56 protein-coding genes (1 of these 56 running past the window's edge) are annotated in these 56453 nt (G+C 56.7%); 36 read left to right on the top strand and 20 right to left on the bottom strand.

All coding sequences use genetic code 11. From position 1 onward, the window contains the following. The 4 genes from feoB to greB all read right to left on the bottom strand — a co-directional run. Nucleotides 1–378, bottom strand: the 5' portion of a protein-coding gene (gene feoB / locus EC836_RS13935) for a Fe(2+) transporter permease subunit FeoB (protein ID WP_123334087.1). The gene continues 1926 nt to the left of window position 1, outside the view; the window shows 378 of its 2304 coding nt (coding positions 1–378); it begins with the start codon at nucleotides 376–378; its stop codon lies beyond the left edge, outside the window. Then, nucleotides 375–617, bottom strand: coding sequence for a ferrous iron transporter A (gene feoA / locus EC836_RS13930; protein ID WP_123334085.1), 243 nt, complete (start codon nucleotides 615–617; stop codon nucleotides 375–377). The genes feoB and feoA overlap by 4 nt, the downstream gene beginning before the upstream one ends. Before the next feature lie 156 nt (nucleotides 618–773). Next, on the bottom strand, nucleotides 774–3110 hold the full coding sequence (locus EC836_RS13925; RefSeq protein ID WP_123334083.1) for a Tex family protein: 2337 nt from the start codon (nucleotides 3108–3110) through the stop codon (nucleotides 774–776). A 110-nt stretch (nucleotides 3111–3220) separates the two neighbouring features. After that, entirely contained in the window at nucleotides 3221–3700 is a 480-nt protein-coding gene (gene greB / locus EC836_RS13920; protein ID WP_123334081.1) for a transcription elongation factor GreB, read from the bottom strand. 224 nt (nucleotides 3701–3924) lie between these two features. Between greB and ompR the strand changes: the two genes are divergently transcribed. Together ompR and envZ are read left to right on the top strand one after the other, a co-directional pair. Next, nucleotides 3925–4644 (top strand): two-component system response regulator OmpR, encoded by a 720-nt coding sequence (gene ompR, locus EC836_RS13915; RefSeq protein WP_001157751.1) that lies wholly within the window; start codon nucleotides 3925–3927, stop codon nucleotides 4642–4644. Further along, nucleotides 4641–6005 carry a two-component system sensor histidine kinase EnvZ gene (gene envZ, locus EC836_RS13910; protein WP_123334079.1) on the top strand — a complete coding sequence of 455 codons (1365 nt, stop codon included), beginning with the start codon at nucleotides 4641–4643 and terminating at the stop codon, nucleotides 6003–6005. Before ompR ends, envZ begins: the two co-directional genes overlap by 4 nt. A 45-nt stretch (nucleotides 6006–6050) precedes the next feature. Here envZ and pckA read toward each other — a convergent pair whose 3' ends face one another. The 4 genes from pckA to EC836_RS13890 form a co-directional block, all read right to left on the bottom strand. Next, on the bottom strand, nucleotides 6051–7670 hold the full coding sequence (gene pckA, locus EC836_RS13905) for a phosphoenolpyruvate carboxykinase (ATP) (protein ID WP_123334077.1): 1620 nt from the start codon (nucleotides 7668–7670) through the stop codon (nucleotides 6051–6053). 319 nt (nucleotides 7671–7989) lie between these two features. After that, the gene (gene hslO, locus EC836_RS13900; protein ID WP_123334074.1) at nucleotides 7990–8868 is read right to left on the bottom strand and encodes an Hsp33 family molecular chaperone HslO; all 879 of its coding nucleotides are present in this window, start codon (nucleotides 8866–8868) and stop codon (nucleotides 7990–7992) included. Between the two features lie 23 nt (nucleotides 8869–8891). Next, nucleotides 8892–9293, bottom strand: coding sequence for a ribosome-associated heat shock protein Hsp15 (gene hslR, locus EC836_RS13895; protein ID WP_123334072.1), 402 nt, complete (start codon nucleotides 9291–9293; stop codon nucleotides 8892–8894). A gap of 117 nt (nucleotides 9294–9410) precedes the next feature. Further along, complete coding sequence (locus EC836_RS13890) at nucleotides 9411–11549, bottom strand: intracellular growth attenuator family protein (RefSeq protein WP_123334070.1); 2139 nt, start codon at nucleotides 11547–11549, stop codon at nucleotides 9411–9413. A 402-nt stretch (nucleotides 11550–11951) separates the two neighbouring features. Here EC836_RS13890 and nudE point away from each other — a divergent pair, with 402 nt between their 5' ends. Next, entirely contained in the window at nucleotides 11952–12518 is a 567-nt protein-coding gene (nudE, locus tag EC836_RS13885; RefSeq protein WP_123334691.1) for an ADP compounds hydrolase NudE, read from the top strand. An 82-nt stretch (nucleotides 12519–12600) separates the two neighbouring features. Here the strand turns inward: nudE and mrcA are convergent, their stop codons facing one another. Continuing rightward, complete coding sequence (mrcA, locus tag EC836_RS13880; protein ID WP_123334068.1) at nucleotides 12601–15156, bottom strand: peptidoglycan glycosyltransferase/peptidoglycan DD-transpeptidase MrcA; 2556 nt, start codon at nucleotides 15154–15156, stop codon at nucleotides 12601–12603. Nucleotides 15157–15273: 117 nt separating this feature from the next. Between mrcA and pilM the strand changes: the two genes are divergently transcribed. From pilM to trpS, 12 genes are all read left to right on the top strand, one after another. Beyond that, nucleotides 15274–16101 carry a type IV pilus biogenesis protein PilM gene (gene pilM, locus EC836_RS13875; RefSeq protein ID WP_123334066.1) on the top strand — a complete coding sequence of 276 codons (828 nt, stop codon included), beginning with the start codon at nucleotides 15274–15276 and terminating at the stop codon, nucleotides 16099–16101. Next, a complete protein-coding gene (locus EC836_RS13870; protein ID WP_123334064.1) occupies nucleotides 16101–16646 on the top strand; it encodes a PilN domain-containing protein in 546 nt (181 codons plus the stop codon). Before pilM ends, EC836_RS13870 begins: the two co-directional genes overlap by 1 nt. Beyond that, on the top strand, nucleotides 16639–17136 hold the full coding sequence (locus tag EC836_RS13865; RefSeq protein ID WP_123334062.1) for a hypothetical protein: 498 nt from the start codon (nucleotides 16639–16641) through the stop codon (nucleotides 17134–17136). Before EC836_RS13870 ends, EC836_RS13865 begins: the two co-directional genes overlap by 8 nt. Further along, on the top strand, nucleotides 17126–17479 hold the full coding sequence (locus EC836_RS13860) for a HofP DNA utilization family protein (protein ID WP_123334059.1): 354 nt from the start codon (nucleotides 17126–17128) through the stop codon (nucleotides 17477–17479). Before EC836_RS13865 ends, EC836_RS13860 begins: the two co-directional genes overlap by 11 nt. Further along, nucleotides 17442–18686, top strand: coding sequence for a DNA uptake porin HofQ (gene hofQ / locus EC836_RS13855; RefSeq protein ID WP_123334057.1), 1245 nt, complete (start codon nucleotides 17442–17444; stop codon nucleotides 18684–18686). The genes EC836_RS13860 and hofQ overlap by 38 nt, the downstream gene beginning before the upstream one ends. A gap of 391 nt (nucleotides 18687–19077) precedes the next feature. Further along, nucleotides 19078–19599 carry a shikimate kinase AroK gene (gene aroK, locus EC836_RS13850; protein WP_123334055.1) on the top strand — a complete coding sequence of 174 codons (522 nt, stop codon included), beginning with the start codon at nucleotides 19078–19080 and terminating at the stop codon, nucleotides 19597–19599. Nucleotides 19600–19652: 53 nt separating this feature from the next. Next, the gene (gene aroB / locus EC836_RS13845) at nucleotides 19653–20741 is read left to right on the top strand and encodes a 3-dehydroquinate synthase (RefSeq protein WP_123334053.1); all 1089 of its coding nucleotides are present in this window, start codon (nucleotides 19653–19655) and stop codon (nucleotides 20739–20741) included. A gap of 100 nt (nucleotides 20742–20841) precedes the next feature. After that, on the top strand, nucleotides 20842–21843 hold the full coding sequence (locus tag EC836_RS13840; RefSeq protein ID WP_123334051.1) for an SPOR domain-containing protein: 1002 nt from the start codon (nucleotides 20842–20844) through the stop codon (nucleotides 21841–21843). Between the two features lie 122 nt (nucleotides 21844–21965). After that, the gene (gene dam, locus EC836_RS13835; protein WP_123334049.1) at nucleotides 21966–22784 is read left to right on the top strand and encodes an adenine-specific DNA-methyltransferase; all 819 of its coding nucleotides are present in this window, start codon (nucleotides 21966–21968) and stop codon (nucleotides 22782–22784) included. Between the two features lie 85 nt (nucleotides 22785–22869). Next, nucleotides 22870–23556, top strand: a complete 687-nt coding sequence (gene rpe / locus EC836_RS13830; RefSeq protein ID WP_123334047.1) for a ribulose-phosphate 3-epimerase — start codon at nucleotides 22870–22872, stop codon at nucleotides 23554–23556. Then, nucleotides 23540–24217, top strand: coding sequence for a phosphoglycolate phosphatase (locus tag EC836_RS13825; protein WP_123334045.1), 678 nt, complete (start codon nucleotides 23540–23542; stop codon nucleotides 24215–24217). The genes rpe and EC836_RS13825 overlap by 17 nt, the downstream gene beginning before the upstream one ends. Nucleotides 24218–24233: 16 nt before the next feature. Further along, the gene (trpS, locus tag EC836_RS13820; RefSeq protein ID WP_123334043.1) at nucleotides 24234–25235 is read left to right on the top strand and encodes a tryptophan--tRNA ligase; all 1002 of its coding nucleotides are present in this window, start codon (nucleotides 24234–24236) and stop codon (nucleotides 25233–25235) included. A 45-nt stretch (nucleotides 25236–25280) separates the two neighbouring features. Here the strand turns inward: trpS and cysG are convergent, their stop codons facing one another. The 4 genes from cysG to tsgA form a co-directional block, all read right to left on the bottom strand. Beyond that, nucleotides 25281–26642: a siroheme synthase CysG gene (gene cysG, locus EC836_RS13815; protein ID WP_123334041.1), complete on the bottom strand. Its 1362-nt coding sequence runs from the start codon at nucleotides 26640–26642 to the stop codon at nucleotides 25281–25283. 67 nt (nucleotides 26643–26709) lie between these two features. Further along, entirely contained in the window at nucleotides 26710–27057 is a 348-nt protein-coding gene (gene nirD / locus EC836_RS13810; protein ID WP_123334039.1) for a nitrite reductase small subunit NirD, read from the bottom strand. Beyond that, the gene (gene nirB, locus EC836_RS13805) at nucleotides 27054–29588 is read right to left on the bottom strand and encodes a nitrite reductase large subunit NirB (protein ID WP_123334037.1); all 2535 of its coding nucleotides are present in this window, start codon (nucleotides 29586–29588) and stop codon (nucleotides 27054–27056) included. Before nirB ends, nirD begins: the two co-directional genes overlap by 4 nt. A 277-nt stretch (nucleotides 29589–29865) precedes the next feature. Then, nucleotides 29866–31050, bottom strand: coding sequence for an MFS transporter TsgA (gene tsgA, locus EC836_RS13800; protein WP_123334035.1), 1185 nt, complete (start codon nucleotides 31048–31050; stop codon nucleotides 29866–29868). Nucleotides 31051–31325: 275 nt separating this feature from the next. Here tsgA and ppiA point away from each other — a divergent pair, with 275 nt between their 5' ends. The 3 genes from ppiA to EC836_RS13785 all read left to right on the top strand — a co-directional run bounded on the left by ppiA (nucleotide 31326) and on the right by EC836_RS13785 (nucleotide 33913). Then, nucleotides 31326–31898: a peptidylprolyl isomerase A gene (ppiA, locus tag EC836_RS13795; protein WP_123334033.1), complete on the top strand. Its 573-nt coding sequence runs from the start codon at nucleotides 31326–31328 to the stop codon at nucleotides 31896–31898. Nucleotides 31899–32032: 134 nt separating this feature from the next. Continuing rightward, complete coding sequence (locus EC836_RS13790; RefSeq protein ID WP_123334031.1) at nucleotides 32033–32608, top strand: aminodeoxychorismate synthase component II; 576 nt, start codon at nucleotides 32033–32035, stop codon at nucleotides 32606–32608. 87 nt (nucleotides 32609–32695) lie between these two features. Then, nucleotides 32696–33913 (top strand): aspartate aminotransferase family protein, encoded by a 1218-nt coding sequence (locus tag EC836_RS13785; RefSeq protein WP_123334029.1) that lies wholly within the window; start codon nucleotides 32696–32698, stop codon nucleotides 33911–33913. Here EC836_RS13785 and EC836_RS13780 read toward each other — a convergent pair. From EC836_RS13780 to EC836_RS13760, 5 genes are all read right to left on the bottom strand, one after another. Next, nucleotides 33910–35988 (bottom strand): YccS/YhfK family putative transporter, encoded by a 2079-nt coding sequence (locus tag EC836_RS13780; protein WP_123334689.1) that lies wholly within the window; start codon nucleotides 35986–35988, stop codon nucleotides 33910–33912. The genes EC836_RS13785 and EC836_RS13780 overlap by 4 nt on opposite strands. 60 nt (nucleotides 35989–36048) lie before the next feature. Further along, a complete protein-coding gene (gene crp / locus EC836_RS13775; protein ID WP_048917664.1) occupies nucleotides 36049–36681 on the bottom strand; it encodes a cAMP-activated global transcriptional regulator CRP in 633 nt (210 codons plus the stop codon). 318 nt (nucleotides 36682–36999) lie between these two features. Further along, entirely contained in the window at nucleotides 37000–37869 is an 870-nt protein-coding gene (locus EC836_RS13770) for a phosphoribulokinase (RefSeq protein ID WP_123334027.1), read from the bottom strand. 101 nt (nucleotides 37870–37970) lie between these two features. Next, complete coding sequence (locus EC836_RS13765) at nucleotides 37971–38189, bottom strand: YheU family protein (protein ID WP_123334025.1); 219 nt, start codon at nucleotides 38187–38189, stop codon at nucleotides 37971–37973. After that, complete coding sequence (locus EC836_RS13760; RefSeq protein WP_123334023.1) at nucleotides 38189–39205, bottom strand: hydrolase; 1017 nt, start codon at nucleotides 39203–39205, stop codon at nucleotides 38189–38191. The genes EC836_RS13765 and EC836_RS13760 overlap by 1 nt, the downstream gene beginning before the upstream one ends. Nucleotides 39206–39264: 59 nt before the next feature. Between EC836_RS13760 and EC836_RS13755 the strand changes: the two genes are divergently transcribed. The 5 genes from EC836_RS13755 (at nucleotide 39265) to tauD (ending at nucleotide 43557) form a co-directional block, all read left to right on the top strand. Continuing rightward, the gene (locus tag EC836_RS13755) at nucleotides 39265–39867 is read left to right on the top strand and encodes a LysE family translocator (protein WP_123334021.1); all 603 of its coding nucleotides are present in this window, start codon (nucleotides 39265–39267) and stop codon (nucleotides 39865–39867) included. 246 nt (nucleotides 39868–40113) lie between these two features. After that, nucleotides 40114–41091, top strand: a complete 978-nt coding sequence (gene tauA, locus EC836_RS13750; protein WP_123334019.1) for a taurine ABC transporter substrate-binding protein — start codon at nucleotides 40114–40116, stop codon at nucleotides 41089–41091. 14 nt (nucleotides 41092–41105) lie between these two features. After that, the gene (gene tauB, locus EC836_RS13745; protein WP_123334017.1) at nucleotides 41106–41873 is read left to right on the top strand and encodes a taurine ABC transporter ATP-binding subunit; all 768 of its coding nucleotides are present in this window, start codon (nucleotides 41106–41108) and stop codon (nucleotides 41871–41873) included. Further along, complete coding sequence (tauC, locus tag EC836_RS13740; protein WP_123334015.1) at nucleotides 41870–42697, top strand: taurine ABC transporter permease TauC; 828 nt, start codon at nucleotides 41870–41872, stop codon at nucleotides 42695–42697. The genes tauB and tauC overlap by 4 nt, the downstream gene beginning before the upstream one ends. Further along, nucleotides 42694–43557, top strand: coding sequence for a taurine dioxygenase (gene tauD / locus EC836_RS13735; RefSeq protein WP_123334013.1), 864 nt, complete (start codon nucleotides 42694–42696; stop codon nucleotides 43555–43557). Before tauC ends, tauD begins: the two co-directional genes overlap by 4 nt. A gap of 114 nt (nucleotides 43558–43671) precedes the next feature. Here the strand turns inward: tauD and EC836_RS13730 are convergent, their stop codons facing one another. Beyond that, nucleotides 43672–45570 carry an ABC transporter ATP-binding protein gene (locus tag EC836_RS13730; RefSeq protein WP_123334011.1) on the bottom strand — a complete coding sequence of 633 codons (1899 nt, stop codon included), beginning with the start codon at nucleotides 45568–45570 and terminating at the stop codon, nucleotides 43672–43674. Nucleotides 45571–45695: 125 nt separating this feature from the next. Between EC836_RS13730 and kefG the strand changes: the two genes are divergently transcribed. The 4 genes from kefG to slyD all read left to right on the top strand — a co-directional run bounded on the left by kefG (nucleotide 45696) and on the right by slyD (nucleotide 48994). After that, the gene (gene kefG, locus EC836_RS13725; RefSeq protein WP_123334009.1) at nucleotides 45696–46247 is read left to right on the top strand and encodes a glutathione-regulated potassium-efflux system ancillary protein KefG; all 552 of its coding nucleotides are present in this window, start codon (nucleotides 45696–45698) and stop codon (nucleotides 46245–46247) included. Further along, on the top strand, nucleotides 46247–48052 hold the full coding sequence (gene kefB, locus EC836_RS13720) for a glutathione-regulated potassium-efflux system protein KefB (RefSeq protein WP_123334007.1): 1806 nt from the start codon (nucleotides 46247–46249) through the stop codon (nucleotides 48050–48052). The genes kefG and kefB overlap by 1 nt, the downstream gene beginning before the upstream one ends. A gap of 57 nt (nucleotides 48053–48109) precedes the next feature. Next, nucleotides 48110–48310, top strand: a complete 201-nt coding sequence (locus tag EC836_RS13715; RefSeq protein ID WP_123334005.1) for a YheV family putative zinc ribbon protein — start codon at nucleotides 48110–48112, stop codon at nucleotides 48308–48310. A gap of 141 nt (nucleotides 48311–48451) precedes the next feature. After that, the gene (gene slyD, locus EC836_RS13710) at nucleotides 48452–48994 is read left to right on the top strand and encodes a peptidylprolyl isomerase (RefSeq protein ID WP_123334003.1); all 543 of its coding nucleotides are present in this window, start codon (nucleotides 48452–48454) and stop codon (nucleotides 48992–48994) included. A 105-nt stretch (nucleotides 48995–49099) separates the two neighbouring features. Here slyD and EC836_RS13705 read toward each other — a convergent pair whose 3' ends face one another. Continuing rightward, nucleotides 49100–49318: a protein SlyX gene (locus EC836_RS13705; RefSeq protein ID WP_123334001.1), complete on the bottom strand. Its 219-nt coding sequence runs from the start codon at nucleotides 49316–49318 to the stop codon at nucleotides 49100–49102. Between the two features lie 290 nt (nucleotides 49319–49608). Between EC836_RS13705 and fkpA the strand changes: the two genes are divergently transcribed. From fkpA to EC836_RS13660, 9 genes are all read left to right on the top strand, one after another. After that, complete coding sequence (gene fkpA, locus EC836_RS13700) at nucleotides 49609–50427, top strand: FKBP-type peptidyl-prolyl cis-trans isomerase (RefSeq protein WP_123333999.1); 819 nt, start codon at nucleotides 49609–49611, stop codon at nucleotides 50425–50427. Between the two features lie 207 nt (nucleotides 50428–50634). Beyond that, complete coding sequence (locus tag EC836_RS13695; RefSeq protein WP_123333997.1) at nucleotides 50635–51357, top strand: transcriptional regulator; 723 nt, start codon at nucleotides 50635–50637, stop codon at nucleotides 51355–51357. After that, nucleotides 51357–51743, top strand: coding sequence for a sulfurtransferase complex subunit TusD (gene tusD / locus EC836_RS13690; protein ID WP_123333995.1), 387 nt, complete (start codon nucleotides 51357–51359; stop codon nucleotides 51741–51743). The genes EC836_RS13695 and tusD overlap by 1 nt, the downstream gene beginning before the upstream one ends. Beyond that, nucleotides 51743–52102, top strand: coding sequence for a sulfurtransferase complex subunit TusC (tusC, locus tag EC836_RS13685; protein WP_123333993.1), 360 nt, complete (start codon nucleotides 51743–51745; stop codon nucleotides 52100–52102). The genes tusD and tusC overlap by 1 nt, the downstream gene beginning before the upstream one ends. Nucleotides 52103–52109: 7 nt before the next feature. Next, nucleotides 52110–52397, top strand: coding sequence for a sulfurtransferase complex subunit TusB (gene tusB, locus EC836_RS13680; RefSeq protein ID WP_123333991.1), 288 nt, complete (start codon nucleotides 52110–52112; stop codon nucleotides 52395–52397). Nucleotides 52398–52523: 126 nt separating this feature from the next. Next, nucleotides 52524–52898 carry a 30S ribosomal protein S12 gene (gene rpsL, locus EC836_RS13675; RefSeq protein ID WP_003852912.1) on the top strand — a complete coding sequence of 125 codons (375 nt, stop codon included), beginning with the start codon at nucleotides 52524–52526 and terminating at the stop codon, nucleotides 52896–52898. Nucleotides 52899–52994: 96 nt separating this feature from the next. Then, nucleotides 52995–53465 carry a 30S ribosomal protein S7 gene (gene rpsG / locus EC836_RS13670; RefSeq protein ID WP_004160604.1) on the top strand — a complete coding sequence of 157 codons (471 nt, stop codon included), beginning with the start codon at nucleotides 52995–52997 and terminating at the stop codon, nucleotides 53463–53465. A 90-nt stretch (nucleotides 53466–53555) separates the two neighbouring features. Continuing rightward, the gene (gene fusA, locus EC836_RS13665; protein ID WP_123333989.1) at nucleotides 53556–55670 is read left to right on the top strand and encodes an elongation factor G; all 2115 of its coding nucleotides are present in this window, start codon (nucleotides 53556–53558) and stop codon (nucleotides 55668–55670) included. Nucleotides 55671–55740: 70 nt separating this feature from the next. After that, nucleotides 55741–56453 (top strand): elongation factor Tu (locus EC836_RS13660; RefSeq protein WP_123333987.1); only part of this gene is annotated, 713 nt, incomplete at its 3' end.

The raw sequence follows: 56453 nt of genomic DNA, 5'->3' as shown, positions 1-56453 counted from the left end.
CTCGGCGATATCCAGCATATTCAGCGCAACGATGCAGGGCTGACCCATTTCCAGCAGCTGGGTGGTGAGATAAAGATTGCGCGCCAGGTGGCTGGCATCCACCACGTTAATCACCAGATCCGCTTCCCCGCTGAGCAGATAGTGGCAGGCAATCTGCTCGTCCAGCGACGCCTGCGCTGACAGAGTGGTCAGCGAGTAGGTGCCGGGAAGATCTACCAGACGGACTTCATGCTGTGGGGTGCTGAACATCCCCTCTTTGCGCTCAACGGTGACGCCTGCCCAGTTGCCCACCCGCTGCCGCGACCCGGTCAGCTGGTTAAAAAGGGTGGTTTTGCCGACGTTCGGGTTGCCAGTCAGCGCGACGGTGCAGGTTTTCATACGCCTGCCTCGCTGGCGGTGACGGTTTCCAGCTGCAGCAGGGCGAGATCTTTCTTACGCAGCATCAGGCTGATCCGTGGCGTTTTGACCTGCAGCGGATCGCCGAGCGGGGCGATGCGAATCAGTTCAAACGTGGATCCGGGCAGTAGCCCCAGGGCCATCAGTTTCTGACGAAAAACCGGACTGGCCTCGGGAGAAAAACGAAGAATGCGATAACGCTGTTTGGGTATCAGTTGCATTGCCTGTGCCTGCCACATAAAAAATGAGTGATAATCAACCAATGCGAATTTTAATGAGAGTGATTATCGCTGGTATTGATATGGCGCAATGTTGGCACGGGACAGGGGGCCGATCGTGGTAAAGAGGGCGGATCGACCGATCCGCCCGTAGAGGTGTTAGCGTTTTTTACCAAATGCGGCAGCCAGCGCGTCACCCATTGCGCTGTTGCCGGCCGGCTGTGCGACAGGGCGTTTACTGCTTTTCGCCGGGCGGGCGCTATCCCGGCTATTCGCATTGCTGCCGCTGCCGCTGCTGCCGCGACGGGCGTTCGTTTCCCCCGGCTGTTCGTCAAGACGCATGGTCAGGGCGATGCGCTTACGCTGCAAATCCACTTCCATAACCTTCACTTTGACGATATCTCCGGCTTTCACCACCTTGTGCGGATCGTCGACAAACTTGTCCGACAGGGAGGAGATATGCACCAGACCGTCCTGATGTACGCCGATGTCGACGAAGGCACCAAAGTTAGTGACGTTGGTCACCGACCCTTCCAGCACCATGCCCGGCAGCAGATCGTTCATGGTCTCCACGCCTTCGGCGAACTGCGCGGTTTTAAACTCCGGACGCGGATCGCGGCCCGGCTTTTCCAGTTCTTTGATGATGTCGCTGACGGTAGGCACACCGAAGCGCTCGTCGGTGAAATCCACCGCCTTCAGGTTGCGCAGTTCGGCGGGGTTACCCATCAGGTCGCCCAGCGACTGCCCGGTTGAGGCCAGAATCCGCTCGACGACCGGGTAGGCTTCCGGGTGAACCGTAGAGGCATCAAGCGGGTTATCCCCCTGGCTGATACGCAGGAAGCCCGCGCACTGCTCGAACGCTTTCGGCCCGAGGCGGCTAACTTTCAGCAGCTGCTGGCGGTTCTGGAAGCGGCCGTTTTCATCGCGCCAGTTGACGATATTCTGGGCGATCATTTTGCTCAGGCCCGCCACGCGGGTCAGCAGGGGTACCGACGCGGTATTCAGATCCACGCCGACGCCGTTAACGCAGTCTTCCACCACCGCATCCAGCTTTTTCGCCAGCTGGCTCTGGCTAACGTCGTGCTGATACTGGCCAACGCCAATGGATTTCGGGTCGATTTTAACCAGTTCTGAGAGCGGGTCCTGCAGGCGGCGGGCAATCGAGACCGCACCACGGATTGACACGTCCAGGTCCGGGAACTCCAGCGCGGCCAGTTCGGATGCCGAATAAACGGACGCACCAGCTTCGCTGACGATGACTTTCTGGCCCTGTACCTGCGGGAACTGTTTCTGTACGTCCAGGTAGAAGCGCTCGGTCTCGCGGGAGGCGGTACCGTTACCGATTGCGGTCAGCTCCACCTGATGTTTTGCACAGAGCGCGGCAACGGCGGAAGCCGCTTTGGCGATCTGCCCGGTATGCGGGTAGATGGTATCCGTGGCAACCAGCTTACCGGTGGCGTCAACGATCGCCACTTTCACCCCGGTGCGCAGGCCCGGATCGAGGCCCATGGTGGCACGCATGCCCGCCGGTGCTGCCATCAGCAGATCGTGCAGGTTGCGGGCGAAGACGTTAATCGCTTCATCTTCCGCACGCTCGCGCACCGTGCCCATCAGCTCGGTTTCCAGATGCAGCAGCACCTTAATGCGCCATGTCCAGCTGACCACGGCTTTACGCCACGCATCCGCAGGCGCGTTATTCAGGCGCAGGCCGAGATGATCGGTGACGATCTGCTCACCGTGGCTTTCACGCGGCGGCTCATCAAACTGCGGATCGGCGTTCAGCGACAGCTGCAGGATCCCCTCGTTGCGACCGCGAAACATCGCCAGCGCACGGTGGGAAGGCACGGTGGCCAGCGCTTCATGATGATCGAAGTAGTCACGGAACTTGGCACCTTCGTCCTCTTTACCTTCAATCACCCGCGACACCAGGTGGGCATTTTTCCACAGGTAGTCACGCACTTTCGCCAGCAGCGATGCGTCTTCGGCAAAGCGCTCCATCAGGATATAGCGCGCGCCGTCAAGGGCGGCTTTAACGTCCGCGACGCCTTTATCCGCGTCGACAAAGCCCGCTGCTCGCTGCTCGGGATCCTGCGACGGGTCCTGCCACAGCGTATCGGCCAGCGGCTCCAGCCCGGCCTCAATCGCAATCTGTCCGCGCGTGCGGCGCTTTGGTTTGTAGGGGAGGTAGAGATCTTCCAGTTCGGTTTTGCTCATCGTACCGTTGATGGCGGCGGCAAGTTCGTTGCTCAGCTTGCCCTGGTCATCGATGGATTTCAGAATCGACTGACGGCGATCTTCCAGTTCGCGCAGATACCCGAGGCGCGTTTCCAGCGTACGCAGCTGGGTATCATCCAGCCCTCCGGTCACTTCCTTACGATAGCGGGCAATAAACGGAACGGTATTGCCCTCGTCCAGCAGGCGAACAGCGGCTTCAACCTGTTCTGCTCTGGCCTTGAGTTCATCTGCAATAATGCGGTTCAGCGAATCTTTCATCATTGGGATACTTTTTTGGCTTAGGAAAATAGGGGACAGTTATACGGTTTGCAGCCGAGAAATGCCAACCCTGCGGCGGTCTAATCGTGATGCAACCGGCTATCGCCGCGTATTTAGGACTGTTCTATATAGCTGATATCGTTCACGTACCACAGTGCGTCGCCTACCGGAGTATGCACGGTGGCGGCATCGCCGACTTCCTTTTTCAGCAGCGCACGGGCCATCGGTGAGTCGATAGAGATGTAGTCGTTGCGCCCGAAGATTTCGTCATAGCCGACGATGCGGAAGCGTTTAATGTCGCCGTCGTCGTTTTCCACCTCAACCCAGGCACCGAAAAATACTTTACCGTCCTGCTGCGGTGAATAATCAACAATCCGCAGCTGCTCCAGACACTTGGTCAGATAGCGCACCCGACGGTCGATCTCGCGCAGGCGCTTTTTGTTGTACTGGTAGTCGGCGTTTTCGCTGCGGTCGCCGAGGCTGGCCGCCCAGGTCACTTTCTTTGTTACTTCCGGGCGTTCCTCACGCCACAGGTAGTCCAGCTCCTGCTTCAGCAGGTCGTAGCCGCCGCGGGTGATCAGTTTGGTTTTCATCGTTAACCCCTGATGATTTAGCGGTTTAGCCGCTGTTTGGGCTGCGAATTTTTTTGTTTTCGGACGTGATCGGCAGCGCGTTTAATGATGAATTTTAAGGATAACCTACTGTTTAATATGCTTTGTAACAATTTCAGCTACAATATAAACCATTATTGGCTGTTACATTCAGGCTTATTTTTTGAAAATATCAGCTCAGGCAATAGCGCCTTGGGAGTATCGAAATGCAAGAGAACTACAAAATTCTGGTAGTAGATGACGACATGCGTTTGCGTGCGTTGCTGGAACGTTATTTGACCGAGCAGGGTTTCCAGGTGCGTAGCGTGGCGAATGCCGAGCAGATGGATCGCTTGCTGACTCGTGAATCCTTCCATCTGATGGTGTTGGACCTGATGCTGCCTGGCGAAGACGGGCTGTCTATCTGCCGCCGTCTGCGCAGCCAGAGCAACCCGATGCCGATCATTATGGTGACGGCGAAAGGGGAAGAAGTGGACCGCATTGTTGGCCTGGAAATCGGTGCCGATGACTATATTCCTAAGCCCTTCAACCCACGCGAGCTGCTGGCCCGTATTCGCGCCGTGCTGCGCCGCCAGGCTAACGAACTGCCGGGTGCGCCATCGCAGGAAGAAGCGGTCATCGCCTTTGGTAAGTTCAAGCTGAACCTCGGTACCCGCGAAATGTTCCGCGAAGATGAGCCGATGCCGCTGACCAGCGGTGAGTTCGCGGTGCTGAAAGCGTTAGTCAGCCACCCGCGTGAACCGCTGTCGCGTGACAAGCTGATGAACCTGGCCCGTGGCCGAGAGTACAGTGCGATGGAGCGTTCTATCGACGTGCAGATTTCGCGCCTGCGCCGCATGGTAGAGGAAGACCCCGCTCATCCGCGCTACATTCAGACCGTTTGGGGCCTGGGCTACGTCTTCGTACCGGACGGCAGTAAAGCATGAGGCGATTCCGCTTCTCGCCCCGCAGTTCATTTGCCCGAACCCTGTTACTGATCGTTACCCTGCTGTTCGTCAGCCTGGTAACGACCTATTTGGTGGTTCTGAACTTCGCCATTTTGCCGAGCCTGCAGCAGTTTAATAAGGTGCTGGCTTACGAAGTGCGCATGCTGATGACCGACCGGTTACAGCTTGAGGATGGGACGCAGCTGGAAGTTCCTCCTGCGTTTCGTCGCGAAATTTATCGCGAACTGGGCATTTCACTGTATACCAATGCAGCGGCGGAAGAGAGCGGATTGCGCTGGGCGCAGCACTACGAGTTCCTCAGTCAGCAGATGGCGCAGCAGCTGGGCGGGCCGACCGATGTGCGCGTTGAGGTTAATAAGAATTCGCCGGTCGTCTGGCTGAAAACCTGGCTGTCGCCGGATATCTGGGTGCGCGTGCCGCTGACGGAAATTCATCAGGGCGACTTCTCCCCGCTGTTCCGCTACACGCTGGCGATTATGCTGCTGGCGATAGGCGGTGCCTGGCTGTTTATACGAATACAAAACCGACCCCTCGTGGAGCTGGAACACGCTGCCCTGCAGGTGGGTAAAGGCGTGATCCCGCCGCCGCTGCGCGAGTACGGCGCTTCTGAAGTGCGCTCGGTTACACGTGCATTTAATCAGATGGCGGCCGGGGTCAAGCAGCTGGCTGACGACCGTACGCTGTTAATGGCGGGGGTCAGCCACGACCTGCGCACGCCGCTGACGCGCATTCGCCTGGCCACGGAAATGATGTCGGAGCAGGACGGCTATCTGGCCGAGTCGATCAATAAAGATATCGAAGAGTGCAACGCCATCATCGAACAGTTTATCGATTATCTGCGCACCGGGCAGGAGATGCAGTTCGAGTACGCCGACCTCAACGGCGTGCTGGGCGAAGTGGTTGCGGCGGAAAGCGGCTACGAAAGAGAGATTGAGAGCGCGGTGATGCCGGTCGAACTGATGGTGGATATCAATCCGCTGGCCATCAAACGTGCGGTCGCTAACCTTGTGGTCAACGCCGCGCGCTACGGTAACGGCTGGATCAAAGTCAGCTCCGGTCGTGAGTTGCAGCGAGCCTGGTTCCAGGTTGAGGATGACGGCCCGGGGATCGAACCCGATCAGCTCAAGCACCTGTTCCAGCCGTTTGTACGCGGCGACAGCGCGCGCAGCACCAGCGGTACCGGGCTGGGACTGGCGATTGTGCAACGTATTATTGATGCCCATCAGGGCGCTCTGGATATTGGCAGAAGTGAGAAAGGCGGGCTGCTGGTCCGTGCCTGGCTTCCCCTGCCGGCATACCCTGCGCAGAGTCCTGCCGCCCTGCCGCCGCAGCGCACCTGACGGACTAAGAAGATGGACCGCATAGCGGTCCATTTTTTTGCATCGCTACAGTTTTGGCCCCGCCTTGACCAGAGCCTCACCGGCTGGGGTGTCGGTAAATTTATCGAAGTTATCAACAAACCGCTGCGCAAGGTCGCGCGCCTTTCCTTCCCATTCGGCTTCACTGCCGTAAGTATTGCGCGGATCCAGCAGGTGAGCCTCTACGCCAGGCAGCGAGAGCGGGATCTCCAGATCGAAGATGGGCAGCGTGGCGGTGTCCGCCCGATCAATTTCGCCGCTCAGAATCGCATTGATTATCGCCCGGGTGTCCTTAAGGGAAATACGTTTGCCGCTGCCGTTCCAGCCGGTGTTCACCAGCCACGCCTGAGCACCGGCGGCTTCCATTCTTTTTAACAGTACTTCGGCATACTGCGTGGGATGCAGCGTCAGGAACGCGGCACCGAAGCAGGCAGAGAAGGTGGGCGTCGGTTCGGTAATGCCGCGTTCGGTGCCGGCCAGCTTGGCGGTAAAGCCGGACAGGAAGTGGTACTGCGTTTGGTCGGCCGTCAGGCGTGATACCGGCGGCAGCACGCCGAATGCATCGGCGGTGAGGAAAATCACCTTTTTCGCATGGCCCGCTTTGGATACCGGCCTGGCGATATTCTCGATGTGGTAAATTGGGTAAGAAACGCGGGTGTTTTCCGTTTTGCTGCCGTCGTCATAGTCGACAGAACCATCAGCCCGCACCACGACGTTTTCCAGCAGCGCATCGCGGCGGATAGCGTGGTAAATTTCCGGTTCGGCCTGTTCGGACAGCTTAATGGTTTTTGCGTAGCAGCCCCCTTCAAAGTTAAAGACGCCGTCATCATCCCAGCCGTGTTCATCATCCCCAATCAGCCTGCGCAGCGGATCGGTGGAGAGCGTGGTTTTGCCGGTGCCTGACAGGCCGAAGAATACTGCCACATCGCCCTGTTCACCGACGTTTGCCGAGCAGTGCATGGCGGCGATACCCTTTAGCGGCAGCAGGTAGTTCATGATGGCAAACAGCCCTTTCTTCATTTCGCCACCGTACCAGGTGCCGCCAATCAGCTGCATCTTTTCGGTCAGGTTAAAGGCTACAAAGTTTTCCGAATTCAGCCCCTGCTGCTGCCACTCGGGATTAGTGCATTTCGCGCCGTTCATCACCACAAAATCCGGCACGAAATTCGCCAGTCCCTCAGCATCCGGACGGATAAACATGTTTTTGACGAAGTGGGCCTGCCAGGCAACTTCAGTAATAAAGCGTACGTTCAGGCGGGTATCCGGGTTGGCACCGCACCAGGTATCGACGACGAACAGGCGCTTGCCGGAAAGCTGGCGGGAAACGAGCGACTTCAGCGATTGCCAGGTTTCTGGTGAGAGGGGATGGTTGTCGTTTTTGCCTTTACCCTCGTCGCTCCACCACAGCGTGTCCCGGGTGGTTTCATCACGCACCAGATATTTGTCTTTCGGCGAACGGCCGGTAAAAATGCCGGTGTCCACGGCGACGGCACCAGACTGGGTGACGATGCCGCGTTCAAAGCCGGTTAAACCGGGTTGGGTTTCTTCCTTAAACAGCGTGTCATAATCGGGATTATGAACCACCTCAACCGTATCAGTGATGCCATAAGCGACGAGGTCCAGCGTGGTCAGGTCGTTAGCGCGCATGTAACTGCTCCTTATCTCGGTTTTTTACTACAACAAATTGTAAGGGTATTTCGAGTGCTTCACCGTGATAACCCGCAGGTTCCTGATGCGGGAGGGAGGAGACATCACGATCGCGCGCAGTGTACACCCGTCATTTGAGAGCGAAAGAGGCAGGGGAAAGAATTGAGAAGCGAAGCAGAAATCACTGAAAAGGACCGCAAAATAACGCATTAAAAGCATGTTTTTTTGCGGTTAAGGCGCGGTAAATATTAGGTAATAAAAGAGTAGCCAGACTCGCTACTCTTCTCTATTTCACCAGACTACGGCGTTGTTCAGCGAATCAATGAACCTGTTCCGCTTCGCCCGCTGAACCCTTGCGGATCGCCGCGATATCCACCGCATCATAGACATAATGGCTGCCGCAGTAGTCACAGTGCATATCAATCTTGCCGTCTTCCTGCAGAATCTGATTCACTTCCGATTCTGCCAGGGAGAGAAGCACTTCGCCGCAGCGCTCACGAGAGCAGGAGCATTTAAAGATCACGTTTTGCGGATCGTAAACGGTGACTTCTTCTTCGTGATACAGACGCCACATAACCTCGGTGGCAGGCAGGCCGAGCAGCTCTTCGGTCTTGATGGTTTCGGTCAGGGTCGCGAGGTGGTTAAACTCATCCAGCCCCGCATCCTGAGCGGGCAGTACCTGCAGCAGGATCCCTGCCGCTCCGGCTAAACCGTCGTGCTCACCGGTGCGAATGAACAACCGCGTTGGCAGTTGCTCAGAACGCATAAAGTAGTCTTCCAGGCAGGCAGCAAGGGTATCGCCCTCCAGGCCTACAACGCCCTGATAACGCTCGCCGACTTTCGGCGAGATGGTAATCACCAGGTAGCCGTTGCCGACCATCTCTTTCAGGCTGCTGCCTTCGGCGATCTCACCCTGCGTGCGGGCCACGCCGCGCATTTCCTGCTGATTGTTGCCGTTGATCACCGCCAGGTTCAGCGGGCCATCGCCCTGCAGCTGAACGGTGATGTCGCCGTCAAACTTCAGCGTAGCGGTCAGCAGGCTGGTCGCCACCAACAGTTCACCCAGGATCTGCTGAACCGGCTGTGGGTAATCGTGGCCGCTGATGATATCGCGCCAGGTCTGGGATGCGGTAACCAGCTCGCCACGCACGGCGTGGTTTTCAAACAGATAACGGTGCATTTGGTCTTGCTGGGACATATTTTTTCTCTCGTTATGGCGGATTATTCTTCGCCAGAATTTTTAAATTTCATCAGATCGCGGCGCTCTTTTTTATCCGGCCGCCGGTCAGGATGCGGCATGCTGAGCGCGTTCATTTTTCGCGCCAGCGCTACTTTTTCCCGCTTTTCAATGCTCTGTTCCGTTTCGCGATACAGCAGCTGCGCTTCCGTTGCGGGCCCACGCTTGTCGCTGACCGCCTGAATCACGACCGTGCGTTCATCGTTGCCCTGGCGCAGGGTCAGTTCAGCGGCCACTTCAACCAGCTTGCTCGGTTTGCTGCGCTGACCGTTGTAGTGGACTTTGCCACCCTCGATCATTTCGCGTGCTGCGGCGCGGGTTTTATAAAAACGCGCGGCCCAGAGCCATTTATCGAGCCGGATCCCTTCTGTGGGTTTTTCTTTCATCGCTGCTCCTGTCGGGAATCCCCTTATGTATGGGCCATTCCCGTTTCTTTCAAGCTGCAGGTGGGTATGCGTTGAGGGCGGAGATAATCAACCTTAAAAATAGCACAAATGCGAGGGTCAGAACATTGGCCGAACGGCGTGGATCTTACCCAGGGTGTGATTCAGGCAGGTATCGTAATAGCGCTGGATCTCCTGCAGGCGAATGCGATTGCGGTTCATGCGGCGCAGGGCCAGCAGCAGGTTTATCGTTATCGTTGCCGCCAGGATCAGCAGCAGCAGACTGGTGCCGAGATAGCGCCACAGCGTCACGGAATTTGGCTCGCTGTGCAGGGCGATATGCCGGGTGCCGTTGGCATCGGTGGAAATATTGGTGACGATACCGTTGGCGGTAAACGGCGTTTGCAGCAGCATGCCCGCCAGCCGCTGCAGTTCTGGCCATTGATCGGGGGCGTTATAATCAAACAGTGACACGGACGGGGCCGGATGGCTGACCAGCGAGCGGCCCTCATCGCTGTAGATCAAAAATCCGCCCGGCGGCGGGCTGTTAAGCATCTCCGCGGCGCGGCGCGTTTCGCGATAAAAGAAGGTTGATGTGGCGGTATTCACCAGATTTTCCAGCGCTTCGGCGCTCACCGGGCGCAGCAGCACGTTCATACCGTTCAGCGATCCTGAATTGGCACGGCGCACCAGCGTGGTCCAGTCTTTTGCGTTACCGAGATTAACCAGCGCATTTTTCAACCGCACGCAGTCCAGCTTCTGGCTGCACAGATCCTGGGTTTTCAACACGATATCGGAAAAATCATCCAGCAGGATCATGCCGGATTTCTGAATCGCCGTGGCCAGCTGCGGATTCAGCTTCGGGTCGGTGCTGGTCTGCGGATGGAGCTGCTGGCGCGTGGTATCCAGCAGTGCCGTCGCCTTATCGATGATATCCGACTGCGGCAGAGGCAGGGCAGGGGCGTTATTCCAGTACAGTGCCGAGCAGTCAAACGGCATAAAGGCATAGCTGCGATTTCCCTGGTAGGCCGCAGGGATAGAGCACATCCCGGTTCCCTTTACCTTCAGGCTGTCGCCCACGTGCAGCGTGGTTTTCTCCAGGTCGGCGACCTGAGTAACCTGCAGACTGTCGGTGCCTTTAATCCAGGCCATGCTGAGTTTGAGCGGCATGCTGAGCGGGATCAGCGCAATCAGCAGAACCAGCACCAGCAGCGCACAGGCTGCAAGCACCACGTTTTTTCGCCAGCGCTGAATGGGGAAGTTGCGCACCTCATCCTGCAGTGACAAAAAGCGCCCCTGGCGCACCACATGTCGGTTGAGGTAGATATCAATTTCCGTGGTTTTCCCCAGATCCTGCGCCAGATAATCCTGCCAGTGCGCAGGATAAATCAGGTCGATGCTGCCCAGAGAAATGTTACTTGCCTGCCCCTGATTCGATTCCCCGAACAGGCCCCAGCGCTTGGGTGCGCCTCTCAGGCAGTGTATTTCGCGCAGATCGCTATCCGCGGGGCGGCGGTACAGGAACCAGCAGCTCACCAGCGTCATGGTGATCCCGGCCAGCACCAGCCACGGCGTCAGCATCACCGGGCTGACCAGACTGAAGAAAAACAGCAGCAGGGCGGTGCCAATAACCAGCGCTTCACGTGTGCCTTCGGGGCGGCTTAATGCGTACTCTTCCAGGCTTTCTTTACGTACGCTCAGCAGCTCAATCGGCTCGCTTTCTGCCTTGCGGATTGAGGCATTCTGCGCCGTTGTGCGCAGCGCGGGTACCAAAACGGGCGCATCCCAGTTGTACTCCGTCAGCAGGTGTCCGTTCAACGAGATCACCAGCGGGATGGTCTGCGTTTTGATCAGCTCTACGTAGTTTTCATCGGTAATGTACTGTTCCCACTGCGGCGGCAGGTGGACTTCGACCGCATCAAGATAGTAGCGCCATTTATGCGGTTCATCCGTGGACAATCCGTAGCGGGTGATGGCGCGGGTGACCGGATAGACGTTGTTGCTTTGTGAGGTCAGAACCAGCTGTTCCTGTGCGCTGCTGGCACCGGTTGGCAATATTGTGGAGCGGCTGCGGGCCAGAGATGACAGGTAGCGTTCCACGGCCGCGCGCTCTTCGTCGCTCAGCTTACGTTGGGGCGGGCTTAAAAATGGCAGAGGCCTGGCCAGCGGTGAACGGCGGCGCAGCGTATACCAAAATACACCGCCCGCGACGATTGAGCAGGCCAGCATTGCCAGCAGTATGCTAACGAGTGTGCTCATGCTCCCCTCATTCCTGCCACAGTGCTCCTGTTACGGTTCTGGCGTACGGCTTCGGTCATCTATAAACCAATAATGGCGGGTTAAGGTCGCACTGACAATCGGTATCGAAAACATAAATAGTAATAAGAATCATAATGATAAAATCATAGCATGCCTTTCCTTGCTTAAATCTTACCAGGCATTTGCACTATTAAGAATCGGTATAATCCTATTTCCCGCGACTAAGATTGACTTTCATTAAATGATTTTCCTCATATTAACAATGATTTGTTATAAATAAGCAAAATGATCCGTGCGATGATTGGCTTCCTGATGCGGCTACCGCACAATAGTGTTAATACGGTCAGCGTTCAGCCGCGTGCGGACGATGGCGTTTATCTTCGGCTTATTCCTGGGGCCCTTATGACCAGACAATTACAGAAACCTGAAATTCTCAACGTTGAGGCCGTAGCCCGCTCGCGGTTGTTTACCGTGGAAGCGGTGGATCTGGCCTTCAGCAACGGTGCCCGACGGGTCTACGAGCGGATGCGTCCCTCCGGCCGCGAAGCCGTGATGATTGTACCGATTATCGACAATCACCTGATCCTGATTCAGGAGTATGCGGTTGGTCTGGAAAGCTATGAGCTGGGTTTCCCCAAGGGGCTGATTGATCCGGGTGAAACGCCGTTTGAGGCGGCGAACCGCGAGCTGAAAGAAGAGGCGGGCTTTGGGGCGCATCAGCTGGAACAGCTGGGTAAACTCACCATGGCACCTTCCTATTTCTCCAGCCAGATGAATATTGTGGTGGCGGAAGATCTCTATCTGGAAAAGCTGGAAGGGGATGAACCCGAGCCGCTGCCGCAGGTACACTGGCCGCTGGACAACCTGCTGGCGCTGCTGGATGAGCCTGATTTCCGCGAGGCGCGCAACGTCAGTGCGCTGTTCCTGGTGCGGGAATGGCTGGTGAAGCAGGGGCGTCTCAGCTACTGATCTGGTACGAACGCTGTTTGTTTGAGCAAAAAAAAGAAGCCGGATTTATCCGGCTTCTTGGTGTTTAAGGCGTTAATACCCGTCAGAACAGTTCGTGGGTTTCGCCATTATCCATCAGCGTGGTACCCACATCGTGAACCGAGTATTCGGTCGGCTGCGTCCCGTTGATAAAGTACTCCTGACGCGTATTGCCGCCGCCGTTAGCCAGCTTGCCGGTGCTGCGATCGATGGTCACCGACACCACACCTTCCGGCGGGGTAAGCGGCTGTACGGGGACGCCATCCAGCGCTGACTGCATATACTCATCCCAGGCAGGCTGAGCACTCTTCGCGCCGCCTTCATAGCCAGAAATCTGATCTTTGATCGCCCCGGAAGCGGTCGTGCGGCCCAGATCGCGGCGATGATCGTCAAAGCCAATCCATACTGACGTCACGACGCCCGGGCCGTAGCCGGAGAACCACGCATCTTTCGAGCTGTTGGTGGTACCGGTTTTGCCGCCGATGTCGTTACGCTTCAGGTCGCGCCCGGCACGCCAGCCGGTGCCCATCCAGCCCGGTTCACCAAAGATATTCGAGTTCAGCGCGCTCTTAATCAGGAACGACAGTGGGGTATTGATCACGTGCGGCGCGTACTGCTGGTCGCCATCCTGCTGAACCTGCTGCTGCGTCACCTGTTCAAGCTGAGGCTGCGGAACGGCATTGGTTTTACCTTCCTGCGAAACCGCGACGTTTTCCACGCTGTCCTCGCTCAGCGCCACCGCTTTTTGCGTTTCGCCGTAGATAACCGGCAGATTGCACTCGGGACAGGCCACTTTAGGCTTCGCTTCAAATATCTTACCGCCCGCTTCATTTTCAATGCGGGTGATGAAGTAAGGGTCAACCAGGAAGCCGCCGTTGGCCATCACCGAATAGCCGCGCACCATCTGCAGCGGCGTAAAGGACGCGGAGCCCAGCGCCAGGGATTCGGTATGCACGATGTTCTGCGCCGGGAAGCCAAAGCGCTGCAGATATTCCGCCGCGTAGTCAACGCCCATGGCGCGCATGGCGCGGACCATCACCACGTTCTTCGACTCGCCCAGTCCCTGACGCAGGCGAATCGGCCCGGCGTAGGTGTTAGGTGAGTTCTTAGGACGCCAGTCGGCACCCGCACCGGCATCCCAGCGGGAAATCGGCAGGTCGTTCAGGATCGAGGCCAGCGTCAGCCCGCGATCCATCGCCGCCGTATAGAGGAACGGCTTGATGTTCGACCCCACCTGGCGCAGCGCCTGGGTCGCGCGGTTGAACTTGCTCAGGGTGAAATCAAATCCGCCGACCAGCGCGCGCACCGAACCGTCGTGCGGATCGAGTGACACCAGCGAGGAGTTAACGTCAGGCACCTGCGACAGCATCCAGCCGTTATCCGCCTGGCGTACCCAGATCTGCTGACCCGGCTGCAGGACCTGATTCACGGCGCGAGGCGTTGCGCCCTGCAAGGTATCGGATTTGAACGGTCGCGCCCAGCGTACGGCGTCCAGATTCAGATCCGTGGTGCTGCCGTCGCGCATCTGCACCGTGGCAGAATCACTACTGCTTTGCGTCACCACCGCCGGGAACAGCGGGCCGTAAACCGGCAGGGACTTCAGCGTTTTCAGGATTTCCGTTTGGCCCCAGGCCGGTTCACCCGCTTTCCACAGCGCGCTGGCCGGGCCGCGATAGCCGTGGCGCATATCGTAAGCCAGCACATTGTCCTGCACCGACTTTTGCGCCGCCAGCTGCAGCTTGCGGGTGACGGTGGTGTAGACCTTATAGCCGTCGTTATAGGCATCTTCACCGTACTGTTTCACCATCTCCTGGCGCACCATTTCGGTCAGGTACGGGGCGGAGAAGGCGATTTCCGGCGCGTGATAGTTCGCCACCAGCGGCGTATTGCGGGCCTCGTCATACTGCGACTGGGTGATGTAATGCTGGTCCAGCATACGCGCCAGCACGGTATTACGGCGCTGCACGGCACGTTCGTGGGAGTAGAGCGGGTTGAAGGTTGACGGGGCCTTAGGCAGCCCGGCAATCATCGCCATTTCACTCAGCGACAGCTCATCGATGTTTTTACCGAAGTAAACCTGAGCCGCCGCACCGACACCATACGCGCGGTAGCCGAGGTAGATTTTGTTCAGGTAAAGCTCAAGGATCTCATCTTTACTCATCATCTGTTCGATGCGAACGGCAAGAAAGACCTCTTTGATTTTGCGCAGCAGCGTTTTTTCCGGACTGAGGAAGAAGTTACGCGCCAGCTGTTGCGTAATGGTACTGGCACCCTGTGAGGCATGACCGGAGACCAGCGCGATGCTGGCAGCACGGAAAATACCGATCGGGTCGACACCGTGATGCTCATAAAAACGGCTATCTTCGGTGGCGATAAACGCCTTCACCATCGTGGGGGGGATTTGTTGCAGGGTCAGCGGGATACGGCGTTTTTCTCCGTACTGCGCGATAAGCTCGTTATCGGCGCTGTAGACCTGCATTGGCGTCTGCAGACGCACGTCTTTCAGCGTGGCAACGTCAGGAAGCTGCGGCTCTATGTATTTGTATAAACCATAGATCGAGCCGGCTCCCAGCAAGATGCAACACACTGCAAGGATCAATAAATACTTTACGAACTTCACCTGATATTTCCCATTAAGAGTCGATTGGGCAGTTTATAAACAATCGCGCGGTAGTATAAAGGCAAGCCAGTACCTTGGATACGTCCTTTTGTAACTGACGATAAGGAGATTTCGTCAATGGCTTTTCAGACATGGCAGGTCGGGTTGGATATTCAAAACGGGCAGCTCTGCGCCATCGGTATCCAGCGCCGCCGCAACGGCTGGCAGCTGCGCCACTGGTGGCAGCATACGTTGCCGCAAGATACGTTAAGAAATGGCCTGGTGCAACGGCCAGAGGTTCTCGTCTCCATTTTGCAGCGCTGGCGCAGGCTGCTGCCTTCGCGCATTGCGCTGCGCGTGGGATACCCGCCCCAGCTGGTGATGCAGCGCCAGCTGAGCCTGCCCACCACTCATCTGCGTGAAGCCGCACAGAGCGACTACATCCGCGCGGCGGCGAAGCGTTTTTTCCCGATTGAACCGCAAGCGCTGGCGCTGGATTTTCGCCTGAGCGACGGAATGGATAACCAGTTGACGCTGACCGCTACCCGGCGGGAAGCACTGCAGGGCTGGCTGGACTGTTTGCAGGAGATTGGCCTGATACCGCAGGTGATGGACCTGACGCCGTCGGCGCTCTCCGTGCTGGCGCGAGCCCTTGCGCTGTCGCCTGACGCGACGCTGGTTCATCGCCTGAGCGATCACTGGCTGTGGTATTCCCCGCAGCACGGTGAACGGCCATGGGGTTGGTGCCCGCTTGACGACGCCGCTGATTTTTCCGCACTGCGTCAGCGGTACCTACCGCCGCAGGGGGCAGTCTGGTACAGCTCCGCACTGGATGATGTACTGCCTGAAGGGGCGACTGCGCTTTCACCTTTTGCCGCTCTGCACTTTCTTCAGCCGCCGCTGCCGGTCTGCGGCGGGGCTTATGCCATTGCCACCGGGCTGGCAATGCGGCCCGAGGATCGCTAATGGTCTGTATTAATCTGATGCCCTGGCGGGCCAGGCGGCAACGGCAGCAGTGGCAGCGGTGGCGGCGGCTGTGCGGACTGATGCTGGCGCTGACGATCTTCGCGATGCAGGGCGGATACTGGCAGCAGCGGCTTAACGATCGGCGGGCGGTACTGCTGAGCTTCTGGCCCGGTGCGCAGCAGGATGCTGCGGCCCTGCACGATCGGACTCTGGCGGCGCAGCAGCGGCTCGACCAGCTGCGGCAGGCACAGCAGAAGCAGCAACTGCAGCAGCAGGATCTTTCCCGGTGGCTGGGTTTTATCCAGCGACTGAGCGCGGAAATACCGCCGGATATCTGGCTGAACGGTCTGAAGAAAGACCGGCAGGGCGTCTCCCTCAAGGGATTCAGCCGCAGCGTGGCTGAGCTTCACCATCTGCGCGACAGGCTGCGTCAGCTGCAGGAAATACCGTCCATAAAGCTGGGGGCGCTTCGCAGCGAGCCGTCTGTCGGGGTGAGTTTCAGCTTGCAGTTGACTCTGGGGAACCAGGAGCAGAGCAATGAGTAATCGCTGGCTGACGAACTGGCTGGCAGCGGATATCCGGCTTCGCATGCTCGGCATTATCGGTGCGGGGGCGCTGATGGCGCTGATAATGTGGCAGTTCTGGCTACGACCGGTGCAGCACACATCACAGCGGCTGGACCGGCAGATGCAGGAACAGTTATCTCGTTATCGGCAGCGGCTTGAGGCGCTGCGCCGCCTGCCGTCGCTTGCCATGCTGGAACAGCAGAGTGCCGAATTGAGTGAGCAGTTCGTGGCGCAGGATGGCCCGCATTTTTCTTTACCGGCTCTGCTGGCGGCCAGCGGCGGTGAGCTTGAACACTGGCAGCCGGACGAGAACGGCGGTGAACTGGCCATAACCCTGCGCTGGCAGCAGTTTACCGACCTTCTTGACTATCTGAAGACCCTGAGACCGGCGGTGAGCATCCCTGCCGTGACGCTAAAGGGGCAATCGCCGTGGCTGCATCTGCTGATCCAACTCAACTATGAAATTTAGCGCGCTGTTTATTTTACTGCTGGCGCTGGATGTTGCTGCGCGGGATCCATTTTCACCTGCCGGAGGCGGGCAGTGTTCCCCGATCGGCGAGTCTGATGCACCCTTACGGCTTCAGGGCATTATCGGGCGGCCGGATCACTATGAGGCCTGGCTTATCGCTTCCTCTGCGCGGCTACACGTCGGCGTTAACGATCGGCCCGTCGGGACGGGGTGGCGGGTGATGCAGATTGATATGCAGGGCATCACCCTGGAGGATGAGCAGGGCTGCAGGCCACCGCTCAGGCTGACACTTAAAGGAGAACGTCGTGTTAAGGAAAATAGCGCTGGTTCTGATTCTGATTAGCGGTCTGTGCAAAGGCGCCGCGCCGATCTCACTGGCGTTTGAAGACGCGCCGATAGGCCAGATTTTACAGGCGCTGGCAGAGTATCAGCAGTTGAATCTGATGGTCGCGCCCGAGGTAAACGGTTCGCTGACGCTGCGGCTGTATGAAGTCCCGTGGCAGCAGGCGCTGGAGCTGGTGATGAAAATGGGCAGGCTCAGCATAGAGCGGGAAGGCAATGTGATGCTGGTGTTCCCGCAGGAGCGGGAGCAGGAGAAACAGCAGCGCGTCGAGGCGGAACGTGAAGCGGCAGAACTGAACAGCCCCCTGCATACCCAGACGGTTATCTTCCAATACGCCGACGCTGCAGCGTTAAATACCAGCCTGCAGAATGAGCGCAGCCGGCTGATGACGGCACGCGGCAGCGTGACGTTAGATACCCGCACCAACGCGCTTTTGCTCCGTGATACCCGAAAGGCACTGGATCAAACGGTCCGCTGGCTGCAGCAGCTGGATGTGCCGCTGGAGCAGGTTGAAATCGCCGCCCAGATTGTCACCATTAGCGAGGAGAACCTGCGTGAGCTGGGCGTCAACTGGGCGCTGAGCGGTGAAGAACAGGTTGCGGATGCGCTGCGCGCCAGCCAGCTGCGCGTGGATCTTGGCGTAGCGCGGCCCGCAGGCATGCTGGGGCTGACCCTGGCGAAGCTGGACGGTCGGCTGCTGGATCTGGAGCTAAGCGCGCTGGAACGCGAACATCAGGCGGATATTATCGCCAGCCCGCGGCTGTTCACCTCCCACCAGCAAACGGCCAGCATCAAGCAGGGAACCGAGATCCCCTATGAGGTGGCAACCGGCAATAGCGGTTCAACGACCATGGAGTTTAAAGAGGCGGTGCTCGGCATGGAAGTCACGCCGGTCGTGCAGGGCAATGGCCGGATTCTACTGAAGCTGCATATCAGCCAGAATGTGCCGGGCCGCACGATGCGCAGTGGCGAGAACGAAGTGCTGACCATTGATAAACAGGAGATAGACACGCAGGTTGCGCTAAAAGACGGGCAGACGCTGGCGCTGGGCGGGATATTCCAACAGCAGAGTGCCACCGGGCAAACTCGCGTTCCGCTACTGGGAGAAATACCGCTGCTGGGTGGGCTGTTTCGTCACAGCGTGCGGGAGCAAAAAAGACGAGAATTAGTGATTTTCATCACACCTCGACTGATTCGCAGTGAATAAGGTTTTTCTGCGACAAAATACATGACCTGTATGTTTTTTCCTGAATTGGTTACGGTTGCGTTTGACGCAAGGGCTGAATTAGCTTACAAGGTTTAGCGATTTTGAATATCAGGCCAGTGGCCTTAAGTAGTGAATGCATTTTAACCGTTTTTTATCGCGCGCAAACGGCGTAGCCGATGCAACCATATCCGGCTGATAAATGAAGCGGACTGAAACGTGCCAGATTACTGGGTGCAATGAGCAAGGTAAATTTAATCGGTTGCCAAAACCCCTTCAGTGTTGAGATAATTTTTCGTCTGACTCTCGCACTTTAGCTCATGAGGTTTCAGTTCATGTCCTGTCTGGTTTAGGCGGGGTATCATCCACGAATTGTCTTAGTAATACCGAAAAAATGGCAGAGAAACGCAATATCTTTCTGGTTGGGCCTATGGGTGCCGGCAAAAGCACTATTGGGCGTCAGTTAGCTCAGCAACTCAATATGGAATTTTTCGATTCCGATCAAGAAATTGAGCGACGTACCGGAGCGGATGTGGGCTGGGTTTTCGACGTCGAAGGCGAAGAAGGCTTCCGCGATCGCGAAGAAAAAATCATTAATGAACTCACTGAAAAGCAGGGCATTGTGCTGGCGACAGGTGGCGGTTCCGTCATATCTCGCGAAACGCGCAATCGTCTTTCTGCTCGTGGTGTAGTCGTTTATCTTGAAACCACCATCGAGAAACAGCTGGCACGTACACAGCGCGACAAAAAGCGTCCGCTGCTGCAGGTTGATTCTCCTCCACGTGAAGTACTGGAAGCATTAGCTGGCGAACGCAATCCCATGTACGAAGAGATTGCCGACGTGACGATCCGCACTGACGATCAGAGTGCGAAAGTGGTGGCTAACCAAATTATCAACATGTTGGAAAAGAGCTGATTAATGCTCTGATTGTTCGCCTGCGGGCAAAGCAGAAAAGGTGATACAGCGTCATGGAGAGGATTACCGTTACTCTTGGGGAACGTAGCTACCCCATCACTATCGCCGCCGGATTGTTTGCAGATCCGGCTTCTTTTTGGCCGCTCAAGGCTGGCGATATGGCCATGCTGGTGACAAACCAAACGCTGGCCCCTCTTTACCTTGATGCAATGCGCGAGCGCCTTGAAAAGGCGGGTGTGATTGTCGATTGGGTGATCCTGCCTGACGGCGAACAGTTTAAAAGCCTGGCCGTAATGGACCAGGTCTTTACCGCTTTGCTGGAAAAACCTCATGGCCGCGACACCACCCTGATTGCCTTGGGTGGCGGCGTCATTGGCGATCTGACCGGATTTGCCGCAGCCAGCTATCAGCGCGGCGTGCGTTTTATCCAGGTCCCCACCACACTGCTTGCGCAGGTGGACTCTTCCGTTGGCGGTAAAACCGCCGTTAACCATCCGCTGGGCAAGAATATGATTGGGGCGTTTTACCAGCCTGCATCAGTGGTGGTTGATCTGGACTGCCTGAAGACGCTGCCTGCGCGTGAGCTCTCTTCCGGGCTGGCGGAAGTGATTAAATACGGCATCATTCTCGACGGTGAGTTCTTCAGCTGGCTGGAAGAAAATCTGGATGCGTTACTGGCACTGGATGGCAGCGCGATGGCGTACTGCATTCGCCGCTGCTGCGAGCTGAAGGCCGACGTGGTCGCCGCCGATGAGCATGAACACGGTCTGCGGGCGCTGCTGAATTTAGGTCATACCTACGGTCACGCGATTGAAGCCCATATGGGTTACGGCAACTGGCTGCACGGTGAAGCGGTTGCCGCCGGAATGGTGATGGCGGCACGAAATGCCGAGCGTCTTGGCCAGTTCAATCCGGCGGATACCGATCGTATTATCGCGTTGTTACAGCGCGCCGGGCTGCCGGTAAATGGCCCTGAAAGTATGGCCGCTGAAGACTATCTGCCGCATATGATGCGTGACAAGAAGGTGCTGGCAGGCAAGCTACGTCTGGTACTGCCGCTGGCAATCGGTAAAGCCGAAGTGCGTAGCGGAGTGCCGCATGATATGGTGTTGGCATCAATTCAGGATTGCCAAAAGCCTTGACTCGTAATGTTATTATCAGGTCAGCCTGATGGCTGCTATTCTGAAGTTATCGCCCTTCAAAGGAAGTGAACGGCGTAACCGCTCTATGGGAGGAGGCTAAATGGACGAGTTTAAACCGGAAGACGAGTTGAAACCTGACACCAGTGACCGCCGACCGCCGCGGTCGCGCAAAACGTCTTCACTACCGAAAGTACCGGTTTCACGCCAGCATATGATGATGGGCGTTGGCATTCTGGTGCTGCTGCTATTGGTACTGGGCATTGGTTCAGCCCTGAAATCTCCGGACAGCGCGGGCGGCAAGACTGCGCAGCAGCCTGCCTCCGGTGGAAATGCCGGCGGTGAGAAGAATATCGATCTTTCCGGTACGTCTTCCATGAGTGGGCAGAATGCCGGTCAGCCGTCTTCCGAAGGGCAGCCGGCTTCCGCGGGTCAAGCGTCTTCTCCGCAGGAGCTCAGTGCTCCGCAGATCTCATCAACGCCGACTGAAGCCGCGGCGGTACCGACTCCGCAGAATCAGCAGCGGGTTGAGCTGCCGGGCGATCTGAACAACGCGTTGAACAATCAGCAGGGCCAGGTCGATGCGGCTTCTCAGGCCGGAATGGGCTCGTCCTCGTTGCCAACCGGACCGGCTACCGTAGGTGGATCCGGCAGCAAACCTGCCGCCACCACCAAAACGGCGAGTGTTCCGCATCAAAGTGCCGTACCGCAGAATAAACCTGCCGCCGCACACAAACCTGTCGCCAGCAGGCCGGTGGTGAAAGAGAATAAACCGGCTGCGACCGCAAGCCACAGCGCCGCACCGCGTGCTCAGGCGCCGTCCAGCGTTGCCAGTACGGCTAAACCCGGCGGCAACTATACGCTGCAGCTGAGCAGCGCCTCGCGCTCTGACACGCTCAACGCGTGGGCCAGAAAACAAAACCTGAGTGGCTACCACGTCTATCAGACAACACGTAACGGACAGCCCTGGTATGTGCTGGTTAGCGGTTCGTACAACACCTCCGCTGATGCGAAACGTGCCGTGGCTTCGCTGCCCGCTGAAGTCCGTGCTCAGAATCCCTGGGTGAAACCGGTGAGCCAGGTCAAAAAAGAAGCAGGAAATTAATCCCGTGCCGGGGCAACCCGGCCTTTCATGAAGTGTGAGTGTGTGACGACACGCAGACCTTTCAAAGCGCAGATATGCTGTCGGTGTAGCCACAGCCTGATGAGTAAAAAAATAACGACGGCATGAAAAAAAATCGCGCTTTTCTTAAGTGGGCAGGCGGCAAGTATCCATTGCTTGACGATATTAGAAGCCATCTGCCAGAAGGTGATTGCCTGATCGAACCGTTTGTCGGTGCCGGATCGGTATTCCTTAACACCCAGTATCCACGCTATATCCTTGCTGATATCAACAGCGATCTGATCAACCTGTACAATATCGTCAAGGAACGTCCTCAGACTTTTGTCGAAGATGTGCGTAAGCTGTTTACCACGGAGTCAAATGACTCCGTCGTCTACTACGCCAGACGGCAGGAGTTCAATCTCAGCCAGGATCCGTATCGCCGGGCGATGCTGTTCCTCTATCTGAACCGCCACTGCTACAACGGCCTGTGCCGCTATAACCTGCGCGGCGAGTTTAACGTCCCGTTTGGCCGCTACCGGAAGCCTTACTTCCCTGAAGGCGAACTGTACTGGTTCGCCGAACGTGCACAGAATGCGACCTTTGTTTGCGAATCGTATGATGTTACCCTGGCTAAGGCAAAGACGGGATCGGTGGTCTATTGCGATCCGCCTTATGCCCCCCTGTCGGCTACCGCTAAGTTTACGGCTTATCACACCAACAGCTTCAGCATGCGCGAGCAGCAGCACCTTGCCGAGCTGGCTTCCGCGCTGTCGCAGGACAGCAATATTACGGTGCTGATTTCTAACCACGATACGCCGCAGACGCGGGACTGGTATCAGGGTGCTGTGCTGCATGAGATTGAAGTGCGCCGCTCGATTAGTCGCAGTGGCAACACGCGAAGTAAAGTGAGTGAATTACTGGCGCTGTATGCTGGCCGGTGAACAACAATGATCTGACCCTTTGGCCCGCGCAGCAGTCGCATTGGCTGCTGTTATCGCCGCCGGGGGTTTAGCCTGGGAGAAACGGATGAAACAGTTTTTAATCGCCCCATCAATCCTTGCCGCAGATTTTGCCCGACTGGGTGAAGATACGGCGAAGGCGCTGGCTGCCGGTGGTGATGTGATACATTTCGATGTGATGGATAATCATTACGTTCCCAACCTGACGATGGGGCCGATGGTGTTAAAAGCCCTGCGCGATTATGGTGTTACGGCACCGATCGATGTACATCTGATGGCTAAACCTGTCGATCGTCTGATCCCTGATTTTGCTAAAGCAGGTGCCAGCTATATCACCTTCCACCCTGAAGCCTCCGAACACGTCGACCGCACGCTGCAGCTGATTAAAGAGCACGGCTGTAAAGCCGGCCTGGTGCTGAATCCGGCCACGCCGCTGAGCATTCTTGAGTACGTGATGGATAAGCTGGACATCATTCTGCTGATGTCGGTGAACCCGGGCTTCGGCGGCCAGTCGTTTATCCCCGGCACCCTGAACAAACTGCGTGAGGTGCGTAAGCTGATTGACCAGAGCGGTTACGATATCCGCCTGGAAGTTGATGGCGGCGTGAAGGTCGATAACATCGGTGAAATCGCGGCGGCCGGTGCCGATATGTTCGTGGCCGGTTCGGCGATTTTTGGTCATCCCGATTACAAAAAAGTGATCGACGATATGCGCACTGAACTGGAAAAATCCCGCCATGGCTCATTTCACTGATATCCGCGCACTGGCCTTCGATCTTGACGGTACTCTGGTGGACAGCGCACCGGGGCTGGCGAGCGCGGTCGATGCCGCTTTAACCGAGCTACAGCTGCCCGCAGCCGGGATAGAGCGTGTTTCTACCTGGATCGGCAACGGTGCCGACATTCTTATCGAACGCGCCCTGAGCTGGGCGCAGGGCCATGCGCCTCGGGAAGAAGCCCTGCGTGAAGCGCGTATTCTGTTTGATAAGCACTATGCCGACACCGTAGAAAGCGGCAGCCTGCTGTATCCGGATGTGCAGGAGACGCTGGCGAAGCTGGCAGCGCAGCAGCTGCCGATGGCGATCGTCACCAATAAACCGACGCCGTTTGTTGCGCCGCTGCTGGAATCCTTAGGGATTGCGGACTATTTCTCGCTGGTTATCGGCGGGGATGATGTTGCCGCGAAGAAGCCGCATCCCGCGCCGCTGTTTATGGTGTTAGGAAAATTTGGTCTTCTGCCGGGTGAGTTGCTGTTTGTCGGTGACTCGCGCAATGATATTCTGGCGGCACAGGCGGCAGGATGTCCCTGTATCGGCATGAATTATGGCTATAACTACGGTGAGCCCGTGGCCACCAGTCAGCCTGACATCACGCTCGATCACTTTAACGATTTAATGCCCGCGCTAGGGCTGTAATTATCAGGACGGAAACATGAAACCCATTGTATTTAGCGGCGCACAGCCTTCAGGTGAACTGACCATCGGTAACTATATGGGAGCGCTGCGTCAGTGGGTACAGATGCAGGATGACTATCACTGTGTTTACTGCATCGTCGATCTGCACGCGATTACCGTGCGACAGGACCCGGTTGCGCTGCGTAAGGCCACGTTGGATACGCTGGCACTGTACCTTGCCTGCGGCATCGATCCGCAGAAAAGTACCATTTTCGTGCAGTCTCATGTGCCGGAGCACGCTCAGCTGGGCTGGATCCTCAACTGCTACACCTACTTTGGTGAGCTGAGCCGCATGACGCAGTTCAAGGACAAGTCCGCGCGTTACGAAGAGAACATTAACGCCGGGCTGTTTGATTATCCGGTGTTGATGGCGGCAGACATTCTGCTGTATCAGACCCATCAGGTGCCGGTAGGTGAAGATCAGAAGCAGCATCTGGAACTGAGCCGCGACGTTGCCGCACGCTTTAACGCCATCTACGGCGACATCTTCAAGGTTCCTGAGCCGTTTATTCCGAAATCCGGCGCGCGCGTGATGTCGCTGCTGGAACCGACCAAGAAAATGTCCAAATCTGATGACAACCGCAATAACGTTATCGGCCTGCTGGAAGATCCGAAGTCGGTGGTGAAGAAAATTAAGCGTGCAATGACTGACGGCGATGAGCCACCTGTCGTTCGCTATGACGTGAAAAACAAGCCGGGCGTGTCTAACCTGCTGGATATCCTCGCCGGCGTTACCGGTAAGTCGGTATCCGATCTGGAAAAAGAGTTCGACGGCCAGATGTATGGTCACCTGAAAGGTGCCGTGGCGGATGCGGTATCCGGCATGCTGAGCGAGCTGCAGGAGCGCTATCATCGTTATCGCAATGATGAAGCCTTCCTCGATCAGATTATGCGTGACGGCGCGGCGAAAGCCCGTGCCCAGGCGCAGGAAACCCTGAAAAAGGTTTACGCTGCCGTCGGTTTCGTCGCCCAGCCGTAATCCCGAATGCAGAGCGGGTGGCTTCAGGCCACCCGCTCTGGCTTATCAGAACCAGCTTAGCTGCTCGCGCAGCGCCACCACCTCTCCAATAATAATCAGCGCCGGGCTTTCTACTTCCCCAGCCAGTTCTGCCAGCTGAGCCAGCGATCCCGTGACCACCCGCTGACGCGTTGAGGTGCCGTTTTCCACCAGTGCGACCGGCATCTCCGGTGACATACCGTGTTTAATCAGCTGCCGACGGATTTCCGCCGCCTGACCCAGCCCCATGTAAAACACCAGCGTTTGACGTTCCGCAGCCAGATGCTGCCACTCCAGTTCACCGTTTTGCTGCAGGTGACCGGTGACCAGCCGCACGCTCTGCGCGTAGTCACGATGGGTCAGCGGAATGCCGCTGTAGGCCGAACAGCCGGATGCGGCGGTAATGCCCGGCACCACGGAGAAGGGGATGTCCGCGCCCTGTAACGCTTCCAGCTCTTCCGCACCGCGACCAAAGATAAACGGGTCGCCGCCCTTCAGACGCACCACCCGCTTGCCGCTCTGCGCCTGCTGGAGCAGGATCTGATTAATTTCGTGCTGGGGAACGCAGTGGTGCCCCGCGCGCTTACCGACAAAGATGCGCTCGGCATCGCGGCGAGCCAGGGCCAGTACCTCATCGGACACCAGCCGATCGTAAACCACCACGTCGGCCTGCTGGATCTGCTGAAGCCCCTTCAGCGTCAGCAGCCCGGCGTCGCCCGGCCCGGCACCCACCAGCACCACTTCGCCTCGCTGCTCCAGCGGTTCACCGAATAGCTGCTCGCTCAGCCGCTCGACCTGCTGGCTGTCACCGTTGGCCAGCGACTGCGCCAGCCGCTGATGATTGAACAGTTTTTCCCAGAACCGACGGCGCTGCCCGCTGCTGAACTGCTGTTTTACCCGCTGCCGCTGGGCACCGCCCCAGGCCGCCAGGCGGCCAAGGTGCAGCGGCAGCAGGGCCTCCAGCTTTTCACGCAGCATCCGCGCCATCACCGGCGCATTACCGCCGGAGGAAACGGCGATCATCAGCGGAGAGCGATCGATAATCGACGGCATAATACAGCTGGCGCTCTGCGGGGCATCGACCACGTTGCAGAACATCCGCCGCGCGTCGGCGCTCTGGCTGACCCGCTGATTGAGCGCCTCGTCGTCGGTGGCGGCAATCACCAGCCAGCAGTCATCCAGCAGCTCAGGGCTGAACGCGGTGCCGATCAGTGTGGCCTGGCCTGCCTGCTGCCAGAGCAGGAACTGTGGGGAAAACTCGCGGGCGCAGACGCGCAGGCTGGCACCGCTCGCCAGCAGCAGGTGGGCCTTGCGTTCGGCGACGTCGCCACCACCGACCAGCAGACAGGGCTTGTCACGAAGCTGACAGAACAGAGGAAGAAAATCCATAAAGACTCACAAAAGGAAAAGGCAGGATAGCCGTACGCGGAAGTGCGCACGGCCGGTCAACGCGGTGTCAGGCGGCGGTGGCCTCCGCTGCGAGGTTTATCTCAATCATGCCGTGGCTGATTCGGGCCGGATAGCTCGGGATGGAGTGATTTTCATCTTCCATACACAGGCCATCGCGCAGGCGGAAACGCTGTTTTTTCAGCGGGCTGGCGACCCACAGCTCCTGCTGATGCTCGGCGATAATGCCGCGCGACAGCACGCTGGCGTGTGCGAAGGGATCGATGTTGCTTAACGCAAAGACCTGTTCATCTTCACCCGGGCGGAAAATAGCAATCTGCTGGCTGCCAACCAGTGCGCAAACGCCGGTCGCGGGCAGAATACGGGTCAACGGGCAAATCTCCTGCCACTGGCTCATACATTTTCCTCCAGTTGGATAATTTCAATGCGTTCCTGCACGCGCGCCGGACGGTGCTGTTCACGCGCGGGTACCATCTGTACCAGTGGATCGCGCACGCTGCTGTTAACGAAGTGGGCAAAGCGGGCACGCTGCTGTGCATCGTTGACGGTTTCACTCCACTCGCAGACCACCTGCGCGCGCAGGCGGGTGATTTCTTCTTCCAGCTGCGGGTTGATGCCCAGTTTGTCGTTAATCACCACCTGGCGCAGATAGTCGATTCCGCCCTCCAGATTATCCAGCCATACCGAGGTGCGCTGCAGCTTATCGGCGGTGCGGATATAGAACATCATGAAGCGGTCCAGATAGCGCATCAGCGTTTCGCGGTCGAGATCGGCGGCCAGCAGGTCTGCGTGGCGAGGCTTCATCCCGCCGTTGCCGCAGACGTAGAGGTTCCAGCCTTTTTCAGTGGCGATAATCCCCACGTCTTTGCCCTGCGCTTCGGCACACTCGCGGGTGCAGCCGGACACGCCGAACTTCATTTTGTGCGGTGTGCGGATGCCCTTGTAGTGGTTTTCCAGCTCGACGCCGAAGCCCAGGCTGTCGCCAACGCCGAACCGACACCAGGTGCTGCCGACGCAGGTTTTCGCCATGCGCAGCGCTTTGGCGTAGGCGTGGCCGGTTTCAAATCCGGCGGCAATCAGCTGTTCCCAGATGGCAGGCAGATCGTCCTGCTGCGCCCCGAACAGGCCAATACGCTGCGAGCCGGTGATTTTTGTGTAGAGGTTGTACTGACGGGCAACGTTGCCGATTGCCATCAACCCCTCTGGCGTGATCTCACCGCCTGCGGAGCGCGGGATCACTGAGTAAGTGCCGTCCTTCTGGATATTGCCGAGGAACAGATCGTTGCTGTCCTGCAGCGGCGTGTGTTCCGGCTTCAGCACATAATCATTCCAGCAGGAGGCCAGCAGCGATCCCACCGTTGGCTTACACACTTCGCAGCCGTAGCCCTTGCCGTATTTGTTAATCAGCTGAGTAAACGTCCGAATGTTATTCACGCGGATCAGGTGATACAGCTCCTGGCGCGACCACGGAAAGTGCTCGCACAGGTGATGGTTCACTTCGATGCCCTGACGGCTCAGTTCGACATTCAGCACCTGGGTAACCAGCGGGATACAGCCACCGCAGCCGGTTCCGGCTTTGGTTTCCGACTTCAGCGCGGCCACGCTGTGGCAGCCATTTTGCACCGCCTGCACGATCGTGCCTTTGGTCACGTCAAAGCAGGAGCAGATCTGTGCGCTGTCCGGCAGCGATTCAACGCCAATCGCCGGTTTTGCCCCGGCATGTTCAGGCAGGATCAGCGCATCCGGGTTAGCAGGCAGTTCGATGGCGTTGAGCGCCAGCTGCAGCAGATTACCGTAGTCGCTGGTGTCGCCGACCAGCACCGCACCCAGCAGGGTTTTGTTATCCGCGCTGACGATCAGGCGTTTATAGACCTCTTTGTTCTCGTCGAGATACACGTAGCTGCGCGCACCGGGCGTCCGTCCGTGGGCATCGCCGATGCCGCCGACGTCCACACCCAGCAGCTTGAGCTTGGCGCTCATGTCCGCGCCGGCGAAGTGGCTGCTGCCGCCTAGCAGATGGTCGGCGGCAATTTGCGCCATCTTATAGCCCGGTGCCACCAGGCCATACACATGTTCCCGCCACGACGCACACTCACCGATGGCGTAGATATCCGCATCGCTGGTCTGGCAGCTGTCGTTAATCACTATGCCGCCGCGCGCACCGGTGGCCAGATTACACTGTCTTGCCAGCGCATCCTGCGGACGAATACCGGTGGAGAACACGATAAAATCGACCTCAAGCTGGCTTTCATCGGCAAACTGCAGGGTTTTACCTCTGGGGACGTGGTGCACAATCTGCCGGGTATTTTTCCCGGTATGCACCTGCACGCCGATGCTCTCAATTTTTCTTCTCAGCTGTTCACCGCCCATGCGATCGAGCTGTTCAGCCATCAGCACCGGAGCAAATTCAATCACGTGGGTTTCAATGCCGAGGTTTTTCAGTGCACCGGCGGCTTCCAGCCCCAGCAGACCACCGCCGACGACCGCGCCGCGTTTGCTACGGCGTGCGCAGGCTTCAATGCCGTTGAGATCTTCAATGGTGCGGTAAACGAAACAGTCAGCGCCCTCTGCGCCGGGGATGGGTGGCACCCAGGGACGAGAGCCGGTGGCCAGCACCAGCTTGTCGTACGGCACCAGGCGGCCGCTGTTGGCGTGGATCACTTTCTCTTCGCGATTGATCAGGATCGCACGTTCACCGATGAGGATATTAATGCCGTGCTTCTGGTAATAGCCTTCCCGCACCAGCGACAGCTCTTCGGCCGTGTGATGAGAGAAATAGGCGGAAAGGTGGACCCTGTCGTAGGCCACGCGGGGTTCTTCGCAAAAGACAGTGATCTCAAACTGTCCGGGCTGCGACTTTTCCACCAGTTCTTCGATCAGGCGGTGGCCGACCATACCGTTGCCAATGATGGCGAGTTTGATACTCATGCTTTGCCTCATTAATAAGATTCTGGTCGTACGATAACCGCTCGGATAGCGCGGTTATTGATGTGTATCAATCCCCCCCGGCAAATACCCATTAGTGAGTACGCCTAAGAAAAAACGTTAGCTGAGTAACATTATGAAATCATAGCTTTTATGATTTTTGGTCAGAGAGGAAAGCGGACAGGGCAGCGAAGGGGATTAACAGCGGATTTACCGGCGAAACAGATAAAAAAAAGCCGGTGCAGAAACACCGGCTTGGTAGCGGCTTAGCCATCGCTCATTAATGCGAATTCATATGGCCATGCAGCTTGTGCTTGCTGACGAAGCCCAGCAGCAGACACATCACAAACACCACCGCGTACAGGCCGTTGGCCGTTGCCAGCGCCGCGTGCGCGCCGCCTTTTTCCACGATAGGGCCGGTCACCACGAAGGTCAGCATGGTGCCTACGGTGCCGCAGGTCAGGATGAAGTTCACCAGCTTTGGCGAGGACACTTTGGTCTGTAGTGAACCCAGGGTGATGATGGTGGTGTAGATAGCGCTGGAGAAGAAGCCCAGGCTAAGCATGATCCACTTCAGCATTGATGCGTCGGTGGTGGTGATAAACCAGTACATCAGCGCGGTCGCCAGCAGTGCCAGCAGGGTGACGATGCGCTGCGGATCGAAGAAGCGCAGGATGGCGCTGAACGCCCACATACCCACCATATAGGCGGTCCAGAAGTTACCCACCAGGCTACCGGCCTGGCCGATATCCATGCCCATGCTTTTGGTTGCGTACTGTGGCACCCAGCCGATAAAGCCCAGCTGGCCGAGGATATAGCACAGTGCGGCCACCGCCAGGAAGCCCACGCCAACGCCCCATTTTTCTTTTTTTACCGGCTCGCCGCTGGTGGTTTTTTTGCCCAGCACCGGGAATTCAAAGCACAGGGCCAGAACAAAGATCGCCACGTAGATCACGCCGATGCAAACGTAAACCCAGTACCACGGCAGCGCGCGCGCCAGCAGGGCGGCAGCGATAATCGGGAAGATGGTCCCGGCCATACTGAAGAAGGAGTCGGTAAACAGCAGGCGCGAACCGCGCTGGCGTCCTTCATAAAGATGGGTGATCAGGAAGGTACCGATCGACATGGTAATGCCGCTCACCACGCCCAGCACAAACATGCAGAGTGAGAAGACGCTCAGGCTGTGGCTGGTCATCAGTCCCAGTACCGCCAGCACCATCAGCACGAAGCCGAAAATCAGCTGGCGCTTCAGCGGCACGATTTCCATCAGCCAGGCGTTGAGGAAGACGGCCAGCAGGATCCCGGCATTAAGGAATGTGAAGGTGTTGCTCATCTGAGCGACGGGGAGCTGGAAGTACTCTGCTATATTCTCCAGTACCATACCGGTGACGATAACCACTGCACCGGTCAACGCATAAGAGAAGTAGCTGATCCAGGTAAGTCCGAGTCTATCGCGATTTGTCATAGTCGAAACCTGTCAGGAAGGAAGTTTCTCAGGCGAGGTACCTGAGATATACCCGAGGAGTTTAACCATATTCGTGATCTGCATGAATATTTAATGAAATAATAATTATCTAATTTCATTGTTAGTGTGATTTTTGTCACATTTATTCATCGGTCAGTCATTTTCAAGGCAATGTCCTGCTGCGTAAATAAAGGTAAAACGCTGGCGCGTTGGTAAGTGCCTATTTACAATCAGCGTTGCATTTATGGCTTATTGCCCTCAGTAAGGAATATTTCATGTTGAAACGTACTTTGACCGCGGTGGCGGCAGTTCTCGCACTGTCATCGATTTCTGCTACTGCATTCGCCGCGAAAGGGGATACACATGTACTGCTGACCACTTCAGCAGGCAGCATTGAGCTGGAATTGAATAATCAGAAAGCCCCAGTTTCGGTAAAAAACTTTGTTGATTACGTCAACAGCGGTTTTTACAACAACACCACATTCCATCGGGTGATCCCGGGCTTTATGCTGCAAGGCGGTGGCTTCACCACCGATATGCAGCAGAAGCAGCCTAACGCACCGATCAAAAACGAAGCGGATAACGGTCTGCTGAACAAACGCGGCACCATCTCTATGGCGCGTACTGCGGAAAAAGACAGCGCAACCAGCCAGTTCTTTATTAACGTTGCGGATAACGCCTTCCTTGACCACGGCCAGCGGGACTTTGGCTACGCGGTGTTCGGTAAAATTGTGAAAGGCATGGATGTTGCCGACAAGATTGCTCAGGTGCCTACCCAGAATGTGGGCCCTTACCAGAATGTTCCGGTGACGCCGGTGGTGATCCTCTCCGCCAAAATCCTGCCTTAAGCTCTTGTATGATGCCTGAATCGGACTGTAAAGCCGGTTCAGGTTTCTGCTTCTTCATCCGCACAGCAATAGAGATAAGCGAAACGGCGTAAAATCCGTAAAATAGCGGCGTAAATCGTTTACCGGAATTCGCCATGCTGCTGCTTATCGACAACTATGACTCCTTCACCTGGAACCTCTACCAGTATTTTTCTGAACTGGGCGCAGAGGTCATCGTTCATCGTAACGACGATATTACGCTGGCGGAAATCGCCGCGCTGGCTCCTCAGCATCTGGTGATCTCGCCCGGTCCGTGCACGCCCAACGAGGCGGGGATCTCGCTTGAGGCGATTCGTCATTTTGCTGGCAAGCTGCCGGTGCTGGGCGTTTGCCTGGGGCATCAGGCAATCGCGCAGGCGTTTGGTGCCCGGGTAGTTCGTGCCCGGCAGGTGATGCACGGCAAAACGTCGGCCATTGAGCATAACGACGGCGGCGTTTTCGCCGGGCTGAATCATCCGTTGACCGTCACCCGCTACCATTCGCTGATCGTGGAGACGGGAACGCTACCGGACGAGTTTGAGCTGACCGCCTGGACGCTGCGCGACGGCCAGCCCGATGAAATTATGGGCTTCCGCCACCGCACGCTGCCGCTGGAAGGCGTGCAGTTCCACCCGGAAAGCATCCTGAGCGAGCAGGGGCATCAGCTGCTGGAAAATTTCCTGCGCTACTGAGTTAGTGTTTGCCTTTTTTTGATTTTTTATGCATATTTCATGACTATATTTTCACATTAATGCAAAGATTAAACGGCGAGGTGGTTGATGGCAGCGGAAAAATTAGCGGTAACGCGGGCAACGTTCGATGAAGTGATTTTGCCTGTTTATGCACCAGCACAGTTCGTTCCGGTAAAAGGCAAAGGGAGCCGTATCTGGGATCAGGAGGGGAAAGAGTACGTCGATTTCTCCGGCGGTATTGCGGTAACGGCGCTCGGCCACTGCCATCCGGCGCTGGTTGACGCCCTGAAAACCCAGGGTGAAACCCTGTGGCACACCAGCAACGTCTTCACCAACGAACCGGCCCTGCGCCTGGCCAGCAAGCTAATCGCTGCCACCTTCGCCGAGCGCGTGTTTTTTGCGAACTCCGGTGCAGAAGCCAACGAAGCGGCATTCAAGCTGGCGCGCTATTACGCTACCCAGCGCCACAGCCCGTTCAAAAGCAAGATCATCGCCTTCCATAACGCCTTCCATGGCCGCACGCTGTTCACCGTGTCCGTGGGCGGGCAGCCGAAGTACTCCGACGGCTTTGGGCCGAAGCCTGCCGATATCGTCCATGTGCCGTTTAACGATCTGGCGGCGGTGAAAGCGGTCATCGACGATCACACCTGCGCCATCGTCGTGGAGCCGATCCAGGGCGAAGGCGGCGTGATGCCTGCCACGCCGGAGTTTATGCAGGGGCTGCGTCAGCTGTGTGATGAGCATAACGCGCTGCTGGTGCTGGATGAAGTACAAAGCGGGATGGGCCGCAGCGGCAAGCTGTTTGCCTATGAGCACTACGGCGTGAAGCCGGATATCGTCACCACCGCGAAAGCGCTGGGCGGCGGCTTCCCGGTCAGTGCGATGCTGACCACCAATGAGATCGCCTCGGTGATGGCGCCGGGCGTGCACGGCACCACCTACGGCGGTAACCCGCTGGCCTGTGCGGTAGCGGAAGCGGCGCTGGATATTATCAATACCCCAGAAGTGTTGGACGGCGTGGCGCAGCGGCGTCAGCTGTTTGTTGATGCCCTGCAGGCGCTGGATGCCAAACTGGATCTGTTCAGCGACATTCGCGGTATGGGGCTGCTGATCGGCGCCGCGCTGAAGCCGCAGCATGCCGGTAAAGCGCGCGACATCCTGAATGCCGCTGCGGCAGAGGGGGTGATGGTGCTGGTGGCCGGTACGGACGTGATGCGCTTTGCACCGTCTCTGGTTATCGATCCCGCGGATATCACCGAAGGAATGAAGCGCTTTGCGGCGGCGGTAGAAAAAGTTTTAGGCTAGGACGGCTTGCGTAATCGCCGGGACAGCCAGTGCCCCTGATGCGGGCGCTGGCTCCAGGCCAGCGATGAGATGGTGTGCATCGTGCTGAGGTGGCCGAGAATACGTTTTACGTGCCGCTCCAGGATGGTTACCGGTCCCTGATGGAAATCCTCCGGCGCTTCCAGTACGTTGCTGTCGGAGCTGGGGCCGTCATATTCCAGGCGCTGCTGGCAGCGCTGTAGCGCGATTTCGCACGACTGCAGATAGCGCTGTGCCAGCGATTCGGTCAGCATGGTGTGCTCCCGCGCGAGGATCGTCATCGCATTAATATGTTCGACGATAAACTGGCTGTGGGTCACCCATAGCTGCATATCCTTCAGATAGCCGGCGTTAAAGTTCGGTTCCTGCATCGCCTGATTTAGCGAGTTAAACAGCGCGTTGTGCGCCTGATTCACCCGCATTCGCTGCCAGGCCAGTTTCACCGGATCCTGTTCCTGCCCCAGCAGCAGCTGGAGTGCTTCCTGATAGGCTTCCAGTGCGTCGTGCGCATTCTGCCGCAGCAGCCCGCTCTGCCACTGTGGCCACAGCCAGATCATCCCACCAAAGGCAATCAGACAGCCTATCAGCGTATCCATCAGACGCGGCACCAGCAGCTCTGCACCGTTCAGCGACAGCAACTGTAACGTAAACACTGTGGTGATGGTAAAGCCGATCGTGGCCCAGCCGTAGAACTTACGGATAAACAGGTTACCGATTAGCGTCAGGGCCAGCATCACCAGCAGCATCACCGATTCCGGCGCGTGCAGCCGTAACATCACGGCGGCAATCACCAGTCCGGCCAGGGTGCCCATGGCACGGTGTTGAATGCGCACCCGCGTGGCACCATAGCCGTTCAGACTGACGAACATCACCGTCATCAGGATCCAGTAGGGCTTGGGCAGATTGAAAAACAGCGCCAGCGAGCTGGCAAACGCCAGCATGATCCCGTATCGCGCCGCGCTGCGCAGGCCGGTAGATTTCAGCGACAGGTAGCTTTTCAGCGCCGGGATCAGCGGCAACCGGCGCTGGCGATCCGCCATCAGATCGCGCCGATACAGCGGACGCTGGGTGCGGAGCACGCGGGCGATGCGGCTGAAATGGTAATAGCAGAAATTCCCCACCGGATTCTCTTTGTTCTGGCGGGCGATTTTCTCCAGCGCCTGCAATGGTTTATCCATGGTGAAACGTTCAGGATAGCGATGATAGAGAATGTCATCGGCCAGCACCCGCAGCCGGGCGGCGATAGTCTGTGCATTCCAGCGGATCACCGCTTCGGCGTGGCTCTGCTCCACCAGCTTTTGCACTTCTTCCGGCTGATGCAGGCTGACGGAAATATGCTCCTGCAGATCCAGCGCCACCTGAAAGGCCCGCGTCAGTCGCTGGTAGTGGTTATCCTGGCTGGCGGAGAGCATGTACATCTGCTGATAGCAGGTATTAATCAGGTCTACCGCTTTTTGCTGACGGGCCAGCAGCGGGGGCAGCGCGGTTTGCGGATCGGTCAGCCGGGTCAACAACGTATATTTCGCTTCGCAGTAGTCGGCCAGTTCGCGGTACAGCAGGCTCAGCGTTTCGCGCATCGGCTGCTCTTTCCACAGCCGGAACCACAGCCAGTTGAACAGCCCGTACCAGATGGTGCCGAGAATATAGAGCAGCGGCGGCTGCCAGAGCGGCACTCTGCCGGCCAGGCTGAGGGTAAAGATGGCGGCAATGAGCGAGGCCGGAAGCAGCCGACCGTGCAGCGGGCTGATCTCTGCGGTGACGCCCAGCAGGAGCGCCATTGACAACATAATGATCGGCAGCGGTACGCCACGTTCTCCAGCATAGAGGATCATAAAGCTGCAGAAGGCAAACAGGCTGCCACCGATAATCAGGCGTTTAAAGAAGCGTTTATGAGGAGTATCAAGACCGGCATTGTTACAGCAGGCAGGCACTAATGAGAAGAGTAAACCCTGTCGGAGATCGCCCAGCAGCCAGCCAACGGTGATTGGCAGGCACAGCACCAGCGTTTGCCGCAGTGCATAGTTCACTTCAGGGTGATAGATGATTCTCCGCCACATGCCCAATACCACATAAAAAAAAGGCGCGACCAGGCTGTCGCGCCACAGATCCACAACCGCTTAGCGCGTACCGTAAACCACGATAGTTTTACCGTGCGCGGAAATCAGGTTTTGATCTTCCAGCATTTTCAAAATACGCCCCACGGTCTCACGAGAGCAGCCAACGATCTGGCCGATTTCCTGACGGGTAATTTTGATCTGCATACCATCCGGGTGGGTCATGGCATCCGGCTGTTTCGCCAGATTAAGCAGAGTCTGTGCAATACGACCGGTCACGTCGAGGAAGGCGAGGTTACCCACTTTCTCAGAGGTGACCTGCAGACGGCGTGCCATCTGCGAAGAAAGACGCATCAGAATGTCAGGGTTAACCTGAATCAACTGGCGGAATTTTTTATAGGAGATCTCCGCCACTTCACAGGCACTTTTAGCACGCACCCACGCGCTACGCTCCTGACCCTCTTCGAAGAGGCCCAGTTCGCCAATAAAGTCGCCCTGATTGAGGTAGGAAAGGATCATTTCTTTGCCTTCTTCATCCTTGATCAGCACCGCTACCGCGCCTTTGACGATGTAGTAGAGGGTTTCTGCCTTTTCACCCTGATGAATCAAGGTGCTTTTGGATGGATATTTGTGAATATGGCAATGTGACAGGAACCATTCGAGTGTAGGGTCTGTTTGCGGTTTGCCGAGAACCATTCGCTGTTATCCTCTATTGTAATCGTGCCTAAATATACCCTTTTATTTCTCAGGTTGCAGAAATGTTAACTGCTTTTTGAAATATTTCGGGTAAACAGGGACGGAATTCCCTGTCAGGCGCTTCCCATAGGAAAATCAAACGGGCCATACCGTAAGAGTCTGGCTCATCCTGTTGTCCCGTTTTCACCATGCATTGCAATGCCAAATAGTGATACAGCACCGTTTGTAGCACAGCTTGACCTGGCTGTCTTGTGTTGTGTCATGTTGTCTCGCTTCAGCATAGTGCGAAATCATCGGACTGTCGTTTTTATTGGCGGATTAACTGATTTTTTTCCCTTCGATCAGACGCTTGACCAGCGGCGCCATAATCAGCTCCATCGCCAGACCCATTTTTCCGCCCGGGATCACGAGGGTTTTAATATGGGAGATAAACGAGCCCTGAATCATGGTCAGCAGATAGGGGAAATCAATATCTTCCAGCCCCTGGAAATGAATCACCACAAAACTTTCGTCCAGCGACGGGATGCCGCGGGCGGCAAACGGATTCGAGGTATCGACGGTCGGGACGCGCTGGAAGTTCAGGTGGGTGCGGGAAAACTGTGGCGTAATGTAGTTAATATAATCTTCCATTGAGCGTACGACGGAATCCATAACCGCTTCACGCGAGTGACCACGCTCGCTGGTATCACGCACCAGCTTCTGGATCCACTCCAGATTAACAATCGGCACCACGCCAACCAGCAGATCGACGTTTTCCGCGACGTTATTCTGCGGTGTGAGTACGCCGCCGTGTAGGCCCTCGTAGAACAGCACGTCGGTCGGCTCGGGCAGCGGCTGCCACGGGGTAAAGGTCCCCGGGACCTGGTTCCACGGCACCGCTTCATCGTAAGTGTGCAGATATTTTCGTGACTGGCCTTTTCCGGTGCGGCCATACTCGATAAAGGTCTGCTCAAGCAGCCCGAAGTCGTTGGCCTCCGGACCGAAGTAGCTGATGTGCTTACCCATGTCCCGCGCTTTTCGGATGGCCATATCCATCTCCGGGCGGGTGAACCGGTGGAAGCTGTCCCCCTCGACCTCTGCCGCTCTCAGGTTGAGCTGCTGGAAAATCTTCCTGAAGGCGACGCTGGTGGTGGTAGTTCCTGCACCGCTGGAACCGGTGACGGCGATAACCGGATGTTTGGCTGACATGGTAAACAACTCCCTGAGAGATGGTCGGACTGACGGATCATTCCTAACATGTTTATCGGTGCAAAGTCATCCTCGCTACGCCGTGACCGAGAAAATCAGGCTCAGCCGTTGAACTGCCCGCGCGGCATGATGTTGACGGTTTCGTGCAGTTCCGACCAGACCAGCACCGCTTCTCCGCTGGCCAGCTGACGGCGAACGTCTTTGACCTTTTGCTCCAGCGATCTTTCCTGTTCGCCGTAGTCGGTTCCCTCACGCAGTACGAAGGATTCAATAAGATTATCAAGTGTTTCAGCGTCGAGATCTTTCCAGGGAATAATCATCAGTGTTCCAGCCAGGTTGAAAGCCATTGCGGTATGCGTTGTTCCAGCCACATTTGCGGCTGGCGCAGGGTACCGCCGACAAAACCCACGTGTCCACCGTAGCGGGTCAGCTGATACTCGATATTTGGCGGCAGCAGATCCGGATCGGGGATCACTTCGGCGGTCATAAAGGGATCGTCCAGTGCATGAATGATCAACAGCGGTTTGCTGACGCCGGGCAACAGCGGCAGCCCGCTGCAGCGACGATAGTAGTCCGTGGCATCAGCAAAACCGTGCGCTCTGGCGGTAATCGCATCATCAAAGGCGCGAAGCTTTTTCAGTGCACGCAGCTGCGGCAGTTCCACGGGCAGCGTGCCGGGCCAGGCCAGCAGCTTACGCGTGGCGTTCTGCTTGAGCAGATTGAGCAGGTAGCGCTGGTAGAGGCGAGAAAACCCCTGCTCCAGCCGCTGGCTGCAGGGTTCCAGCATCAGCGGAGCGGAAACCACCACGCCCGCGTCCAGCAGGCAGTTCTCGCCCTGCTGCCCCATCAGGCAGGCCAGCATATTGCCGCCAAGTGAGACGCCGACGGCGGCGGTAGGCACCTGCCCCCATTCGTCGCGCAGCCACTGCAGGAAGTAGCTGGCATCACCGGTTTCCCCGGAGTGATAGATGCGGTTCAGACGATTCGGTTCTCCGCTACAGCCGCGAAAATGCATCACCACGCCCAGCCAGCCGCGATCTTTCCACGCCTGCAGCAGACCGTGCGCGTAGGGGCTGTTGAAGCTGCCTTCCAGGCCGTGAAACAGGACCACGCGAGGTTTATGCCGCCCCTGTGCCGGGTCTTCGCTCCAGGCGAGGTCGATGAAATCGCTGTCCGGCAGGGTTAAGCGTTGCCAGTGCGGTTGCAGAGTAATGCGTCGACGCACCAGGCGCGGCAGCAGGGTTTGCAGGTGAGGGTTGCGCCCTCCCGGCAGGGGCCGGAAAGATTTGTCATCCAGGTGACTGAAAATCATTGGGTCAGAGCTTGTAGGATCCATAACTCGCTGTTAGCTTCTTCGGGTTGTTTATTTCTTCAGGGGTGGGGAGCACCCGTTCTATGGAACTGAGCCTGTTTCTTTCTATGTTAGGTTTTCTCTGGGTCGCCGCTATCACGCCTGGCCCTAATAATATGTTACTCACCGCCTCCGGTGCCAACTTTGGTTTCTTCCGATCTCTGGCCCTGCTGGTCGGCATCATGCTCGGCATGCAGATTATGCTGCTGATGGTGGCGTTTGGCATCGGTGGGTTAATCCTGCTTTATCCGTCCCTGCATCTGTTTATGAAAATTGCCGGGAGCCTTTACCTGCTGTGGCTGGCGTGGAAAATCGGTACGGCGAAGTACGAGAAGCTGGAGACCGGCAATGGCCCTGCGGCCCCGATGCCGTTCTGGCAGGGCGGCCTGCTGCAGCTGATTAACCCCAAGGCCTGGCTGATGGTGCTGGGCGCGGTAGCCAGCTTCAGCCTGGCCGGGGAGGCCTACACGGGATCGGTCATTGCGATCAGCATTGCACTGGCGATAGTCAACCTGGCGTCTGCGGTGATCTGGCTGGGGTTCGGCACGCTGATTGGCCGCATTCTGCGCAGCCGTCGGGCGTGGACGATTTTCAACGTGTTTATGGGGCTGCTGACCGCCGCCTGCGTACTGCTGATCTGGCATTAATATCCGGGGCGTGGTCGGCACGCCCTGATATTTCATTTCTCCGTTTTTCACCCCCTCCTGCGACTTAACCCCATGGCTGCAACCCGCAGGCCATCGTTCAGCCTATGTGCGTTTTCCGGCAGGCCTTTGCGTAAAAATTACTAAGCACACTTAGGTATAAAAAAGAATTTTTAATTACTTTATTGCGATGGTCGCGCCCGGTTACAAAGGAGGTGTTCACCGATAACAACAATACTGGAGCGGGCTATGGCGGGTAAATTTACAGTTTCAATTTTGGCAGCGGCACTGGGGCTGGCAGCACTTAACGCACAGGCGGTGGACGTGACCGTCGCCTATCAGACATCCGCAGAGCCGGCGAAAGTCGCGCAGGCCGATGGCACCTTCGCCAAAGAGAGCGGGGCAAAAGTTGACTGGCGTAAATTCGACAGCGGCGCCAGCGTGGTCAGGGCACTGGCTTCCGGTGATGTGCAGATTGGTAATCTCGGTTCCAGCCCGCTCGCCGTTGCGGCCAGCCAGGGCGTGCCGATTGAAGTCTTCCTGCTGGCCTCGCAGCTCGGCAACTCCGAAGCGCTGGTGGTGAAAAAGAACATTAAGGACCCGAAGGACCTGATTGGTAAACGTATTGCCGTACCGTTTATCTCCACCACGCACTACAGCCTGCTGGCCTCGCTGAAGCACTGGGGCATTAAACCTGGCCAGGTTCAGATTATTAACCTGCAGCCACCGGCCATTATTGCCGCCTGGCAGCGCGGAGATATCGACGGTGCCTACGTCTGGTCTCCGGCGGTAAACCAGCTGGAAAAAGACGGCACCGTGCTGACCGACTCTTCACAGGTGGGTAAATGGGGGGCACCAACCCTCGATGTCTGGGTGGTACGCAAGGACTTCGCCGAGAAGCATCCTGACGTAGTCACCGCCTTCGCCCGCAGTGCACTGGCACCGCAAAAAGCCTATATCGATAACCCGGAAGCCTGGCTGAAACAGGATGACAACCTGAGCAAGCTGTCGCGCCTGAGCGGCGTGCCGACGGAAGATGTGCCGGTGCTGGTTAAAGGGAACACCTATCTGACCGCGCAGCAGCAGGTGCAGGAGCTGAACGGGCCGGTAAATAAGGCGATTGTAGATACCGCTAACTTCCTGAAAGAGCAGGGCAAGGTGCCGCAGGTGGCCAGCGATTACAGCAGCTTCGTCACCGATCGTTTCGTTAAACCGCTGACGCAATAAGCGAGGTAAAGCCAATGCTGTCCGTCTCTCATCTCAGCGCCCGCTATCAGAACCAGCTGGCGCTCCAGGATATTAATCTGTCGATCGACAGCGGTGAACTGCTGGTGGTGCTGGGGCCCTCCGGCTGCGGCAAAACCACGCTGCTGAACCTGATTGCCGGCTTTATCCCGGCGGAGAGCGGCAGCATTACGCTGGACGGCAAGGCGGTCACCGGCCCGGGTGCCGATCGCGGCGTGGTGTTCCAGAATGAGGGGCTGCTGCCCTGGCGTAACGTGCTGGATAACGTCGCCTTCGGCCTGCAGCTGGCCGGGATAGAGAAAAATGAACGGCGCGAAATCGCCCGGCAGATGCTGAAGAAAGTCGGCCTGGCCGATGCGGAGCGGCGCTATATCTGGCAGCTTTCCGGCGGAATGCGTCAGCGGGTCGGTATTGCCCGCGCGTTGGCGGCGGATCCGCGCCTGCTGCTGCTGGATGAGCCTTTCGGCGCGCTGGACGCGTTTACGCGCGAACAGATGCAGGAGCTGCTGCTGACGCTCTGGCGGGACAGCGGAAAGCAGATCCTGTTGATTACCCACGATATTGAAGAGGCGGTATTCCTCGCCAGCGAGCTGGTGCTGCTGTCACCTGGCCCTGGCCGCATCGTTGAACGCCTGGCGCTGGATTTTGGCCGCCGCTACGCCAACGGCGAACCGTGCCGGTCGATTAAATCCGACCCGGCGTTTATCGAACGCCGTGAATATGTCCTTAGCCGGGTATTCCATCAGCGCGAGGTGTTGGTATGAGCTCACTGATTAACGAAAAAAGTACGCCGCGCCGCTGGCGTTTTCGCTGGCCGCTGTCGCGCCAGCTGACGCTGAGTAGCGCCACGCTGGTGGTGGTCATCGCCGTGTGGTGGCTGGTGACCGCGCTACAGCTGGTGACGCCGCTGTTCCTGCCGCCGCCGCAACAGGTGCTGCAAAAGCTGCTGACCATCGCCGGTCCAACCGGATTTATGGATGCCACCCTGTGGCAGCACCTGGGTGCCAGCCTGACGCGTATTCTGATTGCGCTGCTGGCCGCCGTGGTGATTGGCGTGCCGGTGGGCATTTTTATGGGGCTGAATGAGACGGTTCGCGGCATTCTCGATCCGCTGATTGAGCTGTATCGCCCGGTGCCGCCGCTTGCCTATCTGCCACTGATGGTGATTTGGTTTGGCATTGGCGAAACCTCGAAAATTTTACTGATTTACCTAGCGATATTTGCTCCGGTGGCGATGTCCGCACTGGCCGGCGTGAAGAGCGCCCAGCAGGTGCGACTGCGCGCCGCGCGTTCACTGGGCGCCAGCCGCTGGCAGGTTCTGTGGTTTGTCGTTCTGCCCGGTGCGCTGCCGGAAATTCTCACCGGTTTACGCATTGGTCTGGGCGTGGGTTGGTCAACGCTGGTGGCGGCCGAGCTGATTGCGGCCACGCGCGGCCTTGGTTTTATGGTGCAATCTGCGGGGGAATTCCTCGCCACTGATGTGGTGCTGGCAGGCATTGCGGTGATTGCCCTTATTGCTTTTGCACTTGAGCTGGGGCTGCGTGCCTTACAGCGTCGTTTAACCCCGTGGCACGGAGCACAGTCATGAACGAACGTATTACTATTCAACCGCTTGGGCCGTATATCGGTGCTCAGGTCAGCAATCTGGATTTACGGCTTCCGCTCAGCGATGGCCAGTTTGAACAGCTTTACCATGCGCTGATCCGCCATCAGGTGCTGTTCCTGCGCGATCAGCCGATAACGCCGCAGCAGCAGCGAGCGCTGGCTGCGCGCTTCGGCGATCTGCATATTCACCCGGTCTATCCACATGCCCCCGGCGTGGAGGAAGTTATCGTGCTGGATACCCATGACGATAATCCACCGGATAACGATAACTGGCACACCGATGTCACCTTTATCGAGACGCCGCCCGCCGGTGCCATCCTTGCCGCGAAGCATCTGCCGGAAACCGGCGGTGACACGCTGTGGGCCAGCGGCATCGCCGCCTGGGATGCGCTGTCCGAGCCGTTGCAGCAGCTGCTGAGCGGGCTGCTGGCAGAACATGATTTTAAAAAATCGTTCCAGGAGTATAAATATCGCGGCAGTGAAGAAGAGCATCAGCGCTGGCAGCAGGCGGTCGCGAAGAACCCACCGCTGCTGCATCCGGTGGTGCGTACTCATCCGGTCAGCGGCAAGCAGGCGCTGTTTGTCAACGAAGGCTTCACCACGCGCATTGTCGGCATCAAGGAAAAAGAGAGCGACGCGCTGCTGCGCTTCCTGTTCGCCCATATCACCAAACCGGAGTTCCAGGTGCGCTGGCGCTGGCAGGTCGGGGACGTAGCGATTTGGGATAACCGAGTGACTCAGCACTACGCGAATGCGGATTATCTGCCGCAGCGGCGGATTATGCACCGCGCGACGATTTTAGGGGATAAGCCGTTCTACCACGGCGAAAAGAACCGTAGTTAAAATGACTGTACCGGAGCGAGACAAGGCGTCAGGAACTGAGCGAGCGGAGCATACTGATGTATGTGAGCATCGCGAAGTGACGCAAAAACGCAGTCGCAGTCCGGTACAGGCGTTTTATTGCAGCATCGATTCAAGCTGTTCCTGCGCGTCCAGCCATTCCATTTCACTCTCTTCCAGCGCGGATTTTGCCGCTGCCTGCTGTTGCAGTGCGGCGGTGAGATCGGCCTTACGGGCCTGCTCGTAGATCGCCGTGTCCGACAGCTTCGCTTCGGCATCCGCCAGCTGAAGGTTGTGTTTCTCCATCAGCTTCTCCAGCTTTTCAATCTGCTTGCGCAGCGGCTGGGTCTGCGTGCGCAGTTCGGCCTCGCGGCGCTTCTGGTCCTTACGCGACTGCGCGCTGTTGGCGCTGTCGATCTTCGGAGCGGCGTCTGCCATCACCTGTTTTTGCAGATCGCTGAGCCACTGCTGGTAATCTTCCAGATCGCCATCGAACGCTTCCACTTTACCGTCGTGGACCAGATACAGATCGTCGGTGGTAGAACGCAGCAGGTGACGATCGTGAGAAACCACCACCAGCGCGCCCTCAAAGTCGATCAGCGCTTCGGTTAACGCCTGACGCATATCCAGATCGAGGTGGTTAGTCGGTTCATCGAGCAGCAGCAGGTTAGGGCGCTGCCAGACGATCAGCGCCAGTACCAGACGGGCCTTCTCGCCGCCGGAGAAGCGTTTCGTCTCCTCGGTGACTTTGTCCCCCTGGAAGCCGAAGCCGCCGAGGTAATCGCGCAGCTGCTGTTCCAGCACTTTCGGCGCCAGTCGTGCCAGATGCTGTAGCGGGGATTCATCCGCACGTAAAAATTCCAGCTGATGCTGGGCGAAGTAGCCAAGCTTGATGCCTTTCGCCAGCCCGATATCGCCCTGCAGCGGGGCCAGTTCGCCTGCCAGCAGTTTAATCAGCGTGGATTTACCGGCGCCGTTACGTCCCAGCAGGCCGATACGCGATCCGGGAACCAGGTTCAGCTTGATGGAGTTAAGTATTTTTCGGTCGCCGTAGCCCGCGCTGACTTTTTCCATCTTCAGCAGCGGATTAGGCAGGCTTTCCGGCTCGCGGAAGCTGAAGGTGAACGGGTTATCCACGTGCGCCGGGGCGATCAGCTCCATGCGTTCCAGCATTTTGATACGGCTTTGTGCCTGCTTGGCCTTGGTGGCTTTGGCTTTAAAGCGGTCGATAAAACTTTGCAGATGCGCCACTTTTTGCTGCTGGTGCTCAAACATCGACTGCTGCTGCGCCAGCTTGGTGGCGCGCTGAATTTCGAACGAGCTGTAGTTACCGGTGTATTCGTAAATCGTTTGCTGTTCGATATGCAGGATCTTATCCACCACCGGATCGAGGAAGTCACGGTCGTGGGAGATCAGGATCAGCGTGCCGCTGTAGCTTTTCAGCCAACGCTCCAGCCAGATCACCGCATCCAGATCGAGGTGGTTAGTTGGTTCATCAAGCAGCAGCAGGTCGGAACGGCAGAGCAGGGCCTGCGCGAGGTTCAGACGCATGCGCCAGCCGCCGGAGAAATCACTTACCGGGCGCTGCAGCTGTTCCTGGCTAAAGCCCAAACCGCTAAGAAGGCTGGCCGCGCGGGACTGTATTGTCCATGCCTGAATCGCATCCAGCTTGCCGTGCAGCGTGGCGATGGCATGGCCGTCGTTAATGTCGTTGGCGTGCGCTAATTCGGACTCAAGCTGACGAAATTCGCGGTCACCGTCGATAACATACTCAATAGCGGCAACGTCCAGCGCGGGCGTTTCCTGATTGACCCACGCCAGCGACCAGCTGCCCGGATAGCTGAAGCTGCCAGCATCAGCGCTTATCTCGTTTTTAAGCAGGGCCAGCAGCGTGGATTTACCACAGCCGTTTTTACCGACCAGGCCGACTTTCTGGCCGGGATTGATCGTCGCCGTAGCGTTATCCAGCAGCACGCGGACACCGCGACGAATTTGTAACGAGGAGAATACAATCATAAGCGCCGTAAGTTCAGAGTATGTTAAATTAAGCCATCATAATCAGTTTGTCGGAATCAAGTATTCCGTTGCGTCGTGCATGGTAGCGGAAATCCCCCGCCGTGACGACGATTTGGAGGGGAATGATGTCGCAGCTGCCTAAAGTTCTGCTGTTGTATGCCCATCCGGAGTCTCAAGATTCGATCGCTAATCGTGTTTTGCTGCAACCGGCCCGTAATCTGGAACACGTGACGGTCCATGATTTATACGCACACTATCCCGATTTCTTTATCGATATTCACCATGAGCAGCAGCTGCTGCGTGACCATCAAATTATCGTTTTTCAGCACCCTCTTTACACCTACAGCTGCCCGGCGCTGCTGAAGGAGTGGATGGACCGCGTGTTGTCCCGTGGCTTTGCCAGCGGGCCGGGCGGTAACGTGCTGGAGGGCAAATACTGGCGCAGCGTGATCACCACCGGCGAGCCGGAAGCGGCCTATCATCAGGAAGGGCTTAACCGCTATCCGATGTCTGAGATTATGCGCCCGTTTGAGCTGACGGCGCAGATGTGCCGGATGCACTGGCTGACGCCGATGATTGTCTACTGGGCGCGTCGCCAGTCCGCCGAAACCATGAAAAATTATGCCAATGCTTACGATGACTGGCTGGAAAACCCACTGCCCTATGGAGGTGTTTAATGGAAGGTGAAACTCTCCTGACCGCAGGCGTGGTGTATCTGTTTGCCGCAGTGATCGCGGTACCGATTGCCGCGCGTCTGGGTATCGGCGCGGTGCTGGGATATTTACTGGCGGGTATCGCCATTGGCCCGTGGGGATTAGGCTTTATCAGCGACGTGGAGGAGATCCTGCACTTCTCCGAGCTGGGCGTGGTGTTCCTGATGTTTATCATCGGCCTGGAGCTGAATCCGTCGAAGCTGTGGCAGCTGCGGCGTTCGATTTTCGGCGTGGGTGCGGCACAGGTGATCCTCAGCGCCGCGGTGCTGGGCGGCCTGCTGTACCTGACCGATTTTTCCTGGCAGGCGGCGACGATCGGCGGGATTGGTCTGGCGATGTCGTCAACGGCGATGGCGCTTCAGTTGATGCGCGACAAAGGCATGAACCGCAATGAGTCCGGCCAGCTTGGCTTCTCGGTTCTGCTGTTCCAGGATCTGGCCGTCATTCCGGCGCTGGCGCTGGTTCCATTGCTGGCAGGTAACGACAGCGGTCATACCGACTGGATGAAGGTGGGCATCAAGGTGCTGGCGTTTGCCGGCATGCTGATCGGCGGGCGCTATTTACTCCGCCCGATCCTGCGCTTTATTGCCGCCTCCGGGGTGCGCGAGGTGTTTACCGCCGCGTCGCTGCTGCTGGTGCTGGGTTCCGCGTTGTTTATGGATGCGCTTGGGCTGTCGATGGCGCTCGGGACATTTATCGCCGGTATCCTGCTGGCGGAAAGCGAATACCGCCACGAACTGGAAGTGTCGATCGATCCGTTTAAAGGCCTGCTGCTGGGACTGTTCTTTATTTCGGTGGGGATGGCACTGAACATCGGTGTGCTCTATACCCATATCATTGAGATCCTCGTTGGCGTCGTCGTACTGGTGGCGGTGAAGACGCTGGTTCTCTATCTGCTGGCCCGCATTTACGGCCTGCGCAGCTCTGAGCGTTTGCAGTTTGCCGGCGTGCTGAGCCAGGGCGGGGAGTTTGCCTTCGTGCTGTTCTCCGCCGCCTCGTCGGCAAAGCTGTTCAGCGGCGACCAGATGCCGCTGCTGCTGGTCACCGTGACGCTGTCGATGATGACCACGCCGCTGCTGATGCAGGGCGTGGACAGGATCCTCGCCCGCCGCTTTAACGAAGCGGATGACACACAGGAAAAGCCGTTTGTTGAGGATGATAAGCCACAGGTGATCGTGGTGGGCTTCGGGCGCTTTGGTCAGGTGATAGGCCGACTGCTGATGGCCAACGAAAAGCGTATTACCGTACTGGAGCGTGATATCAGCGCCGTTAGCCTGATGCGTAAATACGGCTATAAAGTGTATTACGGCGATGCCACCGAGCTTGAATTATTGCGGGCCGCGGGCGCAGAAACGGCGCAGTCGATCGTGATAACCTGCAACAGTCCGGAAGATTCAATGGAGATTGTTCATCTGTGTCAGCAGCATTTCCCGCATCTGCAAATTCTGGCCCGTGCCCGTGGCCGTGTGGAAGCACACGAACTGCTACAGGCCGGCGTGATGCAATTCTCACGTGAAACCTTCAGCAGTGCGCTGGAGCTGGGCCGCAAGACGCTGATGACGCTGGGCATGCATCCGCATCAGGCGTATCGCGCCCAGCAGCACTTCCGCCGTCTGGATATGCGGATGCTGCGCGAGCTGATGCCGAATCACACCGACAGCCAGCATATCTCCAGAGTGAAAGAGGCGCGGCGCGAGCTGGAGGATATCTTCCAGACCGAGATGCGCCAGGAAAAACGGCAGCTCGATGGCTGGGACGGCAACGAGTAGCGGACGACCTCCCGGTGAGCGTCCGCCGCGACAGAACTAAATCATCATTTTTCTGGGATCATTATGCGTAAACGTTTTATCGCTGGTGCAACCTGCCCCAGCTGTCAGGCTAAAGATACTCTTGCTCTGTGGCGGGAGAATAATGTTGATGTGGTTGAGTGCGTTAAGTGCGGCCACCAGATGCGCGAAGCCGATAAACAGGCCCGCGAGCAGGTCCGCGAGAATGAACAGGTGATCGGTATTTTTCATCCAGACTAGCGCTACCGCGCAGCTTTTTTTAAGCTGTAGCGTACAGCCGCATTGAAATTCGATACAATTGACGCCACTTAGAGCCCATAACGTTGGTAATGATAGCCAGCGAAGCTAAGGGCTCAACGCTCTCAACGGTTAGGAGAAATCATGAAAGTAGCAAAAGACCTTGTGGTCAGCCTGGCATACCAGGTACGTACAGAAGATGGTGTGTTGGTTGATGAGTCACCGGTGAGTGCACCGCTGGACTACCTGCACGGTCATGGCTCCCTGATTTCCGGTCTGGAGAAGGCGCTGGAAAATCGTGAAGTGGGTGATAAGTTCGATGTGAACATCGCTTCTAACGATGCCTATGGCGAGTATGACGATAATCTGGTTCAGCGCGTTCCTAAAGACGTCTTCATGGGCGTGGACGAGCTGCAGGTCGGTATGCGCTTTATGGCGGAAACCGATCAGGGCCCGGTTCCGGTTGAAATCACTGAAGTGGAAGACGAGCACGTTGTGGTTGACGGTAACCACATGTTGGCCGGTCAGAACCTGAGCTTCAACGTTGAAGTGATCGCCATCCGCGCGGCAACCGAAGAAGAACTGGCTCACGGCCACGTACACGGTGAGCACGACCATCACCACGATCACGACCATGACCACGGTCAGGGTGGTTGTGGTTCCGGCGGATGTGGCTGCAGCCACTAATCGCCAATCGCTTAACGCGTCAGGCCGCTATCTTTCTGAGGTAGCGGCTTTTTTTTATGGCTTTTCCGGGCATCTGCGCAATCGGGCTGCGGAATAATGTGGAAATCAATAGTGCGGCGGCGGTATTTCTTCCGACTGCGAGGCAATTTGTGATGGGGCTGCTGCTTTGAGTTTATCGGTCAGCAAACGCATCTGTTCCCGCAGTCGTGCCATATCCAGCTCGTGCTGTACCACCGTCTGGTTCAGCTCTTCAATGGTGTGTTCCTGAAACGCCAGTTTACTCTCCAGCACTTCAATTCGCTGTTCCAGCAATGTTTGTTGCATTTTATTCCCTCTTGTTACTACTTACCGTTCGTGCGCACGGGTGAATTGTCCGATTCTAACGGCAAAAGTGAGGCTAACCCAGGTAAAATGGCGTAAATTGGCGGTTGAGGGTTGAAAAGTTGGGCGGCTGAAGCCATCACAGACTGTGAAACTTTTCGGCAGCCGGATTGTCGGAAGTTAACTTCTATATTTCAGGCGGGAGTATTTTGTTATCCCGCGCCCGGTTATAGTACGGACCGCAGGTCTGCAAACGATTCCCGAGGTGAGACGCTTCGGTTTTGGAGAAATGGATGAAATCATTATTTAAAGTCACATTGTTAGCTACCACTATGGCCCTCGCGCTGAATGCTCCGCTGACAATGGCTGCTGATGCGGCCCCGGCTCAGAAAGCGGCAGAGCAGGCTCCTAAGAATGCTGCGTTCAAAAATGACGATCAGCAGTCTGCTTACGCACTGGGTGCTTCACTCGGTCGCTACATGGAAAATTCCCTGAAGGAACAGGAAAAACTGGGCATCGCTCTGGATAAAACCCAGCTGATTGCGGGTGTTCAGGATGCGTTTGCCGGCAAAAGCAAACTCTCTGACCAGGAAATCGAACAAACACTGCAGTCCTTCGAAGGCCGCGTGAAAGGTGCTGCCCAGGCGAAGATGGAAAAAGACGCGAAAGAAAATGCCACCAAGGGTGAAGCTTTCGCGGCTCAATTCGCTAAAGAGAAGGGCGTGAAGAAGACGGAAACGGGCCTGCTCTACAAAGTAGAGAAAGCCGGTACCGGTGATGCACCGAAAGACAGCGATACTGTGGTGGTTAACTATAAAGGAACCCTGATTGATGGTTCCGAGTTTGATAACTCCTACACCCGCGGCGAGCCGCTGTCGTTCCGTCTGGATGGTGTGATCCCAGGCTGGACCGAAGGCCTGAAGCAGGTTAAGAAAGGCGGCAAGATCAAGCTGGTGATCCCACCGAATCTGGCCTACGGTAAAAACGGCGTTCCGGGTATCCCGGCTAACTCCACGCTGGTGTTTGACGTTGAGCTGCTGGATATCAAGCCTGCGGCCAAAGCGGAAGCACCAGAAGCCGCGCCTGCCGAAGGCGCTGCGAAACAGCAGTAATTTCTGCCTGCCGCCACCTTCGGGTGGCGGTGTTATTCCCCGCTCTTACCTCGCTGTTTCTTCTGGTTTTTTGCTTAGATCATCATTTCACGACAAAGTCGGGACACATCTTTCTGATATTTGCTAGACTAGCCAACGCGCATTTTAATAAGAATGAGTCTGCCCTTGCGCTGTGTGACAGGCTCTTGTCAAAGGGTGGTGTCGTCTATGTCTGGTTCATTTTTTCCCGCCGATATTACGGATGCGGATCTGCTTGAGCAGCATCCCTTCGTGCCTGCGGATTTTGATATTTTAAGATCTTACGAAGCCGTTGTGGATGGCCTGGCCATGCTGATCGGCTCGCACTGTGAGATCGTGCTGCATTCACTGGAAGATTTAAAATGCTCGGCGGTCAGGATCGCTAACGGCGAACATACCGGGCGAAAAGTCGGCTCACCGATTACCGACCTTGCGCTGCGTATGCTGCATGATATGACCGATGCCGACAGCAATGTGTCTAAAACCTATTTTACCCGTGCCAAAAGCGGCGTGCTGATGAAATCCGTCACCATCGCGATTCGCAACGGCAACCAGCGCGTTGTCGGCCTGCTGTGCATCAACATGAATCTCGATGTGCCGTTCTCGCAGATTATGGCGACCTTTATGCCGCCGGAAACCCCGGATGTGGCTTCATCGGTTAACTTTGCTTCATCGGTAGAAGACCTGGTCATGCAGACGCTGGAATTCACCATTGAAGAGGTGAGCGCCGACCGCAACGTTTCAAACAACGCCAAGAATCGCCAGATTGTTCTGAATCTCTATGAGAAAGGGATTTTTGATATCAAAGATGCGATTAACCAGGTGGCCGATCGGTTAAACATCTCCAAGCACACCGTTTATCTCTATATCCGCCAGTTTAAAAACGGTGACTTCCACGGGCAGGATAAGTAATGCGCTTCACGCTGATGGTCACCGGCCCGGCTTACGGCACACAGCAGGCCAGCAGCGCCTGGCTGTTCGCTAACGCGCTGCTGGCGCAGGGGCATCAGCTTGAAAGCGTGTTCTTTTATCGCGAAGGCGTGCTGAACGCCAGCCAGCTTAATGCGCCAGCCAGCGATGAGTTCGATTTAACGCGCGGCTGGCAGCAGCTGCAGCGGAAACACGATATTGCACTGAACATCTGTGTGGCTGCCGCGCTGCGTCGAGGCATCACCGATCGGCAGGAAGCGGAGAATCTGGGGCTGCCGGCGGCGAACCTGGCCGACGGGTTTCAGCTGACGGGTCTGGGTGCGCTGGCCGAAGCGGCGCTGAGCTGTGACAGAATGGTGCAGTTTTAATGAATCGTATTGCGTTTGTTTTCAGCCAGTCCCCGCACGGGTCGAGTGCCGGTCGTGAAGGGCTCGATGCCGTGCTGGCGACTTCTGCGTTGAGCGATGAGATTGCGTTGTTCTTCATCAGCGACGGGGTCTTGCAACTGACGGCAGGGCAGCAGCCGCAGCAGATCCTGGCGCGTAACTACATTGCGACCTTCGGCGTGCTGCCGCTGTATGACGTTGAGCATTGCTATATTTGCGCGGCGGCGTTGGCCGAGCGGGGTATCGCTGCTGACGCCGAACGTGTGCTGCCTGCTGAAGTCCTGGCACCGGAAGAACTGCGCACCAGGCTGGCTGAATATGACCGGGTGCTCACTTTCTGAGGAAGCTATGCTGCATACGTTAATGACCTCACCGTTTCGCTGCGATTTGAATGCCATGCTGCGCCTGCTCGCGCATGGCGATGATGTGCTGCTGCTGCAGGACGGTGTGCTTGCCGCACTGGCCGGTAACCCGGCACTTGAAGTGCTGCTTCACGCCCCCATATCCCTTTATGCTTTGAAAGAGGATCTGGATGCTCGCGGGCTTTTTGGTCAAATTTCAACCAGTGTAACGACGATAAGCTATACTGAGTTCGTTGCGCTGGCGGTGAAAAACCCCCAGCAAATGACCTGGTAATGACTCTATCCCTGGTTATTTCTTGACACCTTTTAGTCTCAGCCTTAAAATTCTGCGGCCTCGTGATTCCGCGAGGCGATTTATTACGTGTTTACGAAGCAAAAGCTAAATCCCAGGAGCTATTTAATGGCAACAGTTAACCAGCTGGTTCGCAAACCACGCGTACGCAAAGTTGCAAAGAGCAACGTGCCTGCGCTGGAAGCCTGCCCGCAGAAACGTGGTGTATGTACTCGTGTATACACTACTACCCCTAAAAAACCGAACTCCGCACTGCGTAAAGTTTGCCGCGTTCGTTTAACCAACGGTTTTGAAGTTACCTCCTACATCGGCGGTGAAGGTCATAACCTGCAGGAACACTCCGTGATCCTGATCCGTGGCGGTCGTGTAAAAGACTTGCCAGGTGTGCGTTACCACACCGTTCGTGGCGCGCTGGACTGCTCAGGTGTTAAAGACCGTAAGCAGGCTCGCTCCAAGTACGGCGTGAAGAAGCCAAAGGCTTAATGGTTCTCCGTTAAGTAAGGCCAAACGTTTTAACCTAAATGTCAAAATAAACTCGTAGAGTTTTGGACAATCCTGAATTAACAACGGAGTATTCCCATGCCACGTCGTCGCGTCATTGGTCAGCGTAAAATTCTGCCAGATCCTAAGTTCGGATCAGAGTTGCTGGCCAAATTTGTAAATATCCTGATGGTAGATGGTAAAAAATCTACAGCTGAAACTATCGTTTATAACGCGCTGGAGACCCTGGCTCAGCGTTCTGGTAAAAACGAGCTGGAAGCATTCGAAGTAGCCCTGGACAACGTCCGCCCAACCGTGGAAGTTAAATCTCGTCGCGTTGGTGGTTCTACTTATCAGGTACCAGTTGAAGTCCGTCCGGTTCGTCGTAATGCCCTGGCAATGCGTTGGATCGTAGAAGCTGCTCGTAAACGCGGTGATAAATCTATGGCTCTGCGCCTGGCGAACGAACTTTCTGATGCTGCAGAAAACAAAGGTACTGCAGTGAAGAAACGTGAAGACGTTCACCGTATGGCCGAAGCCAACAAGGCGTTCGCTCACTACCGCTGGTAACAGCCCTGTAGTTGTTATTAACCCAGCGGGCGTTCAAGTGACCAACCCGCTGGGATTTAACTTAGAACGTCCGAGAATCAGAGGAATCAAATGGCTCGTAAAACACCCATTGAGCGCTACCGTAATATCGGTATCAGTGCGCACATCGACGCCGGTAAAACGACGACGACCGAACGTGTTCTGTTCTACACCGGTGTAAACCACAAAATCGGTGAAGTACATGACGGCGCAGCAACCATGGACTGGATGGAGCAGGAACAGGAACGTGGTATTACTATCACCTCCGCTGCGACCACCTGTTACTGGTCTGGTATGGCTAAGCAGTTTGAGCCACACCACGTAAACATCATCGACACCCCGGGACACGTTGACTTCACCATCGAAGTAGAACGTTCCATGCGTGTTCTCGACGGCGCAGTAATGGTTTACTGTGCGGTTGGTGGTGTTCAGCCACAGTCTGAAACCGTATGGCGCCAGGCTAACAAATATAAAGTTCCACGCATCGCGTTCGTTAACAAAATGGACCGCATGGGTGCTAACTTCCTGAAAGTTGTTGGTCAGATGGAAGCGCGTCTGGGTGCAAACCCAGTGCCATTGCAGCTGGCTATCGGCGCAGAAGAGAAATTCACCGGTGTTGTTGACCTGGTGAAAATGAAAGCGATCAACTGGAACGACGCCGATCAGGGCGTGACCTTCGTTTACGAAGATATCCCAGCTGATATGCAGGATCTAGCCGACGAATGGCGTGCGAAGCTGGTTGAAGCAGCTGCGGAAGGTTCTGACGAGCTGATGGAGAAATTCTTCAGCGGTGAAGAGCTGACCGAAGAAGAGATCAAAACTTCTCTGCGTAAGCGCGTGCTGAAAAACGAAATCATTCTGGTTACCTGTGGTTCTGCATTTAAGAACAAAGGTGTTCAGGCGATGCTGGATGCGGTTGTTGAATACCTGCCGGCACCAAATGACGTTGAAGCAATCAACGGTATGCTGGACGACGATAAAGACACTCCGGCTGTGCGTCACTCTGATGACAAAGAACCGTTTGCTGCTCTGGCGTTCAAAATCGCTACCGACCCGTTTGTGGGTAACCTGACCTTCTTCCGCGTGTATTCTGGTGTTGTGAACTCTGGCGACACCGTATACAACCCGGTTAAGTCTGCTCGTGAGCGTCTGGGCCGTATCGTACAGATGCACGCCAACAAACGTGAAGAGATCAAAGAAGTTCGCGCGGGCGATATCGCTGCGGCTATCGGTCTGAAAGACGTGACTACCGGTGACACCCTGTGTGACCCGGATAACGTGATCATTCTGGAGCGCATGGAGTTCCCTGAGCCAGTAATCTCGATCGCTGTTGAGCCGAAAACCAAAGCTGACCAGGAAAAAATGGGTCTGGCTCTGGGTCGTCTGGCTAAAGAGGATCCATCATTCCGCGTATGGACTGATGAAGAAACTAACCAGACCATCATCGCCGGTATGGGTGAGCTGCACCTCGACATCATCGTTGACCGCATGAAGCGTGAATTCAACGTTGAAGCGAACGTCGGTAAACCTCAGGTTGCTTACCGTGAAGCCATTCGCGCGAAAGTTACCGATATCGAAGGTAAACACGCCAAGCAGTCTGGTGGTCGTGGTCAGTACGGTCATGTTGTTATCGACATGTACCCACTGGAGCCGGGCGTTAACCCTAAAGGTTATGAGTTCGTCAACGATATCAAAGGCGGCGTGATTCCTGGTGAATACATTCCTGCGGTTGATAAAGGTATCCAGGAGCAGCTGAAATCAGGTCCTCTGGCTGGTTATCCAGTAGTGGATCTGGGTGTTCGTCTGCACTTTGGTTCTTACCATGATGTTGACTCCTCAGAGCTGGCATTTAAACTGGCTGCTTCTATCGCGTTTAAAGACGGCTTTAAGAAAGCAACTCCAGTTCTGCTTGAGCCGATCATGAAGGTTGAAGTAGAGACTCCGGAAGAGAACACCGGTGACGTTATCGGTGACCTTAGCCGTCGTCGTGGTATGCTCAAAGGACAAGAATCTAACGCTACTGGCGTTCAGATTCACGCTGAAGTTCCGCTATCTGAAATGTTCGGATATGCAACTCAGCTGCGTTCTCTGACTAAAGGCCGTGCTTCTTACTCCATGGAGTTCCTGAAGTATGATGATGCGCCGAACAACGTCGCTCAGGCCGTTATCGAAGCTCGTAGCAAATAAGCTACAGTTTTAAAATATTGATCCTATGCTCTCACCAAAGGGTGAGAGCATTAAAGTAAGGAATATCGTCGTGGCTAAAGAGAAATTTGAACGTTCCAAACCGCACGTCAACGTAGGTACTATCGGCCACGTTGACCACGGTAAAACTACCCTGACTGCAGCTATCACCACCGTTCTGGCTAAAACCTACGGCGGTTCTGCTCGTGCATTCGACCAGATCGATAACGCACCAGAAGAAAAAGCACGTGGTATCACCATCAACACTTCTCACGTTGAGTATGACACCCCGTCACGCCACTATGCGCACGTTGACTGCCCAGGCCACGCCGACTATGTGAAAAACATGATCACCGGTGCTGCTCAGATGGATGGCGCAATCCTGGTTGTTGCTGCGACTGACGGCCCAATGCCTCAGACTCGTGAGCACATCCTGCTGGGTCGTCAGGTTGGCGTTCCATTCATCATCGTGTTCATGAACAAATGTGACATGGTTGATGATGAAGAGCTGCTGGAGCTGGTTGAGATGGAAGTACGTGACCTGCTGTCACAGTACGACTTCCCAGGCGACGACACCCCAATCGTTCACGGTTCTGCACTGAAAGCACTGCAGGGTGAAGCTGAGTGGGAAGCTAAGATCATCGAACTGGCTGGTTACCTGGATTCTTACATCCCAGAGCCAGAGCGTGCAATTGACAAGCCGTTCCTGCTGCCTATCGAAGACGTATTCTCCATCTCCGGCCGTGGTACTGTTGTTACCGGTCGTGTAGAGCGCGGTATCGTTAA

It is taken from the genome of Erwinia sp. JUb26 (genome assembly GCF_003751505.1).
In the GTDB taxonomy this organism is placed as follows: domain Bacteria; phylum Pseudomonadota; class Gammaproteobacteria; order Enterobacterales; family Enterobacteriaceae; genus Erwinia.
This window is presented reverse-complemented; position numbering and strand designations above follow the sequence as displayed.

Bases quoted from the DNA above. Each gene is read 5' to 3' on its own strand.
- EC836_RS13780 (WP_123334689.1), bottom strand. From the start codon at position 35,988: ATGTGGCGGAGAATCATCTATCACCCTGAAGTGAACTATGCACTGCGG.
- EC836_RS13765 (WP_123334025.1), bottom strand. From the start codon at position 38,189: ATGATTATTCCCTGGAAAGATCTCGACGCTGAAACACTTGATAATCTT.
- nirD (WP_123334039.1), bottom strand. From the start codon at position 27,057: ATGAGCCAGTGGCAGGAGATTTGCCCGTTGACCCGTATTCTGCCCGCG.
- EC836_RS13865 (WP_123334062.1), top strand. From the start codon at position 16,639: ATGAGTAATCGCTGGCTGACGAACTGGCTGGCAGCGGATATCCGGCTT.
- tauC (WP_123334015.1), top strand. From the start codon at position 41,870: ATGAGCTCACTGATTAACGAAAAAAGTACGCCGCGCCGCTGGCGTTTT.
- tsgA (WP_123334035.1), bottom strand. From the start codon at position 31,050: ATGACAAATCGCGATAGACTCGGACTTACCTGGATCAGCTACTTCTCT.
- slyD (WP_123334003.1), top strand. From the start codon at position 48,452: ATGAAAGTAGCAAAAGACCTTGTGGTCAGCCTGGCATACCAGGTACGT.
- rpsL (WP_003852912.1), top strand. From the start codon at position 52,524: ATGGCAACAGTTAACCAGCTGGTTCGCAAACCACGCGTACGCAAAGTT.
- kefG (WP_123334009.1), top strand. From the start codon at position 45,696: ATGTCGCAGCTGCCTAAAGTTCTGCTGTTGTATGCCCATCCGGAGTCT.
- EC836_RS13840 (WP_123334051.1), top strand. From the start codon at position 20,842: ATGGACGAGTTTAAACCGGAAGACGAGTTGAAACCTGACACCAGTGAC.
- EC836_RS13755 (WP_123334021.1), top strand. From the start codon at position 39,265: ATGGAACTGAGCCTGTTTCTTTCTATGTTAGGTTTTCTCTGGGTCGCC.
- pckA (WP_123334077.1), bottom strand. From the start codon at position 7,670: ATGCGCGCTAACGACCTGACCACGCTGGACCTCGTCGCTTATGGCATC.
- EC836_RS13860 (WP_123334059.1), top strand. From the start codon at position 17,126: ATGAAATTTAGCGCGCTGTTTATTTTACTGCTGGCGCTGGATGTTGCT.
- aroK (WP_123334055.1), top strand. From the start codon at position 19,078: ATGGCAGAGAAACGCAATATCTTTCTGGTTGGGCCTATGGGTGCCGGC.
- hslR (WP_123334072.1), bottom strand. From the start codon at position 9,293: ATGAAAGAAAAACCCACAGAAGGGATCCGGCTCGATAAATGGCTCTGG.
- EC836_RS13825 (WP_123334045.1), top strand. From the start codon at position 23,540: ATGGCTCATTTCACTGATATCCGCGCACTGGCCTTCGATCTTGACGGT.
- feoA (WP_123334085.1), bottom strand. From the start codon at position 617: ATGCAACTGATACCCAAACAGCGTTATCGCATTCTTCGTTTTTCTCCC.
- EC836_RS13925 (WP_123334083.1), bottom strand. From the start codon at position 3,110: ATGATGAAAGATTCGCTGAACCGCATTATTGCAGATGAACTCAAGGCC.
- tusC (WP_123333993.1), top strand. From the start codon at position 51,743: ATGAATCGTATTGCGTTTGTTTTCAGCCAGTCCCCGCACGGGTCGAGT.
- cysG (WP_123334041.1), bottom strand. From the start codon at position 26,642: ATGGATTTTCTTCCTCTGTTCTGTCAGCTTCGTGACAAGCCCTGTCTG.
- envZ (WP_123334079.1), top strand. From the start codon at position 4,641: ATGAGGCGATTCCGCTTCTCGCCCCGCAGTTCATTTGCCCGAACCCTG.
- EC836_RS13770 (WP_123334027.1), bottom strand. From the start codon at position 37,869: ATGTCAGCCAAACATCCGGTTATCGCCGTCACCGGTTCCAGCGGTGCA.
- rpe (WP_123334047.1), top strand. From the start codon at position 22,870: ATGAAACAGTTTTTAATCGCCCCATCAATCCTTGCCGCAGATTTTGCC.
- hslO (WP_123334074.1), bottom strand. From the start codon at position 8,868: ATGTCCCAGCAAGACCAAATGCACCGTTATCTGTTTGAAAACCACGCC.
- trpS (WP_123334043.1), top strand. From the start codon at position 24,234: ATGAAACCCATTGTATTTAGCGGCGCACAGCCTTCAGGTGAACTGACC.
- EC836_RS13705 (WP_123334001.1), bottom strand. From the start codon at position 49,318: ATGCAACAAACATTGCTGGAACAGCGAATTGAAGTGCTGGAGAGTAAA.
- dam (WP_123334049.1), top strand. From the start codon at position 21,966: ATGAAAAAAAATCGCGCTTTTCTTAAGTGGGCAGGCGGCAAGTATCCA.
- crp (WP_048917664.1), bottom strand. From the start codon at position 36,681: ATGGTTCTCGGCAAACCGCAAACAGACCCTACACTCGAATGGTTCCTG.
- nirB (WP_123334037.1), bottom strand. From the start codon at position 29,588: ATGAGTATCAAACTCGCCATCATTGGCAACGGTATGGTCGGCCACCGC.
- EC836_RS13790 (WP_123334031.1), top strand. From the start codon at position 32,033: ATGCTGCTGCTTATCGACAACTATGACTCCTTCACCTGGAACCTCTAC.
- EC836_RS13760 (WP_123334023.1), bottom strand. From the start codon at position 39,205: ATGGATCCTACAAGCTCTGACCCAATGATTTTCAGTCACCTGGATGAC.
- EC836_RS13695 (WP_123333997.1), top strand. From the start codon at position 50,635: ATGTCTGGTTCATTTTTTCCCGCCGATATTACGGATGCGGATCTGCTT.
- ompR (WP_001157751.1), top strand. From the start codon at position 3,925: ATGCAAGAGAACTACAAAATTCTGGTAGTAGATGACGACATGCGTTTG.
- fkpA (WP_123333999.1), top strand. From the start codon at position 49,609: ATGAAATCATTATTTAAAGTCACATTGTTAGCTACCACTATGGCCCTC.
- tauB (WP_123334017.1), top strand. From the start codon at position 41,106: ATGCTGTCCGTCTCTCATCTCAGCGCCCGCTATCAGAACCAGCTGGCG.
- EC836_RS13870 (WP_123334064.1), top strand. From the start codon at position 16,101: ATGGTCTGTATTAATCTGATGCCCTGGCGGGCCAGGCGGCAACGGCAG.
- tauA (WP_123334019.1), top strand. From the start codon at position 40,114: ATGGCGGGTAAATTTACAGTTTCAATTTTGGCAGCGGCACTGGGGCTG.
- pilM (WP_123334066.1), top strand. From the start codon at position 15,274: ATGGCTTTTCAGACATGGCAGGTCGGGTTGGATATTCAAAACGGGCAG.
- tusD (WP_123333995.1), top strand. From the start codon at position 51,357: ATGCGCTTCACGCTGATGGTCACCGGCCCGGCTTACGGCACACAGCAG.
- EC836_RS13890 (WP_123334070.1), bottom strand. From the start codon at position 11,549: ATGAGCACACTCGTTAGCATACTGCTGGCAATGCTGGCCTGCTCAATC.
- greB (WP_123334081.1), bottom strand. From the start codon at position 3,700: ATGAAAACCAAACTGATCACCCGCGGCGGCTACGACCTGCTGAAGCAG.
- tauD (WP_123334013.1), top strand. From the start codon at position 42,694: ATGAACGAACGTATTACTATTCAACCGCTTGGGCCGTATATCGGTGCT.
- EC836_RS13785 (WP_123334029.1), top strand. From the start codon at position 32,696: ATGGCAGCGGAAAAATTAGCGGTAACGCGGGCAACGTTCGATGAAGTG.
- aroB (WP_123334053.1), top strand. From the start codon at position 19,653: ATGGAGAGGATTACCGTTACTCTTGGGGAACGTAGCTACCCCATCACT.
- tusB (WP_123333991.1), top strand. From the start codon at position 52,110: ATGCTGCATACGTTAATGACCTCACCGTTTCGCTGCGATTTGAATGCC.
- ppiA (WP_123334033.1), top strand. From the start codon at position 31,326: ATGTTGAAACGTACTTTGACCGCGGTGGCGGCAGTTCTCGCACTGTCA.
- rpsG (WP_004160604.1), top strand. From the start codon at position 52,995: ATGCCACGTCGTCGCGTCATTGGTCAGCGTAAAATTCTGCCAGATCCT.
- fusA (WP_123333989.1), top strand. From the start codon at position 53,556: ATGGCTCGTAAAACACCCATTGAGCGCTACCGTAATATCGGTATCAGT.
- nudE (WP_123334691.1), top strand. From the start codon at position 11,952: ATGACCAGACAATTACAGAAACCTGAAATTCTCAACGTTGAGGCCGTA.
- kefB (WP_123334007.1), top strand. From the start codon at position 46,247: ATGGAAGGTGAAACTCTCCTGACCGCAGGCGTGGTGTATCTGTTTGCC.
- EC836_RS13730 (WP_123334011.1), bottom strand. From the start codon at position 45,570: ATGATTGTATTCTCCTCGTTACAAATTCGTCGCGGTGTCCGCGTGCTG.